General features: G+C 71.7%; 36 protein-coding genes, 1 pseudogene and 1 riboswitch. Of the genes and pseudogenes, 17 read left to right on the top strand and 20 right to left on the bottom strand.

All coding sequences use genetic code 11. The annotated features are described in order from the left end of the window. Positions 1 to 49: 49 nt before the first annotated feature. The 4 genes from cbiE to ABZW32_RS15750 all read left to right on the top strand — a co-directional run bounded on the left by cbiE (position 50) and on the right by ABZW32_RS15750 (position 3481). On the top strand, positions 50 to 1297 hold the full coding sequence (cbiE, locus tag ABZW32_RS15765) for a precorrin-6y C5,15-methyltransferase (decarboxylating) subunit CbiE (protein ID WP_356215830.1): 1248 nt from the start codon (positions 50 to 52) through the stop codon (positions 1295 to 1297). Further along, positions 1294 to 2043, top strand: coding sequence for a precorrin-4 C(11)-methyltransferase (gene cobM, locus ABZW32_RS15760; RefSeq protein ID WP_356215827.1), 750 nt, complete (start codon positions 1294 to 1296; stop codon positions 2041 to 2043). Before cbiE ends, cobM begins: the two co-directional genes overlap by 4 nt. A 5-nt stretch (positions 2044 to 2048) precedes the next feature. Further along, positions 2049 to 2849 carry a cobalt-precorrin-6A reductase gene (locus tag ABZW32_RS15755; protein WP_356215824.1) on the top strand — a complete coding sequence of 267 codons (801 nt, stop codon included), beginning with the start codon at positions 2049 to 2051 and terminating at the stop codon, positions 2847 to 2849. A gap of 131 nt (positions 2850 to 2980) precedes the next feature. After that, complete coding sequence (locus ABZW32_RS15750; protein ID WP_356215822.1) at positions 2981 to 3481, top strand: hypothetical protein; 501 nt, start codon at positions 2981 to 2983, stop codon at positions 3479 to 3481. 92 nt (positions 3482 to 3573) lie between these two features. Here the strand turns inward: ABZW32_RS15750 and ABZW32_RS15745 are convergent, their stop codons facing one another. From ABZW32_RS15745 to cobG, 3 genes are read right to left on the bottom strand one after another with little or no spacing between them, the layout of a single operon-like run. Then, complete coding sequence (locus tag ABZW32_RS15745) at positions 3574 to 5079, bottom strand: precorrin-2 C(20)-methyltransferase (protein WP_356215819.1); 1506 nt, start codon at positions 5077 to 5079, stop codon at positions 3574 to 3576. Further along, on the bottom strand, positions 5076 to 5723 hold the full coding sequence (locus ABZW32_RS15740; protein ID WP_356215817.1) for a precorrin-8X methylmutase: 648 nt from the start codon (positions 5721 to 5723) through the stop codon (positions 5076 to 5078). Before ABZW32_RS15740 ends, ABZW32_RS15745 begins: the two co-directional genes overlap by 4 nt. A gap of 4 nt (positions 5724 to 5727) precedes the next feature. Then, positions 5728 to 7086 carry a precorrin-3B synthase gene (gene cobG / locus ABZW32_RS15735; RefSeq protein ID WP_356215814.1) on the bottom strand — a complete coding sequence of 453 codons (1359 nt, stop codon included), beginning with the start codon at positions 7084 to 7086 and terminating at the stop codon, positions 5728 to 5730. Positions 7087 to 7608: 522 nt separating this feature from the next. Next, positions 7609 to 7768: riboswitch (cobalamin riboswitch) on the top strand. A gap of 30 nt (positions 7769 to 7798) precedes the next feature. Between cobG and cobN the strand changes: the two genes are divergently transcribed. The 3 genes and pseudogenes from cobN to ABZW32_RS15720 all read left to right on the top strand — a co-directional run. Further along, entirely contained in the window at positions 7799 to 11419 is a 3621-nt protein-coding gene (gene cobN / locus ABZW32_RS15730; protein ID WP_356215812.1) for a cobaltochelatase subunit CobN, read from the top strand. A gap of 615 nt (positions 11420 to 12034) precedes the next feature. Next, complete coding sequence (locus tag ABZW32_RS15725; protein WP_356215809.1) at positions 12035 to 12532, top strand: signal protein; 498 nt, start codon at positions 12035 to 12037, stop codon at positions 12530 to 12532. 211 nt (positions 12533 to 12743) lie between these two features. Next, positions 12744 to 12989, top strand: a pseudogene (locus ABZW32_RS15720) (integrase core domain-containing protein); the annotation flags it as partial. Positions 12990 to 13893: 904 nt separating this feature from the next. Here the strand turns inward: ABZW32_RS15720 and ABZW32_RS15715 are convergent. Continuing rightward, on the bottom strand, positions 13894 to 21354 hold the full coding sequence (locus tag ABZW32_RS15715; protein ID WP_356215806.1) for a ricin-type beta-trefoil lectin domain protein: 7461 nt from the start codon (positions 21352 to 21354) through the stop codon (positions 13894 to 13896). Positions 21355 to 21738: 384 nt separating this feature from the next. On the opposite strand from ABZW32_RS15715, the gene ABZW32_RS15710 reads away from it, so the two are divergent. From ABZW32_RS15710 to ABZW32_RS15700, 3 genes are all read left to right on the top strand, one after another. Next, entirely contained in the window at positions 21739 to 24954 is a 3216-nt protein-coding gene (locus tag ABZW32_RS15710; RefSeq protein ID WP_356215803.1) for a DNRLRE domain-containing protein, read from the top strand. 81 nt (positions 24955 to 25035) lie between these two features. Continuing rightward, the gene (locus ABZW32_RS15705; protein ID WP_356215801.1) at positions 25036 to 25713 is read left to right on the top strand and encodes a hypothetical protein; all 678 of its coding nucleotides are present in this window, start codon (positions 25036 to 25038) and stop codon (positions 25711 to 25713) included. Positions 25714 to 25912: 199 nt separating this feature from the next. After that, positions 25913 to 28129 (top strand): germacradienol/geosmin synthase, encoded by a 2217-nt coding sequence (locus ABZW32_RS15700; RefSeq protein WP_356215798.1) that lies wholly within the window; start codon positions 25913 to 25915, stop codon positions 28127 to 28129. Between the two features lie 2 nt (positions 28130 to 28131). Here the strand turns inward: ABZW32_RS15700 and ABZW32_RS15695 are convergent, their stop codons facing one another. The 7 genes from ABZW32_RS15695 to ABZW32_RS15665 all read right to left on the bottom strand — a co-directional run bounded on the left by ABZW32_RS15695 (position 28132) and on the right by ABZW32_RS15665 (position 37826). Next, positions 28132 to 29370 carry a GNAT family N-acetyltransferase gene (locus ABZW32_RS15695; protein ID WP_356215795.1) on the bottom strand — a complete coding sequence of 413 codons (1239 nt, stop codon included), beginning with the start codon at positions 29368 to 29370 and terminating at the stop codon, positions 28132 to 28134. 60 nt (positions 29371 to 29430) lie between these two features. Next, positions 29431 to 30654, bottom strand: a complete 1224-nt coding sequence (locus tag ABZW32_RS15690; RefSeq protein WP_356215915.1) for a YncE family protein — start codon at positions 30652 to 30654, stop codon at positions 29431 to 29433. A 262-nt stretch (positions 30655 to 30916) separates the two neighbouring features. Next, a complete protein-coding gene (locus ABZW32_RS15685) occupies positions 30917 to 32068 on the bottom strand; it encodes an XdhC/CoxI family protein (protein WP_356215793.1) in 1152 nt (383 codons plus the stop codon). 72 nt (positions 32069 to 32140) lie between these two features. Beyond that, complete coding sequence (locus ABZW32_RS15680; protein ID WP_356215790.1) at positions 32141 to 33604, bottom strand: NCS2 family permease; 1464 nt, start codon at positions 33602 to 33604, stop codon at positions 32141 to 32143. A 321-nt stretch (positions 33605 to 33925) separates the two neighbouring features. Further along, on the bottom strand, positions 33926 to 36325 hold the full coding sequence (pucD, locus tag ABZW32_RS15675; RefSeq protein WP_356215787.1) for a xanthine dehydrogenase subunit D: 2400 nt from the start codon (positions 36323 to 36325) through the stop codon (positions 33926 to 33928). A gap of 2 nt (positions 36326 to 36327) precedes the next feature. Further along, positions 36328 to 36930 (bottom strand): (2Fe-2S)-binding protein, encoded by a 603-nt coding sequence (locus ABZW32_RS15670; protein ID WP_356215784.1) that lies wholly within the window; start codon positions 36928 to 36930, stop codon positions 36328 to 36330. 2 nt (positions 36931 to 36932) lie between these two features. Continuing rightward, a complete protein-coding gene (locus ABZW32_RS15665; protein ID WP_356215781.1) occupies positions 36933 to 37826 on the bottom strand; it encodes an FAD binding domain-containing protein in 894 nt (297 codons plus the stop codon). Between the two features lie 254 nt (positions 37827 to 38080). Here ABZW32_RS15665 and ABZW32_RS15660 point away from each other — a divergent pair, with 254 nt between their 5' ends. Both ABZW32_RS15660 and ABZW32_RS15655 read left to right on the top strand, forming a co-directional pair. Further along, positions 38081 to 39760 carry a PucR family transcriptional regulator ligand-binding domain-containing protein gene (locus ABZW32_RS15660; RefSeq protein ID WP_356215778.1) on the top strand — a complete coding sequence of 560 codons (1680 nt, stop codon included), beginning with the start codon at positions 38081 to 38083 and terminating at the stop codon, positions 39758 to 39760. Positions 39761 to 39942: 182 nt separating this feature from the next. Beyond that, positions 39943 to 40716 carry a hypothetical protein gene (locus ABZW32_RS15655; protein WP_356215775.1) on the top strand — a complete coding sequence of 258 codons (774 nt, stop codon included), beginning with the start codon at positions 39943 to 39945 and terminating at the stop codon, positions 40714 to 40716. Between the two features lie 69 nt (positions 40717 to 40785). Here the strand turns inward: ABZW32_RS15655 and ABZW32_RS15650 are convergent, their stop codons facing one another. Further along, entirely contained in the window at positions 40786 to 41448 is a 663-nt protein-coding gene (locus ABZW32_RS15650; RefSeq protein WP_356215912.1) for a GntR family transcriptional regulator, read from the bottom strand. A 164-nt stretch (positions 41449 to 41612) separates the two neighbouring features. On the opposite strand from ABZW32_RS15650, the gene ABZW32_RS15645 reads away from it, so the two are divergent. Together ABZW32_RS15645 and ABZW32_RS15640 are read left to right on the top strand one after the other, a co-directional pair. Continuing rightward, on the top strand, positions 41613 to 42488 hold the full coding sequence (locus ABZW32_RS15645) for a (2Fe-2S)-binding protein (RefSeq protein ID WP_356215772.1): 876 nt from the start codon (positions 41613 to 41615) through the stop codon (positions 42486 to 42488). 192 nt (positions 42489 to 42680) lie between these two features. Continuing rightward, positions 42681 to 43745: a DUF2637 domain-containing protein gene (locus ABZW32_RS15640; protein ID WP_356215769.1), complete on the top strand. Its 1065-nt coding sequence runs from the start codon at positions 42681 to 42683 to the stop codon at positions 43743 to 43745. A 99-nt stretch (positions 43746 to 43844) separates the two neighbouring features. Here ABZW32_RS15640 and ABZW32_RS15635 read toward each other — a convergent pair whose 3' ends face one another. From ABZW32_RS15635 to ABZW32_RS15620, 4 genes are all read right to left on the bottom strand, one after another. Next, positions 43845 to 44282: an ATP-binding protein gene (locus ABZW32_RS15635; RefSeq protein ID WP_356215767.1), complete on the bottom strand. Its 438-nt coding sequence runs from the start codon at positions 44280 to 44282 to the stop codon at positions 43845 to 43847. A gap of 132 nt (positions 44283 to 44414) precedes the next feature. Continuing rightward, on the bottom strand, positions 44415 to 46157 hold the full coding sequence (locus ABZW32_RS15630; RefSeq protein ID WP_356215764.1) for a pyruvate dehydrogenase: 1743 nt from the start codon (positions 46155 to 46157) through the stop codon (positions 44415 to 44417). A 72-nt stretch (positions 46158 to 46229) separates the two neighbouring features. After that, positions 46230 to 47258: a protein phosphatase 2C domain-containing protein gene (locus ABZW32_RS15625; protein ID WP_356215761.1), complete on the bottom strand. Its 1029-nt coding sequence runs from the start codon at positions 47256 to 47258 to the stop codon at positions 46230 to 46232. Between the two features lie 1176 nt (positions 47259 to 48434). Further along, positions 48435 to 52199 (bottom strand): S8 family serine peptidase, encoded by a 3765-nt coding sequence (locus ABZW32_RS15620; RefSeq protein WP_356215758.1) that lies wholly within the window; start codon positions 52197 to 52199, stop codon positions 48435 to 48437. A gap of 200 nt (positions 52200 to 52399) precedes the next feature. Here ABZW32_RS15620 and ABZW32_RS15615 point away from each other — a divergent pair, with 200 nt between their 5' ends. Continuing rightward, positions 52400 to 53377: a helix-turn-helix domain-containing protein gene (locus ABZW32_RS15615; RefSeq protein WP_356215909.1), complete on the top strand. Its 978-nt coding sequence runs from the start codon at positions 52400 to 52402 to the stop codon at positions 53375 to 53377. Between the two features lie 24 nt (positions 53378 to 53401). Further along, complete coding sequence (locus ABZW32_RS15610; RefSeq protein WP_356215755.1) at positions 53402 to 53887, top strand: DUF456 domain-containing protein; 486 nt, start codon at positions 53402 to 53404, stop codon at positions 53885 to 53887. A 114-nt stretch (positions 53888 to 54001) separates the two neighbouring features. On the opposite strand, the gene rsgA is transcribed toward ABZW32_RS15610, so the two are convergent. The 3 genes from rsgA to ABZW32_RS15595 form a co-directional block, all read right to left on the bottom strand. Then, positions 54002 to 55102 carry a ribosome small subunit-dependent GTPase A gene (rsgA, locus tag ABZW32_RS15605; RefSeq protein WP_356215752.1) on the bottom strand — a complete coding sequence of 367 codons (1101 nt, stop codon included), beginning with the start codon at positions 55100 to 55102 and terminating at the stop codon, positions 54002 to 54004. A gap of 63 nt (positions 55103 to 55165) precedes the next feature. Then, on the bottom strand, positions 55166 to 55507 hold the full coding sequence (locus ABZW32_RS15600) for a hypothetical protein (RefSeq protein WP_356215749.1): 342 nt from the start codon (positions 55505 to 55507) through the stop codon (positions 55166 to 55168). A gap of 38 nt (positions 55508 to 55545) precedes the next feature. Next, positions 55546 to 56010: a hypothetical protein gene (locus ABZW32_RS15595; protein ID WP_356215747.1), complete on the bottom strand. Its 465-nt coding sequence runs from the start codon at positions 56008 to 56010 to the stop codon at positions 55546 to 55548. A gap of 523 nt (positions 56011 to 56533) precedes the next feature. On the opposite strand from ABZW32_RS15595, the gene ABZW32_RS15590 reads away from it, so the two are divergent. Further along, positions 56534 to 56935 carry a VOC family protein gene (locus ABZW32_RS15590; RefSeq protein ID WP_356215744.1) on the top strand — a complete coding sequence of 134 codons (402 nt, stop codon included), beginning with the start codon at positions 56534 to 56536 and terminating at the stop codon, positions 56933 to 56935. Here the strand turns inward: ABZW32_RS15590 and ABZW32_RS15585 are convergent. Further along, the gene (locus ABZW32_RS15585; protein ID WP_356215741.1) at positions 56866 to 57600 is read right to left on the bottom strand and encodes a helix-turn-helix transcriptional regulator; all 735 of its coding nucleotides are present in this window, start codon (positions 57598 to 57600) and stop codon (positions 56866 to 56868) included. The two genes, ABZW32_RS15590 and ABZW32_RS15585, sit on opposite strands and share 70 nt — an antisense overlap. Positions 57601 to 57671 lie beyond the last annotated feature (71 nt).

The raw sequence follows: 57671 nt of genomic DNA, 5'->3' as shown, positions 1-57671 counted from the left end.
GGAGCCGTCCCTCGCGTTCCCCCTTCTCCCGCCCCCGAGGTACCTCTCCGTGAGCTCCGCAGCACCTCCCCTCCCCGTGACGGTGGTCGGCCTCGGCGCCGACGGCTGGGCCGGGCTCACCGCCGGCGCGCGCTCCGCGCTGGCCTCGGCCGAGGTGCTGATCGGCGGGCCCCGGCAGCTGGACCTGCTGCCGCCCGACCCCTGCGCCGGACTGCGGGTGGCCTGGCCGAGCCCGCTGCGCCCGGCCGTGCCGAAGCTGATGGCCGAGCACGCGGGGCGCCGGATCGCGGTGCTGGCCAGCGGGGACCCGATGTTCTACGGGATCGGCCGCGCGCTCTGCGAGGAGCTGGGCCCCGACGCCCTGCGGATCCACCCCCACCCCTCCTCCGTGTCCTACGCGTGCGCCCGCCTGGGCTGGCCTATGGAGGACACCGAGGTGGTGACGGTGGTCGGCCGCCCGGTGGCCCGGCTCACGGCCGCGCTGCACGAGGGCCGACGGGTCCTGGTGCTGAGCGCCGGCGCCGGCAGCCCCGGCGAGATCGCCGCCCTGCTGCGCGGGCGCGGCTTCGGCCCGAGCCGGATGCGGGTGCTGGAACAGCTGGGTTCCGAGGACGAGGACGCGTACGAGGGCGTCGCGGAGCACTGGGACCGGCCGCCGGGCGCCCCCCTGAACGTGGTCGCCGTCGAGTGCCTCCGCGACCGCGCCCATCCGGTGCCACGGCTCGGCGCGACCCCCGGCCTGCCCGACGCCGCGTACGAGCACGACGGGCAGCTGACCAAGCGGCACGTGCGCGCCGCGACCCTGTGCGCGCTGGCCCCGGCCCCCGGCGAGCTGCTCTGGGACATCGGCGGCGGCTCCGGGTCCATCGGCATCGAGTGGATGCGGACGCACCCGTCCTGCCGGGCGGTGGCGGTGGAACGCGTACCGGAGCGGGCCACGCGCATCACCCGTAACGCCACGGCGCTGGGCGTGCCCGGACTGCGCGTGGTGGTCGGCGCCGCCCCGGCGGCCCTGGAGGGACTCCCGGCCCCCGACGCGGTGTTCATCGGCGGCGGGCTGACCGCCCCCGGACTGCTGGACGCCGCCTGGGCGGCGCTGGCCCCCGGCGGCCGGCTGGTGGTCAACACGGTCACCCTGGAGTCGGAGGCGGTGCTCGCGGAGCGCTACCGGCGCCACGGCGGCGACCTGGTGAAGCTGGCCGTCTCGCACGCCGTGCCGGTCGGCGGCTTCACGGGCTGGCGACAGGCGATGCCCGTCACACAGTGGTCGGTTACCAAGGAGAAGGATCAGACATGACCGTGTACTTCATCGGAGCGGGCCCCGGCGCCGCCGACCTGATCACGGTGCGCGGTGCGCGGACCCTGGCCGCCGCCCCCGTCTGCCTGTACGCGGGCAGCCTGGTCCCGCGCGAGCTGCTCGCCGAGTGCCCGCCGGACGCCCGCCTGGTCGACACGGCGCAGCTGAACCTGGACCAGATCGTCGCCGAGTGCGTACGCGCGCACGAGGCGGGCCTGGACGTGGCGCGGCTGCACTCCGGGGACCCGTCGGTCTTCAGCGCGGTGGCCGAGCAGATGCGGCGCCTCGACGCGGCCGGGATCCCCTACGAGGTGGTCCCGGGCGTTCCGGCCTTCGCCGCGGCGGCGGCCGCCCTCAAGCGGGAGCTGACGGTGCCCACCGTCGGCCAGACGGTGATCCTGACCCGGATCGCCCAGCAGGCCACGCCGATGCCGCCCGGCGAGGACCTGGCCACGCTCGGCCGCAGCGGGGCCCTGCTGGTGCTGCACCTTGCCACCCGGTACGTAGACCGGGTCGTGGACGAGCTGCTGCCGCACTACGGCGCCGAGTGCCCGGTCGCGGTCGTCGCGATGGCCAGCCGCCCCGACGAGCTGATCCTGCGCGGCACCCTGGCCGACATCGCGCCGCGGGTGAAGGAGGCGGGGCTGGTGCGCACCGCCGTCATCATCGTGGGCCGCACGCTGGGCGCGGAGCAGTTCCCGGACAGCCACCTGTACTCCCCCGAGCGCGACCGGCACGTCTGCTGACCGGCATGGCTGCTGACCGGCACGTCCGCGCTGACCGACACCGGGCGCACGTCCTGATCCTGGGCGGCACCACGGAGGCCCGCCGCCTCGCGGAGGCACTGGAGCACCACCCCGCGTACCGGGTGACGACCTCGCTGGCGGGCCGGGTCACCGCGCCGGTGCTGCCGCCGGGCGAGACCCGGATCGGCGGTTTCGGCGGCGTCGCCGGGCTGGCCGGCTGGATCGTGGGGCACGACGTCACCCATGTCGTGGACGCCACGCACCCCTTCGCGGAGCGGATGAGCTTCCACGCCTCCGAGGCCGAGGCGCTCACGGGCGTGCCGCTGCTGGCGCTGCGCCGCCCCGGCTGGACCCCCGGTCCGGGCGACGCCTGGACGTTCGCGGACTCCCTCGCCGGGGCCGCCGCGCTGCTGCCGGAACTGGACGCCCGCCGGGTGTTCCTGACGACGGGACGCATGGGCCTGCACACCTTCGCGCACCTCACCGGACCCTGGTTCCTGGTGCGCTCGGTGGATCCGCCGGCCGGACCGGTGCCGCCGCGCCTGGAAGTACTCCTGGAGCGGGGCCCGTTCACGCTGGAGGACGAGCGGGAGCTGCTCGCCCGGCACCGGATCGACCTGCTGGTCACCAAGGACAGCGGCGGGTCCGCGACGGCCCCCAAGCTCACCGCCGCCCGGGAGGCCGGGATCCCGGTCCTCGTCGTACGCCGCCCCGCGGTCCCGGAGGGGGTCGCCGAGGCCCCGTCGGTGGAGGCGGCCCTGCGCTGGCTGGACACGCCGAGCCCGGCGGCGGGCGGCGCGGACTGACGGACGGCCGCGGCGGCAGCGGCGGCCGGGACTGACGGGACGCACGGAACGGCCTGCGCGACCGAAGTCCCTGGTGAAACGGGCTCTTCCGGCCGGTCCCGGCCCGCCGCCGCACCCTCTAGGCTGAGGGAATGCGGATACGTCACTCCCTCGCCCTGATCCTGGCCGTCACGGCGCTCGTCACCGGATGCGGCGAGAAAGCGACCCCCAGAGCGTGGGCGCCCGACGACGCCCTGCAGCGGGCCGACGAGAGCCTCGGCAAGGGCGCCGGGGAGGGCCGGGTGACGGCGCGGGGCACCGGGTTCCTGCGCTCCGGGCTGGAGAAGACCCTGGAGACCGGCGGGGAGCGCCCGTACCGCTTCGACATCGCCTGCGACAGCGAGGAGGAGACCCACGTGACCCTCGTACTGTCGCGGGAGGGCGGGCCCGGTGAGCGCTCCTTCGACGTGGCGTGCACCGCCGGGGAGCCCACCCGGCTCAACCTCCCGGTGGGCCCCCCGCTGACGGCCCACATCGAACCGAAGCCGCAGGACGACTCGCCGCCGGTCGGGGTGCTGTCCTGGCAGTTGCTCACCCTGGACCCCGAGGCCGTCCAGGGCTGCGCCGACGCCCTGGCGGGCTGCGCGGGCTGACCCGCGCGGGCCGCGCGCCCCCCGGCCGTACGCACCCCTCCCCCGGTGCGAGACCCCACCGGGCCCCGCACCGGGGATTCAGGCGGGCGCGGTCACGGGTAGCGGCGCGGGGTCCAGGTCACCCGGGAGCCGTCGGGCCGCTCGGTCACCTGCGTCTGCGAGGAACCGATCAGCAGGATCGTGCGCATGTCCACCTCGGCGGGCTCCAGCGCGTCCAGGGTGAGGATCCGCACCGACTGCTCCGGGCCGCCCACGTCCCGCGCGACGACCACCGGGGTCTGCGGCGAACGCAGCTCCAGCAGCAGCTCCTTGGCCTGAGCCACCTGCCAGGTCCGGCTGCGCGAGCCCGGGTTGTACAGGGCGAGCACCAGGTCGGCGGCGGCCGCGGCGCGCAGCCGCTCCGCGATGACCTCCCACGGCTTGAGCCGGTCGGACAGCGAGATGGTGGCGTAGTCGTGGCCGAGGGGGGCGCCCGCCGCGGCGGCCGCCGCGTTGGCCGCGGTCACGCCCGGCAGCACCCGTACGGGCACGTCCGCGTACTCGGGCTGGGCGGCGACCTCCAGGACGGCGGTGGCCATGGCGAAGACGCCGGGGTCCCCGCCGGAGACCACGACGACCCGCTTGCCGCGCCGGGCGAGGTCGAGGGCGAACTCGGCCCGCTCGGACTCCACCTTGTTGTCGGAGCCGTGCCGCACCTGCCCCGGCTTGACCGGCACCCGGTCCAGGTAGGTGGTGTACCCGACGAGGACCTCCGCGTCGGCCAGCGCCCGCCGGGTCTCGGCGGTCAGCCACAGCGGCCCGGCGGGCCCGGTGCCGACGACGGCGACCTGCCCGGGGCCGGACGGCACGCTGCCCGGGTTGCCGATCCGGCTGGGCACGACGGCCACGGCGAAGTACGGCACGGTGTCGGGATCGGTGTCGGCGAGGACACCGGTGCGCTCGCCCTCCATCGTGGCCCGTTCCACGTACCGGGCCTCGGACAGCCGCCCGCTGGCCTCCATCGCCCGGCGCACGCCGGGGAAGGTGCGGCCGAGCTTCATGACGACCGCGGAGTCGGTGGCGGCGAGGCGCGCGGTGAGCTCCTCCTCGGGCAGGGTGCCGGGCAGGATCGTCAGCACCTCCTCGCCCTCGACGAGCGGGGTGCCCAGCCGGGCCGCGGCGGCGCTCACGGAGGTGACGCCGGGGATCACCTCGGCTTCGTACCGGTCCGCGAGCCGCTTGTGCATGTGCATGTACGAGCCGTAGAAGAGCGGGTCCCCCTCGGCGAGCACGGCCACGGTGCGGCCCGCGTCGAGATGGGCGGCGAGGCGGGCGGCGGAGGCCTCGTAGAACTCCTCCATCGCGCCCTGGTAGCCGCCGGGGTGGTCGGTGGTCTCGGTGGTGACCGGGTAGACCAGCGGCTCTTCGACGTGGTCGGAGCGCAGGTGCTTCGCGGCGATCGAACGGGCGATGGAACGGCCGTGGCGGGCGCTGTGGTAGGCGACGACGTCGGCCTCGGCGATCACCTCGGCGGCCCGCAGGGTCATCAGGGAGGGGTCGCCGGGGCCGAGTCCGACGCCGTACAGCCTGCCCTTGCCCGGGGTGGTGCTGGTGCTCATTCTTCCTCGCTCGCGATCGCGTTGACGGCGGCGGCCGCGATGGCGCTGCCGCCGCGCCGGCCCCGCACGATCAGGTGGTCGAGGCCCGAGGGGTGGGCGGCGAGGGCGTCCTTGGACTCGGCAGCGCCGATGAAGCCGACGGGCACGCCGATCACGGCGGCCGGGCGCGGGGCGCCCTCCTCGATCATCTCCAGCAGCCGGAACAGCGCGGTGGGCGCGTTGCCGACGGCGATCACGGAGCCCTCCAACAGGCCCCGGTCGCGCCAGACTTCGAGGGCGGCGGCGCTGCGCGTGGTGCCCATCTTCGCGGCGAGCTCCGGCACGGCCGGGTCGGAGAGGGTGCAGATCACCTCGTTGTCGGCGGGCAGCCGCTTGCGGGTGACCCCGCTCGCCACCATCTGCACGTCGCACAGGATCGGCGCGCCCGCGGCCAGCGCGGCGCGCGCCCGCAGCACGACCTCGGGGGTGTAGCCGAGGTCCTGGGGCAGGTCCGTCATCCCGCAGGCGTGAATCATGCGCACCGCGACCTGGGCGACGGAGGCGGGCAGCCCGGAGAGGTCCGCCTCGGCGCGGATCGTGGCAAAGGACTGGCGGTAGATCGCGGCGCCGTCCTTCTCGTACTCGAACACGGTGTACTCGCTCATTTCTTCACAGCGACGGTGATGGGGTGGTGCTGCGGGCGGCCGTGAGGGCCGCCGCCAGGTCTGCGTGCGCGACCGGTGCGGCGGGCCGCCCGGGCGCGGAGATCTCGTACCCGTCCGGGGTGGCGACCAGGTCCACCCAGGCGGTGCCCCTCGGGTGCCCGCAGCGCCGCTCGCATCCGGACCAGTGCACGGACAGCGGGCCGGCCGTCCGCGCCGCGAGGGACCGCGCGTCGGCCCGTACGTCGGCCCGCGACTTGGCGCAACCGGGCTGCCCGGTACAGGCCGTGACGGACCGTCGGGGATCGCCGGGCGACGTGATGAGCCCGGCTCCGGCGAGGGCGTCGAGCGCGGGGCCCGCCGTACGGTGCGTCAGGCCGGGGACGACGACCCCGCGCCAGGGGGTCAGCCGCATCCGGCCGGTGAGCCCGGCCAGCAGCCGCCACTGGCCGGCGGTCAGCCGTCCGAGGGGTGCGAGCACGGACAGCGCGGCGGCGGCGCCGGGCCCGGACGCGGACCCGGACCCGGACCCGGCCACGATCCCGGGCTCGGGGCCGTCGGCGGCGGTCCGGGGCGCGGGGGTGTCGGGCTCGGTCTCGGAGGTGGCGGCGCGGGGCGCGGGGACACCGGCCACCCGTCCCGGAATCCCGGCGGCGGCCAGTCGCTCGCTCAACACCCTTACGTCCAGGGCGTGTTCGGCGGGAAGCTCGGTCACCCGCCAGGCCCGGGTCCCGGCGTGCGCGACGGCGTCGAGGAAGAGGTTCGCGGCGACCAGGGCGGCTCGGGGGGCGTCACCGGCCGCTACCAGGACGCCCTCCGGGGAGCCGGCGGTCCACACCAGGGCGCCGTCCCCGCACGCGGTCAGCGTCACGTCGGCCGCGAGGGAGGCCACGTCGCCGCGCCCGTCGTCGAGGGCGAACAGGAACCGCCCCGACAGGCGGGCCGCGCCCGGATCCGCGCACAACAGCCGGTCCAGCAGCGGCACCCAGGCCGAGACGTCCGGCAGCCCGGCCCGGTCGAGGCCGGCCAGCGGCGACGCGACGACGTTGCGGACCCGCTCGTGGGAGGGGGCGGGCAGCAGCCCGGCCCGGTCGAGCAGCTCCGCGAGCTCCCCGCCACAGCTCTCGCCGAGGCCGCGCAGCTGCGCGTTGCCGCGCGAGGTGAGGTCGAGGTGGCCGTCGCCGAGCCGTTCGGCGGCGTCGGCCAGCAGCAGGGCGGCCGGTCCGTCGAGGAGTCCGCCGGGGATCCGGATGCGCGCCAGGAACCCGTCGTCGGCCGCGTGCAGGCGCAGCGCGCCGGGGCAGGCGTCACCGCGTTCCCGTATGACGGGTTCGTCCCGCGATGCGGCGGAAGGGGGCTGGGGCATGGCCGCGAGCATACCCACGATTGCCCGCCCCCGACCTGTGTCCGTCGCCACCCCGCCGCCCCGGACCGGCACCGGGATTCCGCCTCCGGATTCCGCTTCCGGCCCCGGCCCGTGCACGTCACCGGGCCTTGTGACCCGGAACGGGCACCCTGATCCCGTACCCCGGTTCCGTCTCCGGCCCCGGTGGTGTCCGGGGCGCGGGGCGGGGCGCGCCGGAGCACGGGCGATTGGGAACACCAGGCACGGGGCAGAGCCCCGGCGAAGCCACCCCACCCCGCCCACCCCCACCGGGACGCACCGCCCCGGCCGCCCCCGCCGGGACCTGCCACCCCGGCACACCCACACCGGTACGCACCACCCCCGACCGCCCCCGCCGGGAGCCACCACCGCCCGACCGATGCCACCGGCCCCACCGACCGGCACCTCCCGCCCACCCGCACCGGCCCCGCCGACCGACGCCACCCACCGACACGCACCGGCCCACCCACTCCCACCCCCACTCCCGGCCAGGGACGACGCCGCCTAAGATGACCTTCCGACGGACCGTTCGGCCCGTCATCGCCGAGGACGGCGACATGGGAGGAAGCCCGGTGCGATTCCGGCGCGGTCCCGCCACTGTGAACCCCGCGGAGCACCCGCGCGGGGTGAGTCAGGAACTCCCGCCGTCCTCACTGCCCGGGGCGCGGAAACCCCGAGGAAGGCCTGCCGCCGCATGATCCTGCTGCTGTCGACGTCCGACACCGATCTGCTCAGCGCTCGCGCCGCGAACACGGCGGACGGCCCCGTCCCGTACCGGTTCGCGAACCCCTCCCGCCTCCCGCTCGACGACCTCCCGGGTCTCCTCGACGGCGTCGGCCTGGTCGTCGTACGCCTCCTCGGCGGCCTGCGCGCCTGGCAGGAGGGCCTCGACGTCCTCCTGGCCCCCGACCAGACCCGCCCGGTCGTGGTCCTGACCGGCGAACAGGCCCCGGACGCCCAGCTGATGGAGGCCTCCACCGTCCCCATCGGCATCGCGGCCGAGGCGCACGCCTACCTCGCGCACGGCGGCCCGGCCAACCTCGACCAGCTGGCCCGGTTCCTCTCCGACACCGTCCTGCTCACCGGCCACGGCTTCGAGCCCCCGGCCGGCTCCCCCACCTGGGGCCGGCTGGAGCGCACGGCAGGCCGTGACAGCGGCCCCCGGGTCGCGGTGCTCTACTACCGCGCCCACCAGATGAGCGGCAACACCGCCTTCGTGCACGCCCTGTGCGAGGCCGTCGAGGCCAAGGGCGGACAGCCCCTCCCCCTCTACGTGTCCTCCCTGCGCACCCCCGAGCCGGAACTGCTGGCCGAGCTGGAGGGGGTCGACGCGATCGTCACCACCGTCCTGGCCGCCGGCGGCACCCGCCCCGCGACCGCCTCGGCGGGCGGGGACGACGAGTCCTGGGACGCGGGCGCCCTCGCCGCGCTGGGCGTGCCGATCCTCCAGGCCCTGTGCCTGACCGGCTCCCGCAGCGCCTGGGAGGAGAACGACGAGGGCCTCTCGCCCCTCGACGCCGCCACCCAGGTCGCCGTGCCCGAGTTCGACGGCCGCCTGATCACCGTCCCCTTCTCCTTCAAGGAGATCGACGAGGACGGGCTGCCCGCCTACGTCGCCGACCCCGAGCGGGCCGCCCGCGTCGCCGGCATCGCCGTGCGCCACGCCCGCCTGCGCCACATCGAGCGCCGCGACAAGAAGATCGCCCTCGTCCTCTCCGCGTACCCCACGAAGCACTCCCGCATCGGCAACGCGGTCGGCCTCGACACCCCCGCCAGCGCCGTGGAGCTGCTGCGCACCCTCATCTCGCACGGCTACGACTTCGGACCCACCTCCGACATCCCCGGCCTGATCTCCGGTGACGGCGACGAGCTGATCCGCGCCCTGATCGAGGCGGGCGGCCACGACCAGGACTGGCTGACCGAGGAGCAGCTGGCCCGCAACCCGGTTCGCATCCCGGCCGCCGACTACAAGCGCTGGTTCGCCGAGCTCCCGGCCGAGCTGCGCGACAGTGTCACCGAACACTGGGGCGAAGCCCCGGGCAACATGTTCGTGGACCGCTCCTCGAACCAGGAGGGCGACATCGTCCTGGCGGCCCTGCGCCGCGGGAACCTCCTCGTCCTGATCCAGCCGCCGCGCGGCTTCGGCGAGAACCCGATCGCGATCTACCACGACCCGGACCTGCCGCCGTCGCACCACTACCTGGCGGCGTACCGCTGGATCCAGGCAGCCGCGGAGGACGGCGGCTTCGGCGCCGACGCGATGATCCACCTGGGCAAGCACGGCAACCTCGAATGGCTGCCGGGCAAGAACGCCGGCCTCTCGGCCTCCTGCGCGCCGGACGCCGCGCTCGGCGACCTCCCCCTCATCTATCCCTTCCTGGTCAACGACCCGGGCGAGGGCACCCAGGCCAAGCGCCGGGTGCACGCCACCCTGGTCGACCACCTCGTCCCGCCGATGGCCCGCGCGGAGTCGTACGGCGACATCGCGCGCCTGGAGCAGCACCTGGACGAGTACGCGCAGATCAGCGCCATGGACCCGTCCAAGCTCCCGGCGATCCGCGCCCAGATCTGGACCCTGATCCAGGCGGCGAAGCTCGACCACGACCTGGGCCTCGACGAGCGCCCCGACGACGACGGCTTCGACGACTTCCTCCTGCACGTCGACGGCTGGCTGTGCGAGGTCAAGGACGCCCAGATCCGCGACGGCCTGCACGTCCTCGGCGGCGCCCCGACCGGCGAGGCCCGGGTCAACCTGGTCCTCGCGATCCTGCGCGCCCGCCAGATCTGGGGCGGCACCTCCGCCCTGCCCGGCCTGCGCGAGGCCCTCGGCCTGGACGAGTCGGCCGCCACCCGCACCTCGGCGGACGAGGTCGAGGCGACGGCCCGCGCCCTGGTCCAGGCGATGGAGGACGCGAACTGGTCCCCGGAGGCGGTCGCCACGGTCGCGGCCGGCCACCCCACCCCGGTCTCGGACATCCTCACCTTCGCGGTGCACGAGGTCGTCCCCCGCCTGGCCGGCACCACGGACGAGATCGCCCACGTGGTCACCGCCCTGGACGGCGGCTTCGTCCCGGCCGGTCCCTCGGGCTCCCCGCTCCGCGGCCTGGTCAACGTCCTCCCGACGGGCCGCAACTTCTACTCGGTCGACCCCAAGGCCGTCCCGTCCCGCCTCGCGTGGGAGACCGGGCAGGCCCTGGCCGACTCCCTCCTCACCCGCTACCGCACCGACAACGACGGCGAATGGCCCGCCTCGGTCGGCCTGTCCCTGTGGGGCACCAGCGCGATGCGCACCTCCGGCGACGACGTCGCCGAGGCTCTGGCCCTCCTCGGCATCCGCCCCGTCTGGGACGAGGCCTCACGCCGCGTCACGGGCATCGAGGCCATCCCCCTCGCAGAACTCGACCGCCCCCGAATCGACGTCACCCTCCGCATCTCGGGCTTCTTCCGCGACGCGTTCCCGCACGTCATCGGCCTCCTCGACGACGCGGTCCGGCTGGCGGCCTCCCTGGACGAGCCGGCCGCCCACAACTACATCCGCGCCCACGCCCAGGCCGACCTCGCCGAACACGGCGACGAACGCCGCGCCACGACCCGCATCTTCGGCTCCCGCCCGGGCACGTACGGCGCGGGCATCCTCCAGCTGATCGACTCCCGCGACTGGCGCACCGACGCCGACCTGGCGGAGGTCTACACGGTCTGGGGCGGCTACGCCTACGGCCGCGGCCTGGAGGGCCGCGCGGCCCGCGCCGAAATGGAATCGGCGTACAAGCGCATCACGGTGGCCGCAAAGAACACCGACACCCGCGAGCACGACATCGCGGACTCGGACGACTACTTCCAGTACCACGGCGGCATGGTGGCCACGGTCCGCGCCCTGCGCGGCACGGCCCCCGAGGCCTACATCGGCGACTCCACCCGCCCGGAAACGGTCAAGACCCGCACCCTGGTCGAGGAGACCTCCCGCGTCTTCCGCGCCCGGGTGGTCAACCCCAAGTGGATCGAGGCGATGCGCCGCCACGGCTACAAGGGCGCCTTCGAACTGGCGGCGACGGTCGACTACCTCTTCGGCTACGACGCCACCACGGGCGTCGTCGCGGACTGGATGTACGACAAGCTGACGGAAACCTACGTCCTGGACCCCACGAACCGCACCTTCCTGGAGGAAGCCAACCCCTGGGCCCTCCACGGCATCGCGGAACGCCTCCTGGAAGCCGAATCCCGCGGCATGTGGGAAAAGCCGGACCCCCAGATCCTCGAATCCCTCCGCCAGGTCTACCTGGACACGGAAGGCAACCTCGAAGGCGAATCGGAGTAGCCGCCGCCTCTCCCACACGAACCGGCCTCCTCCCCCACCAAACGGGCGAGGAGGCCGGTTCAGCTGCCGCACACGGTACGCCCAAAAACGCGACACGCATCGCCTGCCGCACCGGGAACCGGCTCTCCGTGAACGCGATGTTCGCGGCGACTTCCGCGGCCTGTACATCCGATACATCCCAGTCGAGGATCCTTTGGGTTTCCGATCAACCGGACTTCCTACAGCACTGCACCCAGCGACGATGCCATCGATCTCGGCCTGATACGAGGCCCCGGCAGTCTCACGGATGGGCCTCACCCCGGCGAGAGAAGGCCCTACTGTCAGGCTCCACAAGTCCATCAGCCGCCCCCTGGCGGTAGATCGCGATCCGGCGCCAGATCGCGCCATGGAAGCCTCGCGGGCGGCCACCCTCGTGGGGGCAAGAGGGTCACAGCCTCATACTCTTCGCGCATGCACCTCGGAAGATCCATAGCCTTGCTGATCGGCGCATCGATTCTGGTCAGCGCATGCTCCGCCACGTCTGCCCCGCCCTCTGCGGACACCCTCAGCTCCCCAACCGGCGCGGTGACCGCGTCTACACCGCCCTCAGCAGATTCTCCAGGCGCGCGGGCCAAGTTGAGCGCTGCCGATCTGCAGGGCCGCTGGTGGACCTGGGCGGCTTCGAGCGTCAGCGGCTCGAACCCTGTCTCGGATCAGGACGGCCACCTGTGCGGTCAGGGCCAGGCAGGCGGCATCTGGTTCCTGGCCGGCACCTTCGGCGAAACCGTGACGCGCTCGTGCACAGTGCCTTCAGCTGTGCCAGTGGCCTTCCCCCTGGTGAACCTCATGGGTAAAGCAAGCGACTGCACCGCGTTCATGACTTCGGCTCAGGGAAATGCCGTCCTCGACGGCCAGACTCTGGAGCCCCAACGATACGAGGCGACAGCCGTGCAGATCAGTGCTGTCGACGGTAATCCGATCACCCAGAACGGGGGGCGCTTGCGAACCCAGGCCTGCGGCCTCTGGGTGCAACTGGAACCGCTGGCACCTGGCAGCCATACTCTGAGCATCCGGGGATCATCGGGATCTTTTGCCGTCTCTGTGGACTACAAGCTTCAGGTCTCGGCCAGCTGAAAGAACATGACCTGTCAATCGAGGCCGCGGCGCTGAAATGCGTCTGCATGGCCGCGCCGGCGGTCAGGACATCGGCCTCTGCACGTGCTCCTTCACCTTCGGCGACCAGATCGACACCAAGATCATCCAGTCCTCGGCGTTCCAGGGCGGCACCACGATCACCGAGGGAAAGGCCGCCGGTGCGTTCGTCCGGGCACTCGACCGGCCCCGTATGGCCGGATCGACAGGGAGGGTCGGGGCAGCCGGCAACAACGCGGCCATGGAGTCCTTCCTCAGCCTGCTGCGGAAGAACGTCCTCGACCGCCGATGCTGGACCACCGGCGAGGAACTGCGGATCACGATCGCGACCTGGGTCGAGCGGCCCCATCACCGACGCCGCCGACAAGCCGCACTCGGCCGCCTGACCCCCGTCACATTCGAGACCGTCACGACCACACCGGCCCTCCAGGCCGCGTGACCGAACCTGTCAGCCGAACCTGCACAGACACCGTGGCGACCAAGCCGAGGGCGACGATCCGCCGGCTTGCGCAACACCTGTCCGCTGGCGTTGCCGTCAACTACTGCCGTCAAACATCAGGAGCGGCCCACCGAGTGATCCATTCGGTGGGCCGCTCCATCCAATTCATGGGATATTAAAAAGGAGCCAAGTTGGCACCTCGATATGGGGAATCCCCGGCCAGTTCAGAGTTCTTCTGGCTCCAGACCCCGCCCGAGTCCCTACTCTGACCCGGCCCACCTCGGCGGCGACCACCCGACAGGACGGCCGCCGCTGACCACTGAGAATTTGACGTTCGGGATATAACCTTCAAGGTAGAACAAATCAAACATCTTCCTGGAAGATCTACATCCCTTTGAAATCACCCTGTCGACGCCCTCAAGCCGAGATGGTCGCCAGCTCCGGTGGAGTAAGGGACACATTGACAATCTGCACGACCGCTTCCAAGCTCCAAGGGCCAGCAATCTTCACCCAAGCCATCTCGCACTCCAGGTCGACCTGACCCCACTCGCCTTCCCAACTCCGAAGCGTGTGCATGCGCGCCTCGAATGGCCAGCTGGATCGTCGAGCGGGCAGCAACGAGACTTGGACGCCGTCGATAAAGCATGGTCCCGTCTCCCGCAGATCCTCCATGCGGAGGTAGCGGATCCGTGCAAGGTGTAGCCACACCGGCGTGTACGGCCTGCCCTCCTCTACGAAACCGAGCGTCAGGTCCCCCTCAGGCCAAGTCGCATCCATCTGGCACACCGCTGTCTGAACACAATAGCCAGTCCATCGCGCAGTGATGTCCGAGATTGCCTGAATCTTTCGGGCATACGAACTGAACGCGTCGGCCTCACCGAATTCATTCAACGTCCACACACTCCTATGGGCAATTACTGAGATGCTCGCCCGTATCTTTATGGTCTTGCGTCGAAGAATAGGGAGTTCCATCAGGATTCCAACGCTGCGGACGGTTTTTAACGTTCGGCCCCATGTCAATCGTATTGCTTCTCACGACACGACCGTTCGCCATTTCTATTGAAACTTTGTTCCCCGAGGCGTCCTTGAACGTAGCCCAGGCGCCAGAATCTCCAGCGGGTCCCGTCATCTCAAAGCCATTGGTCCGAAGCGTATCGTACGCCTGGGTTTGAGTCATCCCATTCATGTTCGGAACAGACGGGAAGGGATTAACAGTTCCACCACTGTTGTGAACCAGGACCGGCGTGGCACCCGCCAGCACATAGTACGTGTGGAGGTCGGCAATGGTGAGGTTGTAGGTCACCTTCCTTGCCTGGTACAGCCTCGAATCCGCCAGCCGTGCGGTCTTCCCGCCGATCGCCTCGAATGCCGTTCCGGGCTCCAACTGTCCGGCATCGACCCAGGCGGATGCAGACTTGGACCAGAAGGGGTGATGTTTCGTCGCGGTTACGGACTGCGACCCGTCTTCTGTAGTTATCGTAAGGTCTGTGAAGTCCTTGTCGTCTTCTGTGAAGATCTCCGAGGTGACCGTCTTTGCGCCGGTCTCGCCGGTCTCCGGGTCCGTCGCGACTACCTCATCCCCTGTACGTACGTCCTCAATCCTCTTTGAAGTGCCGTCGGCCATCAGGATGAGAGTACCCGCGATAAAACTATTGGGGGAGAGGCAAATTTTCTTCACGCCGCGTGAGGTTGAGGCAGCTTCGCCAATTGCCATGCCGAAGCCCACGGAGGCCACCGCCCCAATAGCATCGTTGACTGCCTGGCCGCATTCACCATTCTCATTTGAGCCGGTGATGCATTCGTAGAGATTGTGAATGCCGAGAAACGCCATCCAGTCGCCGGTGGTGGGGGTTGACAGTCCGATCCCGTTGGCTACATCACAGAATTTCTTATTACTGATGGAATCAGGGGAGCAGAGATTGTATGCCCAAGTGTGGACATTTTCTTCGTAGCTCCGACTCTTGGGGTATGTGACAATATTTCGCGCGTTTAGTTCTTCTTGGGTCGGTAGATCCTGCCCTGCGATGGTTATTCTCACGGTGCCCGCACCGCTCTTGTTTCCGCCGCTCCGCCCACCGGTGCTCCCGGTGCTCTTCCCGCCGGTGTTGCCGCCGATGTAGCCGCCGTGGAATCCGCTGCCGCTGCGTGCGCTACCGCGATCGCGGTTCCAGACACTGTCGGGGTTTCCGACGCTGCATCCGTCGCAGTAGTGGCTGAGGCGGGGAGGGTCGGGGTTCCAGACACTGTCGGGGTTTCCGACGCTGCATCCGTCACAGAAGAGGCCTGAGGGGTCGGATCCGCCGATGGGGTTGCCGTTGGCGTAGGTGTACCCGTTCATCTGCAGCGGGTTGGTGATGTCGATGATGGGGTCGACGGAGATGAAGCGGCCGGTGGTGGGTTCGTATTCGCGGGCGCCGATGTGGGTGAGGCCGGTGTTGGTGTCGTCGACGCCGGTGCCGAGGAATCCTCGGTTGCCTGGCCAGTTGCCGGGCTGGGTGCCGCGGGGGTTGCCGTAGGGGTCGGACTTGCGGCGGGTGAGGTTCTGGCCTGCTGCGAGGTCGACGGTGGTGGTGGCGGTCCCGTGGTGGTCGGCAAGCTGGACGCTGAGCTGGTGGTTGGTGGCCTTGCCGCTGGTTCGGCGGACGGTGGTGGCGTCGGGGCCGCTGTAGTAGCGGATCGCGTCGAGAGCCTGGCCGGCCTTGTTGACGGTGATCTCGGCTTCGCCGAGGTAGAGAGTGCGGGAGCTGCCGGTTTCCTCGATGAGGCGGTTGCCGCCGGCGTCGTAGATGTAGGTGGAGGTGTTGTCGAAGGTGAACTGCTGTGGGCCGGTGGCGTTGCACGCCCACAGCTGGAGGTCACCGCCGTCGGCGGCGTTGTTGGGAACATCAACGCATTGGTTGGTCGCCGGGTTGTTCAGTGACTTGTCGCCGGCCCGATAGACGAACTTCTGCTTGTCACTGCCGTCACACGTGGCCATGACCAACTTGCTTCCGCTGGTCGTGAGGCACTTGTCCAGGGCGCGGACGGTGTCGCCGGTCAGGCGCCACTGCTGGGCCTTGGTTTCGTTGCAGGGGTAGATCTGCACCGGGGTGCCATCGGTGGTGCCGCTGCTCTCAACGTCGATGCACTTACCCGAGGCTCCGATGACGGAGACGGCTCCGATGCCGGGACTTGTGGCAGAGGTGAGCTTGTTGCGCCGGTCCCAGTTCAGGGTCTGGGTGTCGCCGTCGATGCGCCGGGTCTTGGTGTTGCCCGATGCGTCGTAGGTGTAGTCCGAGAGTGCGGTGACCGTGGAGCCCGGGTTGCGGGTGGTCTTTTCGGTCTTGGCAAGAGCGTGGGGCTGGGTCTTGAGCGGCGGCTGGGCGCCGCCGGTGATGGTGACCCCGTAGGTGTAGGTGGTCTCGTCGTCCAGCGCCGGGTTGGTGAGGTCGCGGTTGGTCAGCTTGGTGCGATTGCCGATCGCGTCGAACTGGTATTCCTGCCAGAAGCCGTCACCATCGGGGCCCGGGGTGACGTCTGCCAGGGAGGGGCCGTTGCAGGCCGCAGTCTTACCTGTCCAGGCCTTGCTGAGCTGGCCCATCGGGTCGTAGGCGTAGCAGGTTCGGTCAACCCGGCCGGCGGGCTGTGTGTCGGTTACCGAGGTGATGTTGCCCGCGATGTCGTAGCCGTAGGAGACGTCGCTGATGCGGTTCGGGCCGGTTTCGCGGTCGCTGATCTGATTGGAGACCTGCCGGGTGCTCTGGTTGTAGAGGGTGGTCGTCCACACCCGGTTAGGGGCGTTGCCGGATGCCGTGCGTAGGACTTCGCCGAAGGGGCTGTACTTGATGTCGGCGGTGTACCAGGACAGGCCCGAGAGGGTCTGGGGCATACCGTCGGCGTTGTAACGGGTGACCAGTTTCTCTGCCGCGAGGCCACCTGGGGTAGCGGGCAGGGTGGTCGACTGGACCTTGCCGGTTGGTGTGTAGGTGGTGGCGTAGGCGTAAGTGCCGGCCAGGCCCTTCGTCGCAGGCGCGTCCGGGATGGTGATCTTCGATGAGGTCGGCCGGTACTCGCTGTCGTAGCCGGTGACCTCGCTTGTGTATGCCACCCCGCCCTCGTAGTGCGTGGAGGCGACGGGCTTGCCCTTCGCGCCCGGCAGCGTATCGAAGGTCCAGGACGCGACTAGGGGGCCGTCGGCTGCGTTGTCACGCAGCTCGGTCATGCGGCCCAGGGCGTCGATGATGTTGTACTGGGTGCGCCCGGTCGAGTCCTTCGTCCAGATCTGCTGGTCGAGGTTGTTGTAGCCGTACTCCGACCGTCCCGTGTCCGGGTCTTCCGCGTACGTCTTGCGGTTACGAGCGTCGTAGCCGTAAGTCCACTTGTTGCCGGCCGCGTCGGTGACCTGCGAGAGCTGGCTGCGCACGTCATAGGAGTAGGAGGTCCGGTTCCAGGTGGTGAGGTCGGTAGCGGTGGCGTGCTCGATGGCTGTGGTACGTCCGAGCGGGTCCTTCCAGGACTTCGCGGCCCGGCTACCCGTGAGGGGGGTCTTGCCGTCGACGGACATGGCCGAGCGAGTGAGAGTGAAGTCGCCCCCGTACTGAGTGGTGGCGGAGTACTGAGGGACGTCCGCGTACAACGTGGTCAGACTGACGGTCCGGCCGAGACCGTCGTAGGCTGCCTTGGTTGAGTTCGGTACGTGGAAGACGCTCTCAGGGACGAAGAACGACTTCGAGGGCGCCCCTTCGGCGTAATAGGCGTTGTTCGTCTGGCTGACCACTCCGTTTGCGTTGTACAGGGTGTCGGTGATGATGCGGCCACCGCCGACGGCCTCGCCCTGGGTCTGGCGCGGGCGGAGGAGACCGTCGTAGATCGTGACGGCCTGCTTGTAGGTGCCGTCGTCCTGCAGGGCATTGGTAGTGACAACCGGAGGCTCGTGCTCCGTGATCTGGTAGCTGTAGGTGACCGCCGCTTTGTCAGTGCCCTGCTTGCGCGAGGGTGTCCAGACCCCAGTCGTGCGCCCGAGGGCGTCGTAGGCCGTGCTCACCTTGCGGCCGTTGGTATCCACGGTCTCCAGGACGCTGCCGCGGCCCGGTTCGGACTTGGCCGTCACAGTGTGGCCGAGGGCGTTGGTGATCACGGTGGTGAAGACTGCGCCGGTCGCAGGGCTGTAGCTGGTCCCGGTGGCGTTCCCGGCGGCGTCGTAATTCTTGATGGGGCGGCCGAGCGCGTCGAAGTCCGTGCGGACCTCAGTAGCCCAGCCGGTACCTGCACCGTCAAGGGAGTCTGTCTGGACTTGGAGTCCCTTGTCCGGCGTTGAGCCGAAGTTGTTGGGAGCATCGTATGAGAACCGTCTGTCGGCCAGGACCTGGCCGGTGGCGGCCTTAGTGCAGTCGCCCGCGGTGGTGCGCGTGCGCTGAGCCAGGCCGATCAGGTGCTTGGCGGTGTTGTGGACGTAGGTGGCCGTCATGCACTGCTGGTTCGACGACGTCCATCCAGTCCCGTTCGACGTTAGGACTTCGACTTCGACGGTCTGAGGTAGACCGTACGAAGTCTCAAAAGTGTTGCGGGTGCGGAGCATCTGCGTGCGGCCGCCGCTGATCGCCTGCATCGCGTCGGTACGTGCGGTGCCTGTGCGGAACGCTTCGAGGGGTGTGGTGCCGTCCCTGGGCTTGGACGCTGTCTTCTGCAGCCAGGGCCAGTTCAACACCCTCGAGGAAATCTCACCTCCAGCCTTCGTGTAAGTGATCGTCTCGGCTTCTCGTCCTTGCAACTGGAGAACGTCCTCTCCGAGGTCTTCGGCCCCGGTGGAGTCCTTGATAGTGATCTTGGCGCGGCCGGCGTCGCCGGACATGCCGCGGAAGTAGCGGGTGCGGGTCTGGGACTGCTCGGTGGCATCGGGCTTACCCGCGTTCGCGGCCACTCCCTTGTTCACCACGACGCTGCCGTAGCCGCGCCATTCGCTGTAGGTACGCAGCTCGGGTTTGGTGAACTCGTCGGTGTCCTTGGCCCAGGCCGCGTCGCCTTCATAGGTGTAGCTGGTGGTGACGTCAGGCTGGCGGGCTACGCGGTCCTTCTCAGTGACCTTGTCGACGACGTACTTGTTGAACCATTCCAGCGGGGGCTTCTCGAGCTCGCCGTCTGGGGACCAGTTGACGGGGAAACAGCGGGTGGTGTTCTCCTCCGGCTTCGGATGGGTGCTGCCAACGGGGCAGGGAGAGGAATAGTCGACGGAAATCTCGCCGCCCGTCTCGGTGCGGATGGTCTCCACGCGCAAACGGTCGAAGTCAGGGGTCGCGTCGGTCACGCTGGTTGCGACGCGATTGGGCATGTCCTGGACGTTGGCAACAAAGGAAACCGGGGGAAGCGCAGCGGATTCCTGGTTTCCGGCAGCATCCTTGGTCGTGCCGTAGCCGGTGCGGGTGATCGACTCCAGCCAGAGCGGCGGGTGAGTGTCAGTGCGCTGCCGGGGAAAGGACTGTGCAAGGGTCCATCGGTCCACGAGGGACAAAGCGGTGGACCCTTCGGTGCGCTGAGCGGAGGTGGTGACGGTGGTCAGGCGCTTACGCGTCCAGAAGGACGGCGAGGTGACATAGCAGTCCTTTGCACTTTCCTTGCAGTAGAGCGTGGAAGGCGTGTCCCACCATGGCTGCTTTTCACCGTAGTTGTTGCCCTCGAACTCGGCGTTGGAGCACTGTGTGGCACCCTCCTTGACGCACCGTTCGGCAACTTGGAAATCGACCTTGGCGGCCGGCGGGCCGGAGAGGTTGTTGCTGCGCAGGCCGTAGGTGATCTGGGTCGGATAGCCAGCCCGGTCGTATGCGACGGGCTCCTTGTACTTGGCGTTCTTGGCGTAGCGGTTGGTCTCCTTCGCCCAGTCGATGATCATGGCGTTGCCGTGGACGTCTTCGACGTAGTCCGCGTTCCAGCGCCAGGCCTGGACGCAGCTGGAAGCCTCGAACGACGTCTGATAACAGGGCTCTCCCTCGTGGTTGCCGAAAACCGGCACAGTGAGGACCGAGTTCGTGACGGGGCGGCTGCCCGCGCCGTCGACATCGTTGCGGCCGAAGAAGTACCGGGTGCCGTCACGCGTGGTGACGACCCAGTACTCGCCGTCCTTCGCACCGTTGGCAACGCTCGGGTCTGTCTTGCGTTCGACCTTGGAACCGTCGTCATTGGCCGGGATCCAGGCGCCTGTGACGGTGTCGTGAAGCAGCTCGGTCGTGGAGCCGCCCAGCGACATGACCACGCTGTCACCGGTCCAGCACAGGTCGCCCTTCTTCTTGTCCGTGGCATTGTCGTTGTTCGGCCGACTCGGGGTTGCCTTGAGGTCGTCCGAGCAGGATCGGTAGCGGCGTTCGATGAACCCTGGCTCGTAGCCCCAGCCATCACCGATCCAAGAGGCCTGACCGTTGGCTACCGACGTCCTTCCATCGACCGCCTGTGAGGAGTAGGAGAACCCGATCTTCGGGGTGGGTCCGGCCGGCGAAGCCGGCACAGTGAGAGGGTAGGACCAGGAGAAGCCGCCGCCGCTGCCGCCCGCACTCCAGGACCCGCTGGGCGACAGGGAGGTCGCCTTGTAGGTGCCGCCCGCGCCGGAGGCGCCGTCGGATGCGGCGAGGACCATCGGGCCGCCGCTGCCGCCGGTCATGGTGCGCAGACCCTGGCCGGGCGTGGTGGCCGGGTCGACGGTGGCGCGGACGGTGCCGGTGGCGGCGTCGTTGACGCTCGGGACGTCCTGGGCGACGGAGCACTCGGGGAGCTGCGGGGTGTCCAGGAAACAAGCGGGTAGTTGCTTGAGCTGCAGGCGGGTGGCCCACTCGGTGCCGTAGAGGTCCTTGAACTTCTTGTAGTCCAGCTGGACGTCGACCGGTGTCGAGCCCTCAGCGGGCGGAGTGACCTTGATCAGCGCGCCGTCGACGTTGGCCGCCTCGGTCGCCGCGCGATTCTCGACACCCACCGTCCAGATGCCCGAGGGCGCCGGGGGCGTCGGGTTCTCCGGCGTCGGAGAGGCCTTGCCGATGCTCACGGGAAGCGTGCCCGCCTGCACCAGTTGGTCACCGGTCAGCGGTACCGCGACGCTGCCGGCCGCCGGAGGTGTCATCTTCGACGGCTCGTACTCGGGCGGCGACTGGGCAGGAGCTCCGGCCCAACCTTCGAGTTTGGCGGCCTCGACCTTGTCGAGCTTGGCCTTCATGTCCTGCTGCAGCCCGGGAAGCTGCACGCCGTCCCGGCCACCCGGTGGTGCTGCCCAGGCCTGAATCGGCAGGAGAGTTGCGATCAGCGCCACCGAGACGGTGATGCCGGTGCGCCCGGCGAGACGCGTGCGTTTCGCGCGCGATCTCTCGTTTCCGGGCAGGCGGAAATTATGCGCCGAGAACGGCGACATGTGGACCCCCCACGATCTGCCCACGGTGAAGACACACGTGTAGCAGGAAACTGGCAAATAGTTCGCTGATTCTGCGGCTCCGAAGCGATCAAAAGCCATAGGAAGCTATCGGATGTGGAGTATGTCACTTACGAAATACATAGATGCCAACAAATCGCACAAGTCGACCACCCGCAAGGAGTCTTCGCAGGTGACGGACGCCACGCGGTACGGCATGCTCAGTCCGCACATTTCATGCGCGAAGGCCGGTCGGGGAGCCGGCTCTTCGTGCCGCCCGGCTAACGGGCCCATTACCTGCGAACACCCAGGGGTGGCGGATTTCGCGCGCCCGAGGGGGGAGAATTTGTCGTGTCCGAAAATGAATCCTCGGGCGAGAGTTCGCCAGTGGTGTCGGAAAGAAAGCAGGCTGATGACGCTGCCTCTCCACGCCGCTGGTTCCAGCGCCGCCGGAACCTCGGTGGCCTCGCCGCGCTGCTGGCCGTCGCCGTGGCGGTACCCGTCGGCCTGAGCCTCCCGGGCGAGGGCGTCAAGCCGCGCGCACAGGCCGAGCCGACACGTGGTGCCGGTGTGCCCGTCACCGCCGCCGAGGCCCGCCGGGAAGCCGCCAAGACCGGGAAAGAGGTCGAGGTCACCACCGAGGCGACCGCGCACAGCAGCACGTGGGCGCAGCCGGGCGGGACGTTCAAGCTGCGGGTTTCGAGTCTGGCGACGCGGGCCAAGGTCGGCAATGTCTGGAAGCCGGTCGACACGACCCTGGAGCGGGTGGAGGGCGGGTTCGCAGCGAAGGCCGTGAACACGCGCGTCGTGTTCAGTGCGGGCAGCAAGGCTGGGGCCGGTGGTGGGGACCGTGCGTCGCGCGGTGTGTCCCGGGTGGCGCTGGTACGCCCCGCGGTCGCGAAGGCCGACGGGCCCGTCCCCGAGTGGAGCGAGCTCGTACGGCTGAATACCGATGGGCACGATCTGGTCGTATCGTGGCCGGGGCCGCTGCCCCAGCCGGTCATTTCCGGCCCACGGGCCCTTTACGAGAACGTCCGCCCGGGTATCGACCTGGTGATGACGGCGCAAGACGGTGGCTACGCGCACGTGCTGGTCGTGAAGGACAAGCAGGCTGCCACCGACCCGCTGCTCGGCCAGCTGAACTATCAGCTGTCCTCCCCCGATCTGACCTTCCACCTGGACGAGGCGTCAAAGTCCGTCAGCGCCCAGGACGCTCAGGGGCAGGAGATCGCCGCCTCCCCGACCCCGTTCATGTGGGACTCCGCGGGCAAGGTCGCCGTCACCGAGGGCGAGCCGCAGGCGAAGCCGGCGCCGGAGGCCAAGGAGCACCCCACCCTCGCGCTGCCCGGTCTGAACGGCGCGGAGGGCAATCACGCCAAGGCGGCCGGGGCGGCGCTGTCGACGGAGAACGTGCTGACGGTGACGCCGAACGCGCAGCTGCTGAACGACGGCGACACCGTGTACCCGGTGTTCATCGACCCCTCGTTCAAGGGGCACAAGCAGAACTGGACGACCTTCTACAAGACCGAGGGCGGCTCCAGCTTCTGGAACGGGCAGAACTACAACAGCGGTTCCGGCACCCCCGAGGCGCGTGTCGGCTACGAGTCGACGACCGGCGGTACGTCCCGGGCGGCGTTCATCTTCGACTTCGGCAGCCAGCTTTACGGCTCGCAGATCCGTACGGCGAACCTGCGGATGCTGCAGACGTACTCCTGGGGCTGTGACCCGAGGGCCTTCGACGTCTACCACACCCCGCTGATCACCAGCTCCAGCACCTGGAACAACACGGACAACGGCACGTTCTGGGGCAACCGCATCGCCGGAGCGACCACCGGTCACGGCTACAACAGCTCCTGCCCGGACTCCTGGGTGGGCATCGACATCAAGTCGAAGGTCGAGGAAGGCGCCCGCGGCGCCTGGCAGAACCTCACCCTCGGCGTGCGTTCCCCGAACGAGAGCGACGCGAGCTACTGGAAGAAGTTCCAGGCCAACGGTGAGAGCGCCCCGTACATCGAGGTCGAGTACAACAAGGCCCCCGACGAGCCCACCGTCGCCGGCATGGACACCGTCCCCGGCGGGCTGTGCGTGACCGACGCCCCCTTCAACAAGGTCGGCAAGTCCGACGTCATGTTCGAGGTCCAGGGCCGCGACGGCGACGGCAACCTCAAGCAGATCCAGTTCAAGGTCTGGCGCACCGCCGACAACCAGACCGTCTTCGACCAGTGGATCTGGCCCGACAGCTACGGCGTCGCCCGCACCACCATTCCCTGGGAGTCCTTCGCCGCGAACACCTCCTACTCCTGGACCGCCACGGCCAACGACTGGGACGGATCCACCTCCGGCGTGGGCCCGGCCGGTACCGACAAGCCGTGCACGTTCACCGTCGACCACAGCCAGCCGGTCAAGCCGACGATCCGCTCCGACGACTTCCCCGCACCCGGCCCCGACGGCGCCGAGTGGAGCAAGAACACCCTCTCCCCCGGCAAGATCACCGTCATCGCGGGCGGCACCAACCCTGCCGACATCCGCGAGTTCCAGTGGTCCCTCAACCACCCCGTCTACGACAAGAAGGCCGTCCCCGCCGCCGGGCAGGACACCGTCACCGTCGACGTGAACCCCGACAACGCCGGACCGAACCTCTTCTACGTCCGCATCGTCAACAAGGCCGGAAACGTCTCCGACCCGTTCATCTACACCTTCTACGTCCGCCCCCGCCCCGGCCTCGACGGCCCCGGCGACGTCACCGGCGACGGCAAGGCCGACCTCCTGGCCATCGACGCGGCCGGCGACCTGCGCGTCTACCCCGCCGACGCCACCGGCGACGTCGACGCCTGGATGCCCGCCGCCACCGACAACGGCAAACCCGCCCCCGCCGGCTACTGGAAGGACGCCACCGGCAAGAGCGCACTGATCGCGCACTCCACCGACTGGTACCCCGGCGACGGCATCACCGACCTCATCGCCCGCATGCCCGACGGCAAGCTCTACGTCTACCAGGGCGACGGCAACGGCCGCTTCGACATCAGCCGCCGCACCGAAATCCTCCTCCCCGCCGGCGCACCCGACCCGGCCACCCTCACCCAGATCGTCGTCGTCCCCGACATGAACGGCGACCACGCCGAGGACATCTTCGCCACCGCCGGCGACACCTTCTGGGTCCTCACCGGATACAGCGGCGCCTCCATCACCGAAGCCCGCCAGCTCTCCGCCACCAGCTGGACCAAACGCGACATCATCGACGTCCGCGACGTCACCGGCGACGGCGTCCCCGACCTCCTCTTCCGCGACGACGCCGACCCCAACCGCGGCCTCGCCCTGCGCCGCGGAAAGCCCGGCCCGAACGGCGGCGCCGACATCAACTCCCTCGCCCTCGCCGTCAACTCCGCCGACGGCAAGGACCTCACCTACGGCACCACCGGCTGGGACAGCACCACCTGGCCCCTCCTACGCGGCACCCCCGACGTCAACGGAGACGGCATCCCCGACCTCTACCTCACCCGCAACGACGGAACCCTCCACCTCTACAACGGCGGCCGCACCACCATCGGCAACGGCCAACGCGTCGAGGAAGACGACTGGGCCACCGCCCGCACCCTCGGATAACCAGCCGCCACACCAACGAACGCCCGGCCGGAGAACGCTCCCGGCCGGGCGTTCGCCCTCCCTTCACCAGACAGGCACCCCATGCGCTTCCCTTACGCCCGCCGTGTCGTTCCCGCAGCGGCCGTGATCATGCTGATCACCTCCTGCGGCACCGGCACCGGCACCGGCAAGGACACCCACGCCGGTACCGCGCCTTCCTCGGCGCCCAGGTCCCAAACCCCCAAGCCCTTCGACGAGGGCGAACTCGCCGCCCGCCTGCTGACGGCCCAGGACCTGCCCAGCCACAAGGTCGAGGAAGCGTTCCAGGGCGCGGTCGTCTCCTCGGACAAGCCGGAATGCCGAGACCTCGCCACCGTGCTCCTGGGCGGCGTGATGACCAACACGCTCGGCCAGGTCCACACCAGCGCGACCAAGGGCACCACCACGACGAAGGTCTCACTCCACTCCTGGTCCGGCACAAAGGCCGGCAGCGTCCTCGCCGACGTCAGGGCGGGCGGCCAGGCATGCGGTGGCGGCTTCGACGCCGTCAGCGGCACCGACAAGGCGAAGATCACCAAGGTTGTGGCGGCTCCCGCCACCGGCGGCGACGAGAGCGTGGCCTACAGCGCCGAGCAGGAGCAGGACGGCGTGAAGTCCTCGATCGAGGTGGTCCTCGTGCGCCAGGGGACCACCACCGCGACCTTCACCGCCCGCAGCGCGTCCGGAGCCGCCGAGCCGCCCGCCGCGGTCGTCGCGGCGCAGGTCAAGAAGCTCCGCTGAGCGCGGCCCGTACGCGGATACCCTCCCCGGCGCCCTGCTAGCCCGTGCCGGGGGTGGGCGTCGGGGAAATGGGCCGGTGTCACCTGATGAAGTGAAATCCCCCTTGTCCGGCTGCCGCCGCGGGTAGGGCCCTGCTGATCTCGTGCGGGGGACGGGAACCGCCGGTCCCCGTGCCCCTGAGCGAAAGGCCCTGCCCGTCGTGACGCAGCCGTTCCAACTGCCGGATTTCTACGTGCCCTATCCGGCGCGACTCAACCCCCACCTGGAGGAGGCGAGGGTCCACACCAAGCGGTGGGCGCGCGGCTTCGGCATGCTGGAGGGGTCCGGGGTCTGGGAGGAGAAGGACCTCGACTCGCACGACTACGCGCTGCTGTGCGCGTACACCCACCCCGACTGCGACGGTGACGCGCTGGACCTGGTCACCGACTGGTACGTGTGGGTCTTCTTCTTCGACGACCACTTCCTGGAGATGTACAAGCGCTCCCAGGACCGCGAGGGCGCCAAGGCGTACCTCGACCGGCTCGCCGCCTTCATGCCGATGGACCTGGCCGCGGGGTTCCCCGAGGCCACCAACCCCGTCGAGGCGGGGCTCGCGGACTTGTGGGCGCGGACCGTCCCGGCCATGTCGACGGACTGGCGGGAACGGTTCTCCTTGTCGACGAAGAACCTGCTCGACGAGTCGATGTGGGAGCTCGCCAACATCAACATCGGGCGGGTGGCGAACCCCCTGGAGTACATCGAGATGCGCCGCAAGGTGGGCGGTGCCCCCTGGTCGGCAGGGCTGATCGAGTACGTCTCCGCCGAGGTGCCCGCGCGCGTGGCGCACTCGCGGCCGCTCGGCGTGCTGCGCGACGCCTTCGCCGACGCCGTGCACATCAGGAACGACATCTTCTCCTACCAGCGCGAGGTCGCCGACGAGGGCGAGCTCTCCAACGCCGTCCTGGTGCTGGAGACCTTCCTCGGCTGCTCCACCCAGGAGGCCGCGGAGGCCTCCAACGACCTGCTCACCTCCCGCCTCCAGCAGTTCGAGCAGACCGCGCTCGTCGAACTCCCCCAGCTCTTCGCCGACCACGCCATGGACCCCGCCGAGATCGCGGCGGTCCTCGCCTACACCAAGGGCCTGCAGGACTGGCAGTCGGGCGGCCACGAATGGCACATGGTCTCCAGCCGCTACATGAACGCGGAGGCCAAGGCCACCGCCCCGGTCACCCTGCCCTTCCTCCCCAGCGGCCTCGGCACCACCGCGCTCGACCTCGGTTCCGCCTTCACCCGGCGGTCGATGGAGCTGCGCGCCCGCTCCTTCACCCACGTCCCCTTCGAACGCACCGGCCCGTCCGTGATCCCGGACATCCACATGCCCTTCGCGCTCTCCCTCAGCCCCCACCTCGCCGCCGCCCGCGAGGGATCGGTGGAGTGGGCGCGCCGGATGGGCCTGCTCGACCCGCAGCCGGGCGATCCCGGCTCCACGATCTGGAACGAACAGAAGCTGCGCGGCTACGACTTCGCCCTCTGCTCGGCCGGCATCGACCCCGACGCCACGCCCGGGGCCCTGCTGCTCAACGCGTGCTGGCTGACCTGGGGGACGTACGGGGACGACTACTACCCGGCGGTGTTCGCCCGGTCCGGGAACCTCGCGGCCGCCAAGGCGGCCACCGCCCGGCTGATCTCGATGATCCCCGTCGACCACGCCGAACAGCCGCTGCCGCTGACCGTGTTGGAGCGTTCCCTCGCCGACCTGTGGGTGCGCACCACCGAAGGCATGGGCGCGGAGGTCCGGGCCGAGTTCCGGACCACGCTCGTGAGCATGCTGGAGAGCTGGGTGTGGGAGGTGGAGAACCAGATCCTCAACCGGATCCCCGACCCGGTGGACTACGCCGAGATGCGCCGCCACACCTTCGGCTCGCACCTGACGATGTACCTGTGCCGGCTCGGCCAGTCCGGCCGGGGCATCCCAGAGGAGATCTACCGCTCGGGGACGATCAGATCGCTGGAGAACGCGGCGGCCGACACCGCCTGCCTGATCAACGACGTCTTCTCCTACCAGAAGGAAGTCGAGGTCGAGGGCGAGGTCCACAACCACGTCCTCGTCACCCGGAACTTCTTCGACATCGGCTACGCGCAGGCCCTGCACATCTGCCACGACCTGATGACGCAGCGCACCGAGGAGTTCGAGCACATCGTCGCGACGCAGCTGCCGTTGCTCTACGACGACTGGAAGCTGGACCGGGAGGCGCGCGCCGGGCTCGACGCGTACGTCGGGGAGCTGAAGGACTGGATGGCCGGGATCCTCAACTGGCACCGCAAGTGCGGCCGTTACCGCGAGGAGGACCTGGGGGCACCGGCCGATGCCCCGTCCGCCGCCATCGGGGGTTCCGGCTTCGGCATGGCGGCCGCCCGGATCCGCCTCCCCGCCTGAGGTCAGAACTCGTCCCCCGTGTGCGGGAGCGGCCCCGCCCCCAGGGCCGCGTCCAGGGCGGCCGCCGCGCCCGGGGTGTGTTCGCTCACCAGCCCGGCCGCCACCAGCTCCGCCGCCCTGGTCCCGCCCAGGTAGCAGGCGGCCAACTCCCTTACGTCCAGAGTCAGGTCGGGGGCCGCGCGGGCGGGCTCGTACGTCGCCCCGCCCGGCCCGGCCTTGAGCCGGAACCGCCCGGCGTTCGCGGGCAGCCGTACGTCGGCCAGTTGGAGCACGAGTTCCACCGGGGCCGCCCACGTCCGGGCCGTCAGCGCGGCGGCCACGTCGACCAGGCGCAGCCAGAGCGCCGGGAACTGGGCGGTGACCCTGACCTGGTCCCGGTCGGCGGCGAAGTGCAGCAGCGGGTCGTCGGCCGGGCGGCACCGGGCACGGACGGTGCCGGTCAGGTCGAGGGAGGCCACGCAGCCCCACAACGCGGCGGCGACGGCGGGCGTGTCGGCCTCCAGTTCGTCGACGCGGACCAGGCCCGGGGTGTGGCCCGGGAAGGGGCCCGTGTCGTCCTGCGGCTTCGTGCGGTAGAGGACGTAGCCCGCCACCGGCTGTCCGGCCTCGCCGAGGGCGATGATCCGGGGCGGGCCCAACTCCTCGTCCTCCTCGTCCCGTTCGGACAGCCACTCCTGCTCCCAGCGTTCGGGGCTGCGGGTCGGCCGGCCGGCCCGGGTGCTGCGGGCGGCCTCGTGGTACGGGGCGATCACGTCGAGGGCGTCGGCCGGGTCCACCAGGCGCAGCGGGCGCGGGTCGGGGGCGATCCGCAGGGCGAGCGGCCGGGCGGAGTCGATCTCGATGGCGATGCCCTGGGTGGCCGGCCCGTAGCCGAACCGGCCGTAAATGGCCGGTTCGGATGCCCACAGGGCGGCGATCGGGCTGCCCGCGGCCCGGGCCCGGCGCAGCCGCTCCTCCATCAGCGCGGTCAGGACGCCCCGGCGCCGGTGGGTAGGGGCGACGGACACGAAGGTGATTCCGGGGCAGTCGAGGTCGGCGCCCGGGACCGAGAGGCGGAAGGGGTGGGCGGCCATGAAGCCGACGAGCGCCTCCCCGTCGTAGGCGCCGAGCCGGTCGCAGCCGCTCAGCAGGCGGTGGTGGCGTTCGCGCGCCTCCCGTTCCGGGCGGTCGTGGAAGACCAGGTACGCGAGCTCCTGGGCGCGGTCGATGTCGGCCTCGGGTACCTCGCGGATGTCCACCATGATCCGGAGACTAATCGGTCATCGCGGACTGGTCACCCCATAATGGCGGGATCCGCCCGTTCAGGAGGGCGTGGGGCCGCTCCAGCCGGCCGGAACGTGCCCGAGGCGGACCCGTTGGGGGTGGTCGCCGACCGGGACGGAGACCCGCTTGGCTCCGGTGGCGAAGTCGATGGCGGTGACCCGGTCGGCGCCGCTCTCGGAGATGACGCAGGCGGTGCCGTCGCCGTCGACCGTGGCCCAGTAGGGCTTGTCGGCCGGGACGAGCGGTCCCTGGGCGAGGGTGGCGCGGTCCACGACGGTCGCGTAGTCGTCCATGGTCCCGGCGACGCAGAGCTTCGTGCCGTCGGGGCTCATCGACAGGCCGTGGTGGCGGGAGTCGTTGACCCAGGTGGTGCGGTCGGTGCTGGTGGCGGGGTTGACGGGGAGTTCCTTGATCCGGGTGATCCGGTCGGTCGCCACGTCGTACTCGACGACTCCGTTGAAGAACGACACCTGGAAGTAGATCTTCGATTCGTCGGGGCTGAAGGACATGGGCCGGACGGCGTCGGAGAGGTCGCGGCGGCCGAAGGCGTCGAGGCGTTCGCGCATGTCGATCACCCGGACCGTGCGGAAGGTCCGCGCGTCGACGACGGTGAGTTTCCGGTCGCCCTTCGTCCAGTCCAGCCAGGGCGCGTCGAGGGCGGAGGTCACGTCGCCGATCGAGCTGTTCCACAGGTAACGGCCGTCGCGGCTGAAGGTGTTCTCGTGCGGTTTGTCGCCGGTGGCGAACGAGCCGACCTGGCGGCCGGTGGAGATGTCGAGGACGTGCACGGTGTTGGCGGTGGACGCGGACACGGCGACGCGGGTGCCGTCGGGCGAGACCGCCATGTGGTCGGCGCGGTAGCCGGCCACGGGGAAGCGCCAGTTGATCCGGCCGGTGCGCACGTCGATGGAGACGACGTCGGCGAAGCTGGGGCGGGAGACCACGACCGCGGAGCCGTCCGGGGTGGTGTACATGTCGTCCGCGAACTGGTCGTGGCCCTCTCCGGCACCGGCCCGGATGCCGAGGAAGAAGGCGAGTTTGACGGGATTGAGGTAGATCTCCCGCAGCCGCTCCTCCTTGTCGGGGATCACGTTGATCCGGCCGATCCGGGCGAGGTCGCCGGTCGAGGCGAGTGCGTCGGCGGTGCCGTCCCAGTTGTTCCCGACGAACAGCACCTCGCGCAGGGGTTCGGCGGGGGCCGCCGCCCGGCCGGGCGCGGCCAGGGCGGTGACGGCGGTGGCGGCGAGGAGGACCGCGGCCATCGGGTACCGGGTGCGCAGGCTTCGTAACATCCGTTCGACTCCGTAAGGGGGGTGAGGGTGGAGTGAATGAGGTGGAGCGGAAGGGCTGGGCGGACCACATGCTGTTACCGGCGGGTAAAATAGACGGAACGCCGAAAGGGCACAACCCCCATGGGGTCGTGCCCTTTCGGCGTGTGCGTGTGCGTGTGCGCGTGCGGGTACGGGTACGGGTACCGGTACGTGTGCGGGTGCCCGGCCGGCGCTACGGCCGCTCAGCCCCGCTTCAAGCGACGGAGCCGATCCGGCTGACCACGGTCTGCGACGGGTCGGGGTGGATCGGGATGTGCGCGCCGGTGAGCGAGACCCCGGTGCCGCCGCGGCGGTTGGCGACGATCTCGGCGGCGATGGACAGCGCGGTCTCCTCCGGGGAGCGGGCGCCGAGGTCCAGGCCGATCGGGGAGCGCAGGCGGGCCAGTTCGAGCTCGGTCACGCCCACCGCGCGGAGCCGCTCGTTGCGGTCCTCGTGGGTGCGGCGGGAGCCCATGGCGCCGATGTAGGCGACGGGGAGCTTCAGGGCCAGTTCGAGGAGCGGTACGTCGAACTTGGCGTCGTGGGTCAGCACGCACAGGACGGTCCGGCCGTCGACCTCGGTGCCCTCCAGGTAGCGGTGCGGCCAGTCGACCACGATCTCGTCCGCGTCGGGGAAACGATTCCTCGTGGCGAAGACCGGCCGGGCGTCGCACAGGGTCACGCGGTAGCCGAGGAACTTGCCGATCCGCACCAGGGCGGAGGCGAAGTCGATGGCGCCGAAGACGATCATCCGCGGGGGCGGGACGCTGGACTCGACGAGCACCTTCAGCGGCTCTCCGCAGAGCCTGCCGTCGGCGCCGATCTCCAGGACGCCGGTCCGGCCGGCGTCGAGCATGGCGCGGGCCTCCCCGGCGATGGTGCGGTCGAGCAGGGGGTGTCCGCCGAAACCCCCGTCGTAGGAGCCGTCGGCCTGGACGAGGAGCGCGCGGCCCATCAGCTCGGCGGGGCCTTCGGCGATCCGGGCCACGGCGGCCGTCCCCCCGTGCGCGGCGGCGGCCAGCGCACGGGCCAGCACCTCGCGCCGCGGGGAGCCCACGGGCACCGGGGTGATGAGGATGTCGATGATTCCGCCGCAGGTCAGGCCCACGGCGAAGGCATCGTCGTCGCTGTACCCGAAGCGCTCCAGGACGGTCTCGCCGTCCTCGAGCGCCTGGCGGCACAGCTCGTACACCGCGCCCTCCACGCATCCGCCGGAAACCGAACCGATGGCCGTGCCCTCGCCGTCCACGGCGAGTGCGGCTCCGGGCTGCCGCGGGGCGCTGCCGCCGACCGCCACGACCGTGGCGACGGCGAAGTCGCGCCCCTGCTCGACCCACCGGTTGAGTTCTTCGGCGATGTCCAGCATGTGCGGCCTCCTCGGAGGGTTCGGGTTCCAGTATCGGATGCGTGGAGGGTCAGGTACGGATCATGCCCGGACCTACTTCACCCCGAGCCACGCCTCGATGGGGTGGAGGGCGAAATAGATCACGAAGATGCCGGTCAGGGCCCACATGAAGCCACCGACCTCGCGTGCCTTGCCCTGCGCGACCTTGATGGCCACGTAGGAGATGACGCCGGCGGCGACACCGGCCGTGATCTGGTAGGTGAACGGCATGATCACGACGGTCAGGAAGACCGGGATCGAGGTCGCGCTGTCGGACCAGTCCACGTGGCGGGCGTTCTGCATCATCATCGCGCCGATGACCACGAGGGCGGCCGAGGCGACCTCGCCCGGGACGATCTGGGTGATCGGGGTGAAGAAGAGGCAGGCGGCGAAGAAGAGGCCGGTGACGACGGAGGCGAGGCCGGTACGGGCACCCTCACCGACGCCGGTGGCGGACTCGACGAACACGGTCTGGCCGGAGCCGCCCGCGATGCCACCGATGGCGCCACCGGCGCCGTCGATGAACAGTGCCTTCGACAGGCCCGGCATGCGGCCCTGGTCGTCGGCCAGCTTGGCCTCGGTGCCGACGCCGATGATGGTGGCCATCGCGTCGAAGAAGCCGGCGAGCACGAGGGTGAAGACGATCATGCCGATCGTCATGACGCCGACGTCGCCCCAGCCGCCGAACTCGACCTTGCCGAAGAGCGAGAAGTCGGGCATCGAGATCGCGGAGCCCGCGAGCTCCGGCGGACCGTTCTTCCAGGCCTTCGGGTCGATGTTCACGACGGCGTTCAGGATGGCCGCGAGGACGGTGCCGCCGACGATGCCGATGAGGATCGCGCCGCGGACCTTGCGGGCCTGCAGCATGAAGATGGCGAGCAGGGTGATGCAGAAGAGGAAGACGGGCCAGCCCGAGAGCTCACCGGTCGCACCCAGCTGCACGGGGGGCGCGAACTCGCCGCCGTTGCCGACGAAACCGGCCTTGACCAGGCCGATCAGGGCGACGAACAGGCCGATGCCCATGGTGATGGCGTGCTTGAGCGCGAGGGGGATCGCGTTCATGATCATCTCTCGGAGGCCGGTGACGACCAGGAGACAGATCACGACGCCGTACATCACGCACATGCCCATGGCCTGCGGCCAGGTCATCTGCGGGGCCACCTGCGAGGACAGGACGCCGGAGACGGACAGGCCGGCGGCCAGGGCGAGCGGGACCTTGCCCACGAAGCCCATCAGGAGGGTGGTCAGGGCGGCGGCGAAGGCCGTGGCCGTGATCAGGGCCTTCTGGCTCATGGTGTCTCCGGCGACGTCCTTGCCGGAGAGGATCAGCGGGTTGAGCAGGAGGATGTACGCCATCGCCATGAAGGTCGTGATACCGCCACGAACCTCGTTGCCGATGTTGGAGCCTCTGTGCGTTATGTGAAAGTACCGGTCGAGCCAAGAACGTCCGGCGGGGGCCAGAGAGCCGTCGCCGGCCTCCTCCGCACTGGTCTTGGGCTCCACGGATGACTGGGTCATGGTGCCTAACTCCCAAGGTTCAAAGGGGCACCCGCTTGAAGATTGGAGACGCGGGATTTGGGAAACTGCGTTTGGCTGCACGACCCGGGGTGACGGCCCGAGGCGACGCGAGAATGCATTGCGTGTACTGCGGGTAGTGCGGGGGTGACCGCTGGTACTACGTGGGGGTTTCAGCAGGGGTGTTGCCGGTTTTTCGAGGACCGCGAGCGGTGCGGTACTTGGTGCTCCGGGCGGTGCGACTGGAAGTGTGACGTTCCCGTGTCGCACCGCCCGGAAATCTGGGGGGGGTCCGGGGGCCTCGCGGCCCCCGGACCGGCCGTCCTAAAGGGTCCCGGTGAGGGCTTCCGGACGGATCGGGGTCTTGTTGAGCTCCAGACCGGTCGCCTGCCGGATCGCCGCGAGGACGGCCGGGGTGGACGACAGGGTGGGGGCCTCGCCGAGACCTCGCAGGCCGTACGGCGCGTTCGGGTCGGCGAGCTCCAGGACGTCGACCGGGATGGTCGGGGTGTCGAGGATGGTCGGGATCAGGTAGTCCGTGAAGGACGGGTTGCGCACCTTCGCGGTCTTCGGGTCCACGATGATCTCCTCCATGACCGCCACGCCGAGACCCTGGGTGGTACCACCCTGGATCTGCCCGACCACGGAGAGCATGTTCAGGGCCTTGCCGACGTCCTGGGCGGTCGCCAGCTCGACGACCTTGACCAGGCCGAGCTCGGTGTCCACCTCGACGACCGCGCGGTGCGCGGCGAAGGTGTACTGGACGTGGCCGTCGCCCTGACCGGTCTCGAGGTCGAAGGGCACGGTCGGCCGGTGCCGGAACTCCAGCTCCAGGTCGATCGCCTCGCCCTCCAGGATGTCGGCGATGTCCGCGAGGACCTCGCCGCCGTCGGTGACGACCTTGCCGCCCTCCAGGAGCAGCTCGGCGTGGGCCCAGGCCGGGTGGTACGAGCCGTTCTTGCGGCGGCCCAGCTCCAGCAGCGCCTCGCGGACGTGCTCACAGGTGTTCTTCACCGCGCCACCGGTCATGTACGTCTGCCGCGAGGCGGACGTGGAACCGGCGGAGCCGACCTGCGTGTCGGCCGGGTGGATGGTCACCTGCGTGACGCCCAGCTCGGTACGGGCGATCTGCGCGTGGACGGTGACACCGCCCTGGCCGACCTCCGCCATGGCCGTGTGGACCATCGCGACGGGCTCGCCGTTGATGACCTCCAGCCGCACCCGGGCGGTGGAGTAGTCGTCGAAGCCCTCGGAGAAACCGACGTTCTTGATGCCGACCGCGTAGCCGACGCCGCGGACGACGCCCTCGCCGTGGGTGGTGTTGGAGAGACCGCCGGGCAGCGCGCGGACGTCCGCGCTCTCGCCGGCCGACTCCCACTGGCGCTCCGGCGGCAGCGGGCGGGCCTTCACCCGGCGCAGCAGCTCGGCGACCGGCGCCGGGGAGTCCACGACCTGGCCGGTGGGCATGATCGTGCCCATCTCCATGGCGTTGAGCTGGCGGAACTCGACCGGGTCCATGCCCAGCTTCGCCGCGAGCTTGTCCATCTGGGCCTCGTACGCGAAGCAGGCCTGGACGGCGCCGAAGCCGCGCATCGCGCCGCAGGGCGGGTTGTTCGTGTAGAGCGCGATCGCCTCGATGTCGACGTCGTCGATGACGTACGGGCCGACGGAGAGGGAGGAGGCGTTGCCCACGACCGCCGGGGAGGCCGACGCGTACGCGCCGCCGTCCAGGACGATCCTGCACTTCATGTGCGTGAGCTTGCCGTCCTTGGTCGCGCCGTGCTCGTAGTGGAGCTTCGCCGGGTGACGGTGCACGTGGCCGAAGAAGGACTCGAACCGGTTGTAGACGATCTTGACCGGCTTGTTGGTGGCCAGCGCCAGCAGGCACGCGTGGATCTGCATCGAGATGTCCTCGCGGCCGCCGAAGGCACCGCCGACGCCGGAGAGCGTCATGCGGACCTTCTCCTCGGGCAGGCCGAGGACGGGGGCGATCTGCTTCAGGTCCGAGTGCAGCCACTGGGTGGCGACGAAGAGGTCGACGCCGCCGTCCTCGGTGGGCACGGCCAGACCGGACTCCGGGCCGAGGAAGGCCTGGTCCTGCATGCCGAAGGTGTACTCGCCCTCGACGATGACGTCGGCGCGCTTTCGGGCCTCTTCCACGTTGCCGCGGATGATCGGCTGGCGGTGCACGATGTTCGGGTGCGGGACGTGTCCGCTGTGGTGGTCGTCGCGGCCCTCGTGGACCAGCGGCGCGTCGGCGGCGAGGGCGGAGGCCTCGTCCGTGACGAGCGGCAGCTCCCGGTAGTCGATCTTGATCTTGGCGGCCGCGCGGCGGGCGGTCTCCGGGTGGTCGGCGGCCACGAGGGCGACCGGCTCACCGTGGTGGCGCACCCGGCCGTGGGCGAGCACCGGGGTGTCCTGGATCTCCAGGCCGTAGTTCTTCATCTCGGCCGGGAGGTCGTCGTACGTCAGGACCGAGTAGACGCCGGGCATGGCCAGCGCCTCGGAGATGTCGATGGAGACGATCTCGGCGTGGGCGACGGTGCTGCGCAGGGTCTGGCCCCACAGCATGTCCTCGTGCCACATGTCCGAGGAGTACGCGAACTCACCGGTGACCTTGAGCGTGCCGTCCGGGCGGAGCGTGGACTCGCCGATGCCGCCCTTGGTGTGCTTCTGGGTGACGTTCGTCGGGGTGCCGGACGGCGTGGTGCGGGTGTTGGCCATGATCAGAACCCCTCTCCCTGACGGGCGGCCGCGAGGCGGACCGCGTCGAGGATCTTCTCGTAACCCGTGCAGCGGCAGAGGTTGCCGGACAGGGCCTCACGGATGTCCTGGTCGGACGGGTCGGCGTTGCGCTCCAGCAGCTCGTCGGCCTGGACCAGCAGACCCGGGGTGCAGAAACCGCACTGGACGGCGCCGGCGTCGATGAACGCCTGCTGGATGGTGGAGAGCTCCACGCCCTCACCCGTCTGGGAGTCGGCCGGCCGGGCGGACCAGCGCTTCGCCTCGTCGGTGGAGACGCCCTTGGTGCCGCAACCGCCGGCGGCGCAGGCACCGCCGTGGCCGTGCTCGGCACGCTGCCTGGCGAAGTCGGCCAGGCCCTCGACGGTCACGACGTCGCGGCCCTCGACCTGACCGGCCGCGACCAGGCAGGAACAGACCGGCACGCCGTCGAGGCGGACGGTGCAGGAACCGCACTCGCCCTGCTCGCAGGCGTTCTTCGAACCGGGCAGGCCCAGGCGCTCACGCAGCACGTAGAGGAGGGACTCGCCCTCCCACACGTCGTCGGCTTCCTGCTGACGACCGTTGACGGTGAAATTGACGCGCATGGTTACGCAGCCCCTTCGAGCGGGCGGCCGTTGGTGCCGCGGTACTGCTCCCACGTCCAGACGAGCTGGCGGCGAGCCAGGATGCCGACCGCGTGGCGGCGGTACTTCGCCGTGCCGCGGACGTCGTCGATCGGGTTGCACGCGCCGGAGGCGAGCGCGCCGAACTGCTTGGCGATCGACGGGGTGATGACCTTGCCGTTGTCCCAGAAGCCGCCCTCTTCGAGCGCGGCGTTAAGGAACTCCTCGGCGGCCTTCGCCCGGATCGGAGTCGGGGCGGCGGAGGCGATGCCCGTACGGACGGTGCGGGTGTCGGAGTGCAGGGCCAGGCCGAAGCCGCAGACCGCGATGACCATCGCGTTGCGGGTGCCGACCTTGGAGTACTGCTGCGGGCCCGTGGCGTTCTTGATGTGGATCGACTTGATCAGCTCGTCGGCGGCGAGCGCGTTGCGCTTCACGCCGGTGTAGAACTCGTCGATCGGGATCAGGCGCGAACCGCGTACGGACTCGACCTCGACGCGGCAGTCGGCGGCGAGCAGCGCGGGGTGGGAGTCACCGGCGGGCGAGGCGCAGCCGAGGTTGCCGCCGACACCGCCGCGGTTGCGGATCTGGGGGGACGCGACCGTGTGCGAGGCGAGCGCGAGTCCCGGCAGCGTGCCGCGCAGGTTCTCCATGATCTGGGTGTACGGAACGGAGGCTCCGAGCCTGGTGACGTCCTCGCCGACCTCCCACTCCCGCAGCAGTTCGATGCGGTTGAGGTCCAGGAGGTATTCCGGACGGCGGTGGTCAAAGTTGATCTCGACCATGATGTCGGTGCCGCCGGCAATGGGAACGGCTGTCGGGTACTCGGCCTTGGCGGCGAGCGCCTCCTCCCAGCTGGCGGGGCGAAGGAAGTCCATGTGCGGCTCTCTTCATTCTCAATCGGATCGTTCGGTTCAAGCCAGGAGACCGACGGCCCTCGACTGGTCGTTCACGTGCTGTTAACGCGGTGTGTAGTCAGTACACAAGCCGCGCGTCCCCCCGGTGCAGTCACCGAAACCATGAAGGAGTTGGCTGACGGCCTCCCTCGTCTTGTAGATTCGTATGAAAGGCAGGATGCGACGACCTGCCCGATTTCCAACGGCAACATTCGAGACAGATCGGCGGCGACATCATGCGGCTGCGCGCACTGCTGGAAACCGAGGCGCTGGGGCTGCGGCTGCTGGGCGGCGAGGAAGAACTCGACCGGACGGTCCGCGGGGTCATGACGACCGACCTGAGGGATCCCAGCCGATACCTATCCGGGGGCGAACTCGTCCTCACCGGCCTGGCCTGGCGAAGAAATTCAGCCGACTCCGAGCCGTTCGTACGAATCCTCGCGAGCGCCGGGGTCGCGGGCCTCGCGGCCGGCGAGGCGGAATTGGGAGACATCCCGGACGATCTTGTTTCAGCCTGTCGGCGCAACCGGCTGCCACTCTTCGTGGTCAACGAGGACGTTGCATTCGCCACCATCACGGAGTACGTGGTGCGGCAGGTGTCCGGGGAGCGCGCGGGCGATCTCGCGGCCGTCGTGGACCGCCACCGGCGCCTGATGACATCCGGTCCCGCGGGCGGCGGACCCGATGTGGTGCTGGATCTGCTCACCACGGACCTCGATCTCCGGGCCTGGGTGCTCTCCCCCACCGGGCGGCAGATCGCCGGGGCCGGGGAACCGCTGGCTCCGGGCATCTGCGCGACGCTGGCGAGCGAACACCTCGCGGCGGTCCGGACCGGCCGCAGGGGCCCGCACCGGATCTCCATCCAGGGTATTACCTACTCCCTGTTCCCGATCAGGGGACACGGGCGCGGACCAGCGGGTCCCTCCCCCCGGGACGTGCGCGAGAGCGTGCTCTCGGACTGGCTGCTGGCCGTCGAGGCCGACGCGGGCGACTGGCCCGCGGAGCGCCTGGACCTGCTGCAGGGCGTCACCCAGCTGATCGCCGTCGAGCGGGACCGCCGTGACGGCGCCCGCACGGTGCGCCGCCGGCTCGCACAGGAAGTGCTCGAACTGGTCCAGACGGGCGCCCCGCCCGCCGAGATCGCCGCCCGCCTGCGGGTGGCCGCGCCCGTTCTGCTGCCCGGACTGGGCGCCGCCCCGCACTGGCAGGTCGTCGTGGCCCGGGTGGACTGGGACGGCGGGGACATCCCCGGCGGCCCGGTGGCCCAGTCGCTGCTGGAGGAGATCCTGGTCGACCCGTCGATGTCCGGGCCGGAACCCTCCGACCGGATCGCGGTCGCCCACTCGGGTGACGAGGCCATCGCCCTGGTGCCCCTGCCCGCCCTCTCCGGCGACTCCGGCGAGGACAAGGGGCCCGACTCCGCGCTCCACGCGGACGCGCTGCTGGCGGCCGTACGCGAACCCCTGGCCGCCGGTCTGGCCGACGACGGGCGGCTCACCCTCGGCGTCAGCGCGGCCGTGCACTCCGCGGAGGGGCTGCGCGGGGCGCTGGAGGAGGCCCGGCACGCCCGCCGGGTCGCCGCGGCCCGCCCCGGCCGGGTCTGCGCCGCCGGCCACCACGAGCTCGCCTCGCACGTGCTGCTGCTGCCGTTCGTCCCGGACGACGTGCGCCGCGCCTTCACGGCCCGGCTGCTGGACCCGCTGCGCGACTACGACCGCCGCCACCGCGCGGAGCTCATCCCGACCCTGGAGGCCTTCCTCGACTGCGACGGCTCCTGGACCCGCTGCGCGACCCGGTTGCACCTCCACGTCAACACGCTGCGTTACCGGGTCGGGCGAATCGAGCAGCTGACCGCGCGCGACCTTTCCCGGCTGGAGGACAAGCTCGACTTCTTCCTCGCCCTGCGGATGAGCTGATTCCGCGGGCCCCCGCCGCCCTGAGCAGGGCGGCGGCCGAGGGGACGGCGTGAGACGGCTGACGAGCCGTCCGGACTTTGTGAAAGAGTTCACCCGACCCCTTGGCCGAGGCAGCAGATCCGTGCTCTCATTTCGCCCCAGGGCTCAACGACGTGCTGCTTGGTTGCTTCGGGGAGGGCAATGTGGCGGATACCGCCATGTCCGGTGCGGGATCAACCGGGGGCGACGACCCCCTCCAGCGGGCGATATGGCGGCTGCGCTCGCGCGGCTGTTGGACCGACGCGGCGGCCCTGCTGACGCCGCACGCGAGCGAGGCCCGGGCGGCGGTGCAGCGCACCGCGCTCCTGGTGGAACGCTGCCTGTTCACCGGTCAGGGCTGGGCCGAGGCGGAGGACGCCCTGCGGGTGGCCGAAGCCGTGGCCCGGGACGACGACGAACGCGGCGCCGCCGCCTGCGAGCGGGGCCAACTGGCCTACGCCGCCACGGTGCTCGGCGTCCGGGACCGGGCCGACGAGGCCCGCTCGGCGCTCGGCCGCGCGGCCGCCCTGCTCGCGCCCACCTCGCGCACCCGGCCGCTGCTGGACTTCCGGCGGGGACTGGTCGCAGAGCACCTCGCCGACGCCCCGCAGGCGGCCCGGCCGGCGTACCACCGGGCCCACGCGGGGGCGGAGGCGCACGGGGACACCCTGCTGCTGTCGTTCACGTGGCGGCACCTGGCCGCGCTGGCCCTGCGCGACGGCGAGCTGGCCGAGGCCCGCAAGGGCTTCGCGGAGTCCCTGCGCATCCGGGAGGACCTGGGGTTCCTGGTCGGTACCGCCCCGGCGCTGGCGGCGCTGGCCGAGGCCGAGCCGGAGCCGGAGGCCACCCGGCTGCGCGCGGAGGCCCGCCGCCTGTTCCACCTGCTGGGCGGCATCCCCACCTGGCTCGCGGACCAGCTGGCCCCGTCCCCGGCCTGACCGGGCCCCACCCGGTCCGACCGGCTCCGACCGCGCCTGAGCCGGTCCGAGCCGGTCGGAGCCGCCGGGTCAGCCGGGGCAGCCGGCGGATCCCGCGAAGTGCTCCCGTACGAGTGACTCCACCACCGGGAGGTCCTGGGCGATCAGGGCCTCCAGGAGGGCCGAATGCTCCGCCGCGTCGGCGACGAGGTCGGCCCGGCGCACCCGCGGGGCGCCCGGCAGGGGCCACTGCGCCCGGCGGTGGAGCTCCTCCGCGATCCGCACCAGCTGGGTGTTCTCCGCCAGGGAGAGCACCGCCCGGTGGAAGGCCCGGTCGGCGTCCGCGTACCCCGGCAGGTCGCCCGCGGCGGCCGCCTCCGCGGTGGCGAGGGCCGCCGGACGCAGGGCCTCCCAGGTGGCGGCGGGCACGGTGCGGGCCAGCCGGAGCATCACCGGCACTTCGAGCAGGGCGCGGACCTCGGCCAGTTCGGCCAGCGCGCGCGGGGTGCCGGACAGCACCCGGAAGCCCCGGTTGGGCAGGCACTCCACCGCGCCTTCCAGCGCCAGCTGCTGCATCGCCTCGCGCACGGGGGTCGCGGAGACCCCGAAGCGCTCGCCGAGCGCGGGGCCCGAGTAGATCTCCCCGGGTGCCAGCTCCCCGTCGACGAGGGCGGCGCGCAGCGCGTCCAGGACCTGCCCGCGCACCGAATGGCGCAGCACCTTCTGCGCGGGTACCACCGGCTCCTCGGACACCGGGGCGTGGGCCGCTTCGTGCACTCGGTCCTCCTCCAGGTCTCGACCGGTACCGAGGATAGGTGAATCCACCCGGTACGTCGGGGGTGCCGGGGCGTACGCAGCACGAAGATCGGGTAAGGTTAGGCTAACCTTCCAACGATCGCGTGATTCGGTGGTGCGTCATGACCTGCCAGGCGGCCGACGTCCTGCTCCCGCCCGCACCCGCCCCGGCCGGCTCTCCGGTGGCGGAGGCGTACGGGCGCCTGACGGCCGCCTACCCGGGCCTGCGGATCGACGAGCGCGGCGCGCACGACCCCCTCCCCAGCGGTGCGGGATGGGTCGGCGCGGACGAGCTCGCGGCGGGCGGCGCGGCCCTCGACGACCACCTCGCCTGGGACGCGGCCCAGGTGCTGCGGGACTACGGGCGCCCGGCGCGGCCCGACGTGGTGGCCGGCTTCGGCCTCCACCGCTACGCCTGGCCGGCCTGCCTGCTGATCACCGTCCCCTGGTTCCTGGAGCGCCGGGTGCCCCGGTTGCCGGTGGACCGGGTGGCCTTCCACCGGACGCAGGGCCGGATGTCCGTACGGGTCGAGGAGTTCGCGTGCCTGCCCGGCGATCCGGCGGCCGGCCTCCCCGGGGCCCGGACCGTCCCCGACGAGGAGGCGCTGCGCGAAGAGGTGCGGGCAGCGGTGGCCGAGCACCTCGGGCCGCTGCTGGAAGGTTTCGGCCCCCGCCTGCGGCGCGGCCCGCGGGCCCGGTGGGCACTGGCCACCGACGAGGTCGTCGAGGGGCTCTGGTACCTCGGGAGCCTGCTCGGCGAGGAGCGGCGGGCCGTCGCCGAACTGCGGCGGCTGCTGCCCGGCGGGCCCGCCCCGTACACGGGGGGCGCGGACTTCCGCACCCTGACCGGCCCCGGCGGCGCGGAGCTGACCACCCGCGACCGGGCCGGCTGCTGCTTCTTCTACACGATCCGCCCCGAGGACACCTGCACGACCTGCCCACGCACCTGCGACGCGGACCGCGTCAGCCGGCTCGCGGCGGTGGCCGCCGCCGACTGAACCCACCCCCAGGGATGAAGCCGATTCGAACACAACTCGGCTCACCCAGACCCCAGTTCGAGCCACAACGCCCTATCCGACGGGCCCCGCCCCCCGTTGGCGTCCTCTTGCCCCGAAACCCGCGTGCACCACGGACCCGCTGCGCCACTATGGCGCCCGGAAAGCCGCATACGCGAGGCAAGGGACAACCGCATGAGACTGACCGACATATCGCTGGACTGGCTGCTGCCCGGCGGCCTGTTGATCCTGGGCGTACTTGCGGCAGTGGCGGTGCTGGCCCGGGGCAAGCGGGAGAGCGAGAAGGCCGCGGCCGACGACAGCTGGGAACGCAGCGAGGAGCGCAGGCGCCGCAAGGAGGCCGTCTACGGAACCGCTTCGTACGTCCTGCTCTTCTGCTGCGCGGCGGTGGCCGCCGCGCTCTCCTTCCACGGTCTGGTCGGCTTCGGCCGGCAGAACCTCAACCTCTCCGGGGGCTGGGAGTACCTGGTCCCCTTCGGCCTCGACGGCGCCGCCATGTTCTGCTCGGTGCTCGCCGTCCGCGAAGCCAGCCACGGTGACGCGGCCCTCGGCTCGCGCATGCTGGTCTGGCTGTTCGCGGGCGCGGCGGCCTGGTTCAACTGGGTGCACGCACCCCGTGGCATCGGGCACGACGGGGCACCGCAGTTCTTCTCCGGGATGTCGCTCTCGGCTGCCGTGCTGTTCGACCGCGCCCTCAAGCAGACCCGCCGCGCGGCGCTGCGCGAACAGGGCCTGATCCCGCGGCCGTTGCCGCAGATCCGGATGGTCCGCTGGCTGCGGGCCCCGCGGGAGACCTTCGGGGCCTGGTCGCTGATGCTGCTGGAGGGCGTACGCACGCTCGACGAGGCCGTGGACGAGGTGCGCGAGGACAAGAAGGAGAAGGAGAACGACCGGCACCGCAGGCGGGAGCAACACCGCCTGGAGCGCGCCCACATCAAGGCGCTGGGCCGGCAGAACAGGGCGTTCGGGCGGGCCCGCGCGCGCCAGGTCGACGTACCGGGGCTGGCCCCCGGATCGGGCTCCGCGCCGGTCGGCGCGGAGCCGGCCATATCGGAAGCGGGACAGCTGCCCCTGCGCCGAAGGCCCTCCCTGCAAGCCGTGAACGCGAACGGAAGCGAATCACCTGACCCGACCGCTGCCCGGACCGTCGACCTCACCGCCGAGGACGACACCCAGACCCTCCCCCGGCTCGACTCACTTGAGCGCAAACTGAAGGATCTGGAACAGCAGTTCGGGTGAACCGGACCGCACACGCGACGGCGGGGCGCTTCGCGCCCCGCCGTCGCGCGTCCGGGCCCTGGCCCTGCCTCGGCGGACAGCGGGGATCCGGCCCGCGGCTCAGGCCGGGGCAGGCGCCTCCAGTTCGAACCAGACCACCTTGCCGCGCCCCGGTGCGAGCGGATCCACGCCCCAGGCGTCGGCCAGTGCCTGCACCAGGACCAGCCCCCGGCCGTGCGTACCGTCGTCGGCGGACGTTACGTACGGAGTGGGGCGGCGGGCGTTGAAATCGCGCACCTCCACCCGGAGGCGGGCCGCGACGAGGGTCACGGACACCTCGGCGCCCTGCTCGGTGTGCACCAGGGCATTGGTGACCAGTTCGGTGATCAGCAGTTCCGCCACGTCGGAGGTCTCGGCACGGCAGCGGTGCCGCACCAGCTCCCGCAGGGCCCCGCGGACCTCGCCGACCGCCTTCAGATCGGCCCGGCGCACGCTGCGTCTGATCTCGGCCGCACCCGCCCTCGCCGCCCCGTCCCCGACGGACGGCTCGCGCGCCACCGGGCCCCCTCTTCTCCACGGCTTCCCGGTATTCGCCCCCACCCGCACGGCGATGCCCCTCCCGCTTTCCCCACGTGCTCGAACAGGCCTGCGGAATGCATGCCCCCCGGGGCAGTCCGCACTCCTGCGCCCTCAGGGGCGGGGCACGTTGCGCAGGTTGGATCGAGCCATCTGGATCATCCGGCCCACCCCTCCGTCCAACACGATCTTGCTGGCGGACAGTGCGAATCCGGTCACCATTTCGGCGCTGATCTTAGGGGGAATGGACAGTGCGTTGGGGTCGGTCACCACGTCCACCAGAGCGGGTCCCCGGTGCTGGAAAGCATCCCTCAAAGCCCCTGTGAGCTGCTTGGGCTTCTCCACGCGGACGCCGAACGCGCCGGCCGCGCGGGCGATGGCGGCGAAATCCGGGTTCCGGTTCGTGGTTCCGTACGAAGGAAGGCCGGAAACCAGCATTTCCAGCTCGACCATTCCGAGCGATGAGTTGTTGAACAGGACCACTTTGACGGGCAGGTCGTACTGCACGAGGGTGAGGAAATCTCCCATCAGCATGGAGAAACCACCGTCACCCGACATCGACACCACTTGACGGCCCCGGTCGGTGAACTGTGCGCCGATGGCCTGCGGGAGGGCATTGGCCATGGAGCCGTGGCTGAAGGAACCGATGATGCGCCGCTTGCCGTTCGGGGAAAGATAGCGCGCCGCCCATACGTTGCACATGCCGGTGTCGACGGTGAAGACCGCTTCCTCGTCGGCGAGTTCGTCGAGGACGGCCGCCACGTACTCCGGGTGGATCGGCGTGTGCTTCTCCACCTTGCGGGTGTAGGCCCGTACCACCCCCTCCAGCGCGTCGGCGTGCTTCTTCAGCATCCGGTCGAGGAAGGCGCGGTCCGTCTTGGCCCGCACCCGCGCGTTCAGGGCGCGCAGCGTCTCCCGTACGTCGCCCCAGACCGCGAGGTCCAACTGGGAGCGGCGGCCGAGGTGTTCGGGCCGGATGTCCACCTGGACGATCTTCACGTCGTCGGGCAGGAAGGCGTTGTAGGGGAAGTCGGTGCCGAGCAGGATCAGCAGGTCGCACTCGTGGGTGGCCTCGTAGGCCGCCCCGTAGCCGAGCAGTCCGCTCATGCCGACGTCGTACGGATTGTCGTACTGGATCCATTCCTTGCCGCGCAGGGCGTGCCCGACGGGGGCCTTGACGCGGCCCGCGAACTCCATCACCTCGGCGTGCGCCCCGGCAGTGCCGCTGCCGCAGAAGAGGGTGACCCGTTCGGCCTCGTCGACCAGCCGGACCAGCTTGTCGATCTCCCCGTCGCCGGGCCGCACGGTGGGCCGGGCCGTGACCAGGGCGTGCTCCACCGCCTTCTCGGGGGCGGGCAGCGAGGCCACGTCCCCGGGCAGGGCGACCACGCTCACCCCGCTGCGGCCGATGGCGTGCTGGACGGCCGTCTGGAGCAGCCGGGGCATCTGGCGGGGATTGGAGATCAGCTCGCTGTAGTGGCTGCACTCGCCGAACAGCCGGTCGGGGTGGGTCTCCTGGAAGTAGCCGAGGCCGATCTCGCCGGAGGGGATGTGCGAGGCGAGCGCGAGGACCGGGGCCATGGAGCGCTGGGCGTCGTAGAGGCCGTTGATCAGGTGGAGGTTGCCGGGGCCGCAGGAGCCCGCGCAGGCGGCGAGGCGGCCGGTGATCTGGGCCTCGGCTCCGGCCGCGAAGGCGGCCGTCTCCTCGTGGCGGACCTGGATCCATTCGATGTCGCCGGTCCGGCGGATGGCGTCGACGACCGGGTTGAGGCTGTCGCCGACGACCCCGTACATCCGTCGTACGCCCGCGCGGACGAGGATGTCCACGAACTGCTCCGCGACGTTCTGCTTGGCCATGGAGGGTCGCCCCTTCTGCTGCGGCTTCGGTCCGGACCGGGTACGCCTCCCATCCACGCACGTTCCGCCCGCCTACGCCTCCCAGACCGCGGCTGCCGTCCGGTCGTCGGCGTACCCCTTGAGGCGGAGCTGGGTGTCCGCGAGGAAGGCCGCGAGGCCGGGCGGTTCGCCCTGCGACCAGCGGGCGGCGAGCTCGTCCGCGAGCAGGTCCTCCTCGCGCATCGGGTCCGCGAGGCCGCCGGAGCAGAGCAGCAGGGTGTCGCCCGGACGGGCCACGGCGGCCCGGAACCGGAAGGCTCCGGCCGTGGGCCCGGCCGGCTCCAGGTCCTGCCAGCGGCCCGCGCGCAGCCGGAAGAGCCCGCCGGCGCCGGCGCCGAAGCAGACCCGGTTGCGGCATTCGGGGTCCAGGGGCAGCAGCAGTCCGCGCAGTCCGGCGGTGTACGCCTCCTCGGCGAGGCCCAGCTCGGCGGCGCGGGCCCGCAGGCGGCCGTAGCCCCGGTCGGTGAGGCGCTGCAGACCCGAGAGCAGGGCCTCGCGGCGGCCGGCCCGGATGTCGGCGGCCAGCCGCTCGCGGCTGCGGCCGACGGCCGCGGCGACGGAGTGGCCCAGCTCGGCGGCGGCCTCCCGGGCTCCGGGCGCGGCCCTGCCCCCGCCGGCCAGCACCACCAGGACGAGGCCGTCGTCGCCGCCTCCGAAGCGGGCGGTGAGCAGGAAGTCCCGGCGGGCCTCGCCCCGGAACCGGGCGGAGTCCCCGCGCAGGGAGGCCGCGCGCAGGGCGTACGTGCCGTAGCGGGCCCCGTCCAGGACGGTGTCGGGGGTGAGGAAGTCCAGCGCGGCCGGGTCGGCGGCGGGGAGGGCGCCGGGCTCGGGGGCGTAGGTGGGGGCGCGGTCCCCGAGGTGCCGGACCGCCGGGCGCGGGCCGTACGAGGGGGACTCCGGCACGTCCGGCGCGTCCGCCGTCTCCGTCGGCTCCGCCGTCTCCGGGGTGTCCGACACCTCCGCCCGCGCCGGCTCGGCCGCCCCGGGTGGCGGGGGCCACTGCCAGGCGGGCGGGGTGCCGTCCGCGTCCTCGACGGGCGGCACCACCACGTCCCCCCGCACGTAACCGGTCTCCCCGGCCACCCGCGGATCCGGCGGACCGGGCTGCGCCGACGGACCCCGCGGCGGCGGCGCGGGCGGACCGGACGGGGCCGGTACTTCCCGCCCCGGCACCCCGGGCGGGACGACGCCCGGTTCGCCCGGGGCCGCGTACGGCCCGGGGGCCCGCCGCGCGGGCGGCACGGTCCCCGACCCACCGTGCGGAGCCACCGGGGATCCCTCCGGCACGGGCCGGGCGGGCGTCCCGGGGCCGGCCGGGGCCCCGTCGAGGCGTTCGGGCGACGCGGGCCCGGCGGGCGGCCACGGCGGCGGGGGCACGACGGAGGTCCCGCCCCGCTCGGGCGGCGGCGGAACCGGGGGCACCCCGGGCGGTACGGACGGCAGGTCATCCGGGGTGGAGCCGGACTGCTCCGACCGGAGCGCTTCGGGCGACCCTGTGGACAGACCGGGCCGCACGCCCGGCACGTCCCGGCCGCCCGGCCCGTCCTGAACAGGCGGCACCGCCGCGCCCGGCGGCACCCCGGGCGTCCGCAGCGCGGACGGGCCGACCGGGGCGGGTGGCATCGTCGGAGTCGGCGGCACCGAAGGAGCCGACGGAGCCGACGGCAGCCGGCTCCCGGAACGCCGGAGCAGCGGGCCTGCCGGTACCCGCCACACGGGCGGGCCCTCCGGAGCCGGCGGCACCGCCGGGATCGGCGGCAGCTGACCCCCGGAACGCCGGGGCAGCGGCCCCTCCGGTACCCGCCGCACGGGCGGCGCCTCCGGGGTCGGCTGCGCCGACGGGGCCGCCCGTGGCGCGTCCCCGGCGCGTGGGGGCGGCGGTTCGTCAGGGGATGGTCGGGTCGGCGGTACGGGGCCCGGCGGGCCGGGGTGGTGCGACGGCTCGGGGCGGCCGTCCGGGGCCCGCCGTGCGGCGGGGACCTCCGGGGCCGGGCCGGTCATCAGGGTCGCCGCGGAGCGGAAGCGCTGGTCCAGGGTGTCCCCCGGGTCAGGTTCGGGCCCCGCGTCCGGGTCGTCGTAGAGCTTCTGCCACCAGTCCTCCGCGCCCTGCTGACTCATGCCCACATTGTCGGCCTCCCCGAACCCCGAAAACCCCCGAACTCACGAAAAGGGTCCACCGGGCCTCCGCCCCGTGGACCCTTCCCGTGCAACGCGTACGACGCGTACGACCCGTACGGATTAGCGGACTTGGTACGCCCGCTCGACCGTCTGGGTGACCGTGGCTCCCTTCGCGTCGGTGAGTTCGACCTTCAGGGAGACCGGCTTCCCGGAGGCCCCGGCGTGGTTCACGACGGCGGTCCACCGGCCGCCGTCCTGAACCACCGGCGCCTGCGTCCAGTTCTCACCGTCGTACGCGTACGACAGCCGCACCTCCGTCAGGGCCCCCGGCACGTACCCGGCGTGCCCTGTGGCGCTCAGCCCGATGCGCTGTCCGTCGGCCGCGGCGACCTTCTTCAGGCCGTCCATCGGGGCGTCGTACCGCGGGAAGAGGACGGGCAGGCCCTGCGAATACGCCGAGGGGTCGAGCTTCGAGGTGAAGCCCCAGGCGGTCCGCACGGCGGTGGACCGCTGCCAGGTGCGGGCGGGCTGGCCGATCTTCTCGATGTTCTGGACCAGCTCGTAGCGGCCCTCCCCGGCCGGGACCTCGAACACCCCGAAGGGGTACGCCGTCTCCCCGATGACCTTGCCGTCCCGGGTGAGCCGGAGGTTGCCGATGTCACCGAAGGAGCCGGGCTGCGCGTAGTGCGTGCCGTCACCCCACATGGCCGGGGCGAAGCCGATCAGGTTGCCCTGCCGTTCGGCGGCCAGGGCCTCCTTCCCGGCGCGGTCGCGGGGTGCGACCGGCGCGGTGACCCCGTCGTACCAGACCGCCGTGGTCCGGGCGCCCTTGGAGTGGGTGCGCTGCTCGCCCGTCATGAACTCGCCCCAGGGGAAGCTGCTGGAGAGGGTCTGGTCCCAGGCGGTGTCCCCGGCCGTGTAGTACTCCGTCCTCGTGCCGGGGACGGCGACGGTCTCGATCGATCCGAAGAGGACGGCGGTGCCGATCGGCCGGTGGGCGCCGGCCAGGTCGATGAAGTCCGAGGCCACGCCCATGGAGTGGTAGGTGGCGTCGACCTGTCCGAGGTCGCGGTCGCGCACCCGGTAGTTGTGTGCGCCCTGGACCCGTCCCTTCTCGGGGAAGGCGAGGGAGTACGCGTACGGGCTCTTCGCGGTGCCCTTCCATTGCAGGGTGACCTCGCCGGCCGCCAGGCGGGCCAGCAGGGCCTTGCCCTCGGCGGACTCGACGCCCAGGACGGGCAGGACGCCGCCGCCCGCGAAGCCGGTGGAGGGGACCCAGCGGCCGGGGGCCTCGCGGAAGCCGAGCACGGCGACGGCCCCGGCCTTCTTCGCGTCCTCGGCAACGGTGTGCAGATTGCCGCTCCCGGTCTTGACGAGGACGACCGCCCCCTTGGCCCCGGCCGCGGCCAGTTCCGCCGGGGTTCCGGTGCCCGCGTCGACGAGCGGGGCGCTGCCGTGTCCGTCGAGGTTGTCGCTGCCGGTGGAGGCGGTGACGGGGTGCAGCACGGGGCCGCCCTGCGCCTTCAGTTCCGCGAGCACGGGGGCGCCGGCCCGCCAGTAGCTGCCGAACTCGAACGAGCCGTCCTCGGCGCGGCCTTCGACGTCGGCGTAGTAGCCGCGGATGGTGCGGCCGCCCATGGCGGTGCCGGCGTGCAGCCAGACCCCGCCCCAGCTGCGGGCGAAGGCGAGGGTGGTGGTGCGGACCTCGACCGGCCGGTCCGCTTCGACGGTGAGGCGGCCGGCCTTGCGGGCGTCGAGGACGACGGTGGTGTCCCGCCGTACCTCGGTCTGCGGGCGGCCGAGGTAGGTGAGGGAGTCCGTCAGGGTGGCGCCCTCGCCGGCGTCGGGGGTGGCGACGAAGGCCGAGAGGAAGTAGGCGCCGGGGCGCACCCGGTAGACCTGGTCGGCGGCGCCCTCGTTGAAGCGGCGTTCGCCGGTGGCGTCGTCGGTGCCGATGACGTCCAGGGAGGAGGGGCCGGTGGCGGGCCGCCCGGCGCGGTCGATCAGCTTGACGCGCAGGGTGACCGTCTCGGGTTCGACGTAGAGGGAGAAGGGCGTGGAGACGCGGACGCCGCCGTCGGCGGTGGCGAGGACGCGGCCGGTGACGTCCCCGTACTGGGCGCGTTCCAGTTTCACGGCCGGGTCGAGGGCGAGCGGCACCTTGACGGTGGCTCCGGCGGGGACGGTGACCGTGTCGCGCTCCAGCCGGGCGATCCGGCCGCGTACCGCCGAGCCGTCGTTGCCGGTGACCTTGCCGAGCGACAGCTTCAGGGTGACGGGCCGGCTGCCGGTGTTGGTGTACGGGACCTCGACGGCCGTGCGGTCGCTGCTGTCCTGCGGCCAGTGGTACGTGCCGCCCTGGACGGCGGGGGCGCCGGTGACGGTGGCGTCGACCGCGGCCTTGACGTCGAGGCGGCCCGCGCCGGTCTCCCGTACGTCGCCGGGGACGGCACTGTTCGCGGAGCCGACGAGGGCGGCCTTGAGCTGCTGCCCGGTCCAGTCGGGGTGGCGCTGCTTGAGGACGGCGGCGGCCCCGGCGACGTGCGGGGTGGCCATCGAGGTCCCGGACATGGACTGGTACGCGTACACGCCGCGCCCGCCCATGTTGGCGGCGGAGATGTCGACGCCCGGGGCGGCGATCTCGGGCTTGAGGGTGTGTCCGGGTCCGGCGGGGCCGCGGCTGGAGAAGACGGCGGTGGTGTCGTCGCGGTCGACGGCGCCGACGGTCAGCACGCCGGGGGCGCAGCCGGGCGAGGAGACGGTGTTGTTGCCGGGGCCGGTGTTCCCGGCGGCGACGACGAACAGCGTTCCCTGCTCGGAGAGGCGCTGGGCGGCGGCGGCCAGCGGGTCGTCGCAGGTGGTCCGGGTGGGGTCCCCGAGGCTCATGGAGACGACGTCGGCCTTGGACTCGACGGCCCATTCCATGCCGGCGATGATCCACGAGTCGAGCCCGTAGCCCCGGTCGCCCAGCACCTTGCCGCTGAGCAGCCGGGTGCCGGGCGCGACGCCCTTCTTGGCGCCGCCGCTCTCGGCGCCGGAGCCGCCGACGGTGGAGATGGTGTGGGTGCCGTGGCCCTGGCGGTCGGCGTCTGTGTCGGAGTCGGTGAAGTTCTTCGACGCGTCGACGCGGCCCTTGAGGTCGGGGTGCTCCAGGTCGGTGCCGGTGTCGAGGACGGCGACCCTGGTGCCGGCGCCGTCGTAGCCGGCGGCCCAGGCGGCGGGGGCGTTCACCTGTGTGGTGGACCGCTCCAGGCTGCCCCGCACCTTGCCGTCGAGCCACAGCTTCTTCAGCCCGCCGGCGGCGCGCGAACCGCTGCCCGCCGACACGTCGGCCCAGAACTCGGCGGCGTGTTCCTTGTCGGCGGCGAGGGCGACGGCGCCGATGGAGCCGAGGACCAGGGAACGCTCGGCGCCGCGCGGGGCGGGCGGGGCGCCGCGGGCCACGTTCACGGAGCCGTCGTAGACCGCGATCAGGGGGAGCTTCGCGGCGTGGGCGTCGTCGTAGCCCTGACGGATGAGGCCGGTGACGTTGAAGAGCTGCGGGTCGACCGTGCCGGCGGCGAGCGCCCGGGTGGCGCCTTCGGGGTAGACGTAGAGGTCCTGGCCGCTCTGGCGGGTCTGGACGACGGGCTGGGTGCCGTCCGCGCGGGGCATCGCGGTGGCGGCGGTGTGGCCGGCGGCGTCGGTGGACACCAGGATCCGGTCGCCGGTGACGAGGGTGACGGTGACGGGCGCGGTCGGGCGTTCGCCGGCCGCCGCACTGCCGACGAGCGGTCTCTCGCCGGGCAGCGCGTCGTCCGGCTGTGCCGCGGACGGGCCGACGGCTGTGACGACGAGGACGGCCGCCGTGGCCGCTCCGAGTGCCGTGCGCGATATCGGGCGCATCGCTCTCCCAAGGTGAATTCCGGCCAATGGCCCGTTTGCAGGGGATGACGGCCCCACAAATGCCTTTCGGCCGGAGGATTTTGGTGCTGCGGTGGCTTCACCCTGGCAGAGCGGCGGGGGGTGCGGAGATGATGTCCGCGGCGGGTTTGCGCCGTGGCCGCTTCCCGCCAGGAACGGCACTGACGATGGAGGTGGACGGGTTGCTGGGTGCTATAGGCCTGGACGAGGGCCAGGAGTCGGCGTACCGCGCACTGGTGGCACTGGGGGCGGCGGAGGTCCCGGACCTCGCGCACCGGCTGACGCTGCCGGTGCCGCAGACCGAACGGGCGCTGCGGCACCTGGAATGGCACGGCCTCGCCGCGCAGTCGTCGGCCCGGCCGGGCCGCTGGGTCGCCGCCCCGCCCGGTGTCGCGCTCGGGGCCCTGCTCGCCCAGCAGCGGCACGAACTGGAGCAGGCGGAGCTGGCGGCGGCACTGCTGGCGCGGGAGTACCGGACGGAGGCGGCCGAACCGGCGGTGCACGACCTCGTGGAGGTGGTGACGGGGGCCAGCGCGGTGGCGCACCGCTTCCACCAGATCCAGCTCGGCGCCGTGTCGGAGGTCTGCGCGCTGGTCAGTGGCCGGCCCCAGGTGGTGACGGGCATGGAGAACGAGGCCGAGGAACGCGCGGCGGCCCGGGGCGTCGCGTACCGGGTGGTCATCGAGCGGGAGGTGCTGACCCTGCCGACCGGGATCCGCGAGGCCGGGGCGGCCCTGGCCCGCGGGGAGCACATCCGGGTGACGACCGAGGTCCCGACGAAGCTGGTGATCGCCGACGGCACCCTGGCGATGGTGCCGCTGACCGTGCGGGGGGCGGAACCGGCCGCCCTGGTGGTACACGCCTCCGGCCTCCTGGAGTCGCTGCGGGGCCTGTTCGAGGCGGTCTGGCGGGAGTCCCGCCCGCTGCGCCTGGGCACCACGGGCTACGCGGAGGAGGGCGACGGCGGCCCGGACACCACCGACCTGGAGATCCTCTCGCTGCTCCTGGCGGGGATGACGGACGCCAGCGTGGCCAAGCACCTGGACCTGGGCCTGCGGACGGTGCAGCGCCGGGTGAAGGGACTGATGGAGCTGTCCGGGGTCACGACGCGGCTCCAGCTCGGCTGGCAGGCGTACGAGCGGGGCTGGGTGGCCCGATAGCCCCCGGTCGGTCAGGCTGGGCAGATGGATCTGCCTCAGCTGCTCCTGGTGGGGCTGGTGCTGCTGCTCGGGGTGCTCGGGGTGATGGTTCCGGGTGTACCGGGGACCTGGCTGGTCTGGGCGGGGGTGTTGTGGTGGGCGCTGCACGAACGGTCGGGCCCCGCGTGGACCCTGCTGGTCGCGGCGACCGCCCTGCTGCTGGTGGTGCAGGTGGTCAAGTGGCTCCTCCCGCCGCGCCGCCTGCGCGGCACCGCGGCGAGCCGGCGCATGGCGGTGTACGCGGGCGCGGGCGCGCTCCTGGGCTTCGTCCTGATCCCGGTGGTGGGGTCGGTCCCCGGCTTCGTGGGCGGCATCTACCTGTGTGAACGCCGCCGCCTGGGCACGCACGGGGAGGCCTGGTCATCGGTCCGGGCGGTAATGCGGGCCGTCGGCACGAGCGTGCTGGTGGAACTCGTCGCCTGCCTGTGCGTCGTGGCGGCGTGGCTGGGCGCGGTCCTGGCGGGGGTCTGACCGTCCGGGCCGGCCAGACCCCCCGGGCCTCGTCCGGCGGCGGGGCCGGGTCCGGCTGCGGGGAAGCCGCCCCCGCCCCGGACCCCGACCCTGCCGGCACCCCGGAGGGACCCGTCAGACCCGGCCGTTCCGCTTCGCGGAGTAGTTCGCGCGGCCCACCGCCGACTTCAGTCGCCAGTCCCGCCGCAGCTCCGACCGCAGCCGCGCGTCCGTCTTCGCGACGATCCGCTGATTCTCCCGCATCAGCTTGCGGTAGCTCTCCAGCCGGCGTTCGGGCAGCTCGCCGGCCTCCACGGCCGCCAGCACCGCGCAGCCCGGTTCCGCCTCGTGGGCACAGTCGTGGAAGCGGCACCGGGCGGCGCACTCCTCGATCTCCGAGAAGACCTGCCCGACCCCCGCCTCCGCGTCGAACAGCCCGACGCCCCGCAGCCCGGGGGTGTCGATCAGGACTCCCCCGCCCGGCAGGGCGAGGAGGTTGCGGGTGGTGGTCGTGTGGCGGCCCTTGCCGTCGACCTCGCGGGTCTGCTGCACGTCCATGACGTCCGCGCCGAGCAGCGCGTTCGCCAGCGTGGACTTGCCGGCCCCGGAGACGCCGAGCAGCACGCTCGTTCCGCCGGCGGCGACGGCGGCGAGCACGTCCGTGCCCTCCCCGGTGTGGGAGGAGACGGTCAGCACCGGGACGCCGGGAGCGGTGGTCTCCACGTCCTGGACCAGGTAGCCGAGGGCGGTCGGGTCCGGGACGAGGTCGGCCTTGGTGAGGACGACCAGCGGCTGCGCCCCCGACTCCCACGCCAGCGCGAGGAACCGCTCGATGCGCCCGAGGTCGAGCTCACCGGCGAGCGATACCGCGATGATCGCGTAGTCGACGTTCGCGGCGAGGATCTGCCCCTCGGAGCGCTGCGAGGAGGTGGACCGTACGAACGCGGTCCGGCGCGGCAGGTACGCCTTGACGTAGCGCGGGTTGCCGGTCGCCTCGACGGCGGCCCAGTCACCGGTGCAGATGACGCGCATCGGGTCGTGCGGGGTGACGAAGGCGGTGTCGGCGCGGACGACGCCGTCCGCGGTCATGACGTCGCACTGCCCGCGGTCCACCCGGACGACACGGCCGGGCAGCAGGCCCTGGTCGGCGTACGGAGCGAACTCCGCGTCCCACGCGTCGTCCCACCCGAAGGGGGTGAGGGCGTGCGGGAGGGAGGAAAGAGAAGAGAGAGACAAGGGGAACCCTTCACAGGGTGGCCCCGGCAGCGCGCGCCCGTGGGCGTGCGGAGAGGTGTGGGATCAGCCGGAGGCCACGGAGGTGGCAACGATGATGAACTCCTGAATGCGGGCCGTGCCCGTCTCCGTGACAGTCATCAATGTCCTCACCTCCTGATTCCCCGTGCGGGAGCGGCACGTCGCCGCGCTCCCTGACGTGCGAAACCATACGGGCACCCCGTACGGCGCGGCCACCGATTTGTTTCCGCCGACCGCGGAGGCGACTTTCAGGCCAACTCGTGCCGGTGGGCGTAGCGGACGGGACACGGCGGCGACGAGCCGGACCGCCTCGGCGCCGTCCGCGGCGGAGGCGAGGACCTCGATGCCGGGCAGCGGGCCGAGCAGGAGTGCCAGGCCCTCGCGCACTGGGCGGTCCCCTCCGGCTCGGGCCTGCGCGAACGGCTTCACACCGCTGCGGGGATCCGGTGGGACCGGGCGGCCAGGGCCAGTCCCTGGGCGAGGATCCAGCCGGCCAGGGTCAGCAGCAGCGCCCCGGTGTGCGGGGTGATCCCCACGGCGTGGCCGAGCAGGGCGAGCGCGGCCCGGGTGGCGAGGGAGACCGCGAACAGGGCGAGGACCACCTTGTTGCCCTTGGCCCAGAGCTGCCCGTCGGGCTCCCGCCACACGGTCATGGCACGGCCCATCAGGAGGCCGAGCCCGAAGGCCACGCCGATCTCGGCGGCGAGCAGCACCAGGCTGAGGAGCGGGTGGGCGGGGGCGACGAGCCCGCCGCCGCCCACGCCGACGAACACCAGGACGGCGGGCAGCACCCACAGACGGCCGCGGTCCTTCAGGGGCCGGCCGCCGAACCGGCGGGCCACCACGAAGACCACGACGAGGGCGATGAGCAGAACGCGTGCGATGTCCATGCCGTCCACGCTAGGAACGCGGGAGCCCGCTGTGATCGGCTCCGGGGTGGAACGCGGGTGGATCCGGGGTGGAGACGGGTTCTCCACCCGGGGATGGAGAGGGGGCCCGCCCAGGGGCCGGGACGACCGGTCGCGGGCCGGGACGACCTCCCCGGCCGCGAGCCGAGCGGCTCCGGGCCACAACCGTGAACGAGCTCCCCGGGCACGGGCCGGGCCGGGCTCCCCGGCAACGGGCCGGGACGGGTTCCCCGGCGACGGGCCAGGACGAGCTCCCCGGCAACGGGCCGGGACAGGTTCCCCGGCAACGGGCCAGGACGAGCTCCCCGGCGGCGGGTCGCGGCGGTCGGGCCCGGCGGTGGAGCGCGCCGGTGGAGCGTGCCGGTGGAACCCGCCGGTGGAACCCGCCGCGCCACCCGTCCGGGAGGCGGGCGCAGACGCCGGGGCCCGGTCGTGCCCCCCCCCCTCCGGGAAGATGTCCGTTTCCTTCAAGACGCGGGCCCGTGGGCCCGCCTAGCCTGCCGCCATGACTCCACGACTCGACATGATCGGCCTGGTCGTCTCCGACATGGCCGCCTCGCTCGCCTTCTACCGCCGGCTCGGCCTGGACGTGCCCGCCGACGCCGACTCCCAGCCGCACGTCGAGGCCACCCTGCCCGGGGGCCTGCGGATCGCCTGGGACACCGAGGACGTCGTGCGCTCCTTCGACCCCTCCTGGACCCCGCCCACCGGGGGCGTCCGCCGGGAACTGGCATTCCTGTGCGATTCCCCCGCAGAGGTGGACGCGCTGTACGCCGAGCTGACGGGGGCCGGTCATCCGGGGCACCTGAAGCCCTGGGACGCCTTCTGGGGCCAGCGCTACGCGGTCGTCCTCGACCCCGACGGCTGCGGGGTCTCGCTGTTCGCCCCCTCCGACGCCGCCCGGTAGGCCCCGAGGGTGGTCCCGGCCAGAGCCCGTACCTCGCGGGCCAAGTGCGCCTGGTCGGCGTACCCGGCGGTGTGGGCCACCTCGGCCTGGGGCAGCCCGCGCCGGCTCAGGGCCAGGGCCCGTTGCAGGCGCAGCACCCGCCCCAGCGTGCGGGGGCCGTAGCCGAAGGCGTCGAGGCAGCGCCGGCGCAGCTGGCGTTCGCCGAGGCCGGCCTCGTCGGCGATGTCGGCCACCGGCCGGCCCGCCCGCAGCCGGGCCGTCACCAGCGCGGGGAGCGGATCGGGCGGGCCGACGGCACGGGCGCGGGCCAGCGCCAGTGCTTCGAGGCCCGCGCACGGGTCCTCGTGGGCGGCGATCCGTTCGGCGAGCCGGCGCACCTCGGCGGCGGGCCACAGGTCGGCCAGTTCCACCCGCCGGTCGCGCAGCCGGTGCGCCGGTACGCCGAGCAGCGCGGGCGCGGTGCCGGGGGCGAGCCGCAGCCCGGCGAAGGCTCGGCCGGGGACCTCCCCGGCGGGGTGCGGCCCGGTGTCGGGCCCGGCCACCAGCAGCCGGTCCCCGACCCACAGCAGGTCCATGCACCCGTCGGGCAGCACGACCCCGCCGGGTCCCCGGGCCCGCCAGACCACGGCTCCGGCGACGGCGGCCGACGGCGCTTCCTCGTACACGCCACCAGGCTATGCCGGGCCGCCAGACCCCGGCGTCCGGCCCGGCACCCGGCCCCGGCACCCGGCCCCGG

The sequence above is a fragment of the Streptomyces sp. NPDC004667 genome (assembly GCF_040609475.1).
Taxonomy (GTDB): domain Bacteria; phylum Actinomycetota; class Actinomycetes; order Streptomycetales; family Streptomycetaceae; genus Streptomyces.
This window is presented reverse-complemented; position numbering and strand designations above follow the sequence as displayed.

Coding starts and splice junctions, on each gene's coding strand:
- cobM (WP_356215827.1), top strand. CDS start 1,294: ATGACCGTGTACTTCATCGGAGCGGGCCCCGGCGCCGCCGACCTGATC.
- ABZW32_RS15755 (WP_356215824.1), top strand. CDS start 2,049: ATGGCTGCTGACCGGCACGTCCGCGCTGACCGACACCGGGCGCACGTC.
- ABZW32_RS15750 (WP_356215822.1), top strand. CDS start 2,981: ATGCGGATACGTCACTCCCTCGCCCTGATCCTGGCCGTCACGGCGCTC.
- ABZW32_RS15745 (WP_356215819.1), bottom strand. CDS start 5,079: ATGAGCACCAGCACCACCCCGGGCAAGGGCAGGCTGTACGGCGTCGGA.
- ABZW32_RS15740 (WP_356215817.1), bottom strand. CDS start 5,723: ATGAGCGAGTACACCGTGTTCGAGTACGAGAAGGACGGCGCCGCGATC.
- cobG (WP_356215814.1), bottom strand. CDS start 7,086: ATGCCCCAGCCCCCTTCCGCCGCATCGCGGGACGAACCCGTCATACGG.
- cobN (WP_356215812.1), top strand. CDS start 7,799: ATGATCCTGCTGCTGTCGACGTCCGACACCGATCTGCTCAGCGCTCGC.
- ABZW32_RS15715 (WP_356215806.1), bottom strand. CDS start 21,354: ATGTCGCCGTTCTCGGCGCATAATTTCCGCCTGCCCGGAAACGAGAGA.
- ABZW32_RS15705 (WP_356215801.1), top strand. CDS start 25,036: ATGCGCTTCCCTTACGCCCGCCGTGTCGTTCCCGCAGCGGCCGTGATC.
- ABZW32_RS15695 (WP_356215795.1), bottom strand. CDS start 29,370: ATGGTGGACATCCGCGAGGTACCCGAGGCCGACATCGACCGCGCCCAG.
- ABZW32_RS15690 (WP_356215915.1), bottom strand. CDS start 30,654: ATGGCCGCGGTCCTCCTCGCCGCCACCGCCGTCACCGCCCTGGCCGCG.
- ABZW32_RS15685 (WP_356215793.1), bottom strand. CDS start 32,068: ATGCTGGACATCGCCGAAGAACTCAACCGGTGGGTCGAGCAGGGGCGC.
- ABZW32_RS15680 (WP_356215790.1), bottom strand. CDS start 33,604: ATGACCCAGTCATCCGTGGAGCCCAAGACCAGTGCGGAGGAGGCCGGC.
- pucD (WP_356215787.1), bottom strand. CDS start 36,325: ATGGCCAACACCCGCACCACGCCGTCCGGCACCCCGACGAACGTCACC.
- ABZW32_RS15670 (WP_356215784.1), bottom strand. CDS start 36,930: ATGCGCGTCAATTTCACCGTCAACGGTCGTCAGCAGGAAGCCGACGAC.
- ABZW32_RS15665 (WP_356215781.1), bottom strand. CDS start 37,826: ATGGACTTCCTTCGCCCCGCCAGCTGGGAGGAGGCGCTCGCCGCCAAG.
- ABZW32_RS15660 (WP_356215778.1), top strand. CDS start 38,081: ATGCGGCTGCGCGCACTGCTGGAAACCGAGGCGCTGGGGCTGCGGCTG.
- ABZW32_RS15645 (WP_356215772.1), top strand. CDS start 41,613: ATGACCTGCCAGGCGGCCGACGTCCTGCTCCCGCCCGCACCCGCCCCG.
- ABZW32_RS15640 (WP_356215769.1), top strand. CDS start 42,681: ATGAGACTGACCGACATATCGCTGGACTGGCTGCTGCCCGGCGGCCTG.
- ABZW32_RS15630 (WP_356215764.1), bottom strand. CDS start 46,157: ATGGCCAAGCAGAACGTCGCGGAGCAGTTCGTGGACATCCTCGTCCGC.
- ABZW32_RS15620 (WP_356215758.1), bottom strand. CDS start 52,199: ATGCGCCCGATATCGCGCACGGCACTCGGAGCGGCCACGGCGGCCGTC.
- ABZW32_RS15610 (WP_356215755.1), top strand. CDS start 53,402: ATGGATCTGCCTCAGCTGCTCCTGGTGGGGCTGGTGCTGCTGCTCGGG.
- ABZW32_RS15595 (WP_356215747.1), bottom strand. CDS start 56,010: ATGGACATCGCACGCGTTCTGCTCATCGCCCTCGTCGTGGTCTTCGTG.
- ABZW32_RS15590 (WP_356215744.1), top strand. CDS start 56,534: ATGACTCCACGACTCGACATGATCGGCCTGGTCGTCTCCGACATGGCC.